The 57,671-nt window shown below is 66.4% G+C and carries 43 protein-coding genes and 2 rRNA genes (2 of these 45 only partly in view); 12 read left to right on the top strand and 33 right to left on the bottom strand.

What is annotated here, in order from left to right:
* The 3 genes from ACN9M6_RS12615 to folK all read right to left on the bottom strand — a co-directional run.
* On the bottom strand, positions 1-1,471 hold the 5' portion of the coding sequence (locus ACN9M6_RS12615; RefSeq protein ID WP_419163252.1) for a class I adenylate-forming enzyme family protein. It extends 116 nt beyond the left edge of the window; the window shows 1,471 of its 1,587 coding nt (coding positions 1-1,471); the start codon lies at positions 1,469-1,471; its stop codon lies off the left edge, out of view.
* Between the two features lie 115 nt (positions 1,472-1,586).
* Positions 1,587-2,741 (bottom strand): 3-dehydroquinate synthase, encoded by a 1,155-nt coding sequence (gene aroB, locus ACN9M6_RS12610; protein WP_419163251.1) that lies wholly within the window; start codon positions 2,739-2,741, stop codon positions 1,587-1,589.
* Positions 2,722-3,339, bottom strand: a complete 618-nt coding sequence (gene folK / locus ACN9M6_RS12605; protein ID WP_419163250.1) for a 2-amino-4-hydroxy-6-hydroxymethyldihydropteridine diphosphokinase — start codon at positions 3,337-3,339, stop codon at positions 2,722-2,724. The genes aroB and folK overlap by 20 nt, the downstream gene beginning before the upstream one ends.
* On the opposite strand from folK, the gene ACN9M6_RS12600 reads away from it, so the two are divergent.
* Positions 3,332-4,468 carry a carboxypeptidase regulatory-like domain-containing protein gene (locus ACN9M6_RS12600; protein WP_419163249.1) on the top strand — a complete coding sequence of 379 codons (1,137 nt, stop codon included), beginning with the start codon at positions 3,332-3,334 and terminating at the stop codon, positions 4,466-4,468. The two genes, folK and ACN9M6_RS12600, sit on opposite strands and share 8 nt — an antisense overlap.
* 9 nt (positions 4,469-4,477) lie before the next feature.
* Here the strand turns inward: ACN9M6_RS12600 and ACN9M6_RS12595 are convergent, their stop codons facing one another.
* The 8 genes from ACN9M6_RS12595 to tyrS form a co-directional block, all read right to left on the bottom strand.
* The gene (locus ACN9M6_RS12595) at positions 4,478-4,681 is read right to left on the bottom strand and encodes a hypothetical protein (RefSeq protein WP_419163248.1); all 204 of its coding nucleotides are present in this window, start codon (positions 4,679-4,681) and stop codon (positions 4,478-4,480) included.
* A 199-nt stretch (positions 4,682-4,880) separates the two neighbouring features.
* A complete protein-coding gene (locus ACN9M6_RS12590; protein ID WP_419163247.1) occupies positions 4,881-6,614 on the bottom strand; it encodes a hypothetical protein in 1,734 nt (577 codons plus the stop codon).
* 100 nt (positions 6,615-6,714) lie between these two features.
* Positions 6,715-10,098: a SusC/RagA family TonB-linked outer membrane protein gene (locus tag ACN9M6_RS12585; protein ID WP_419163246.1), complete on the bottom strand. Its 3,384-nt coding sequence runs from the start codon at positions 10,096-10,098 to the stop codon at positions 6,715-6,717.
* A gap of 168 nt (positions 10,099-10,266) precedes the next feature.
* The gene (locus ACN9M6_RS12580) at positions 10,267-11,994 is read right to left on the bottom strand and encodes a hypothetical protein (RefSeq protein ID WP_419163245.1); all 1,728 of its coding nucleotides are present in this window, start codon (positions 11,992-11,994) and stop codon (positions 10,267-10,269) included.
* 101 nt (positions 11,995-12,095) lie between these two features.
* Entirely contained in the window at positions 12,096-15,464 is a 3,369-nt protein-coding gene (locus ACN9M6_RS12575; protein ID WP_419163244.1) for a SusC/RagA family TonB-linked outer membrane protein, read from the bottom strand.
* A gap of 280 nt (positions 15,465-15,744) precedes the next feature.
* A complete protein-coding gene (locus tag ACN9M6_RS12570; RefSeq protein WP_419163243.1) occupies positions 15,745-17,472 on the bottom strand; it encodes a hypothetical protein in 1,728 nt (575 codons plus the stop codon).
* 105 nt (positions 17,473-17,577) lie between these two features.
* Entirely contained in the window at positions 17,578-20,901 is a 3,324-nt protein-coding gene (locus tag ACN9M6_RS12565) for a SusC/RagA family TonB-linked outer membrane protein (protein WP_419163242.1), read from the bottom strand.
* A 446-nt stretch (positions 20,902-21,347) separates the two neighbouring features.
* On the bottom strand, positions 21,348-22,559 hold the full coding sequence (gene tyrS / locus ACN9M6_RS12560) for a tyrosine--tRNA ligase (RefSeq protein WP_419163241.1): 1,212 nt from the start codon (positions 22,557-22,559) through the stop codon (positions 21,348-21,350).
* A gap of 116 nt (positions 22,560-22,675) precedes the next feature.
* Here tyrS and ACN9M6_RS12555 point away from each other — a divergent pair, with 116 nt between their 5' ends.
* Positions 22,676-24,892 (top strand): penicillin-binding protein 1A, encoded by a 2,217-nt coding sequence (locus tag ACN9M6_RS12555; RefSeq protein ID WP_419163240.1) that lies wholly within the window; start codon positions 22,676-22,678, stop codon positions 24,890-24,892.
* A gap of 36 nt (positions 24,893-24,928) precedes the next feature.
* Here the strand turns inward: ACN9M6_RS12555 and ACN9M6_RS12550 are convergent, their stop codons facing one another.
* Positions 24,929-26,230: a thymidine phosphorylase gene (locus ACN9M6_RS12550; protein ID WP_419163239.1), complete on the bottom strand. Its 1,302-nt coding sequence runs from the start codon at positions 26,228-26,230 to the stop codon at positions 24,929-24,931.
* A gap of 73 nt (positions 26,231-26,303) precedes the next feature.
* Here ACN9M6_RS12550 and ACN9M6_RS12545 point away from each other — a divergent pair, with 73 nt between their 5' ends.
* Genes ACN9M6_RS12545 through thiE form a run of 4 tightly spaced genes read left to right on the top strand, consistent with a single transcriptional unit; the run spans position 26,304 to position 28,994 of the window.
* The gene (locus ACN9M6_RS12545; protein WP_419163238.1) at positions 26,304-26,852 is read left to right on the top strand and encodes a V4R domain-containing protein; all 549 of its coding nucleotides are present in this window, start codon (positions 26,304-26,306) and stop codon (positions 26,850-26,852) included.
* A gap of 20 nt (positions 26,853-26,872) precedes the next feature.
* On the top strand, positions 26,873-27,319 hold the full coding sequence (gene ruvX / locus ACN9M6_RS12540) for a Holliday junction resolvase RuvX (RefSeq protein WP_419163237.1): 447 nt from the start codon (positions 26,873-26,875) through the stop codon (positions 27,317-27,319).
* Positions 27,316-28,353, top strand: coding sequence for an endolytic transglycosylase MltG (mltG, locus tag ACN9M6_RS12535; protein ID WP_419163236.1), 1,038 nt, complete (start codon positions 27,316-27,318; stop codon positions 28,351-28,353). Before ruvX ends, mltG begins: the two co-directional genes overlap by 4 nt.
* Positions 28,354-28,394: 41 nt before the next feature.
* Positions 28,395-28,994: a thiamine phosphate synthase gene (gene thiE, locus ACN9M6_RS12530; RefSeq protein ID WP_419163235.1), complete on the top strand. Its 600-nt coding sequence runs from the start codon at positions 28,395-28,397 to the stop codon at positions 28,992-28,994.
* 76 nt (positions 28,995-29,070) lie between these two features.
* Here the strand turns inward: thiE and rrf are convergent.
* The 12 genes from rrf to ACN9M6_RS12470 all read right to left on the bottom strand — a co-directional run bounded on the left by rrf (position 29,071) and on the right by ACN9M6_RS12470 (position 40,053).
* Positions 29,071-29,187: ribosomal RNA gene (gene rrf, locus ACN9M6_RS12525) — 5S ribosomal RNA — on the bottom strand.
* A gap of 76 nt (positions 29,188-29,263) precedes the next feature.
* A 23S ribosomal RNA gene (locus ACN9M6_RS12520) occupies positions 29,264-32,287 on the bottom strand.
* Between the two features lie 177 nt (positions 32,288-32,464).
* Positions 32,465-32,800 carry a F0F1 ATP synthase subunit epsilon gene (locus tag ACN9M6_RS12515; protein ID WP_419163234.1) on the bottom strand — a complete coding sequence of 112 codons (336 nt, stop codon included), beginning with the start codon at positions 32,798-32,800 and terminating at the stop codon, positions 32,465-32,467.
* A gap of 52 nt (positions 32,801-32,852) precedes the next feature.
* A complete protein-coding gene (atpD, locus tag ACN9M6_RS12510; protein WP_419163233.1) occupies positions 32,853-34,289 on the bottom strand; it encodes a F0F1 ATP synthase subunit beta in 1,437 nt (478 codons plus the stop codon).
* Between the two features lie 59 nt (positions 34,290-34,348).
* On the bottom strand, positions 34,349-35,215 hold the full coding sequence (gene atpG / locus ACN9M6_RS12505; RefSeq protein ID WP_419163232.1) for an ATP synthase F1 subunit gamma: 867 nt from the start codon (positions 35,213-35,215) through the stop codon (positions 34,349-34,351).
* Positions 35,216-35,243: 28 nt separating this feature from the next.
* Positions 35,244-36,881 (bottom strand): F0F1 ATP synthase subunit alpha, encoded by a 1,638-nt coding sequence (atpA, locus tag ACN9M6_RS12500; RefSeq protein WP_419163231.1) that lies wholly within the window; start codon positions 36,879-36,881, stop codon positions 35,244-35,246.
* A gap of 16 nt (positions 36,882-36,897) precedes the next feature.
* A complete protein-coding gene (atpH, locus tag ACN9M6_RS12495) occupies positions 36,898-37,431 on the bottom strand; it encodes an ATP synthase F1 subunit delta (RefSeq protein WP_419163230.1) in 534 nt (177 codons plus the stop codon).
* 16 nt (positions 37,432-37,447) lie between these two features.
* Entirely contained in the window at positions 37,448-37,999 is a 552-nt protein-coding gene (atpF, locus tag ACN9M6_RS12490; protein ID WP_419163229.1) for a F0F1 ATP synthase subunit B, read from the bottom strand.
* Positions 37,999-38,262 (bottom strand): F0F1 ATP synthase subunit C, encoded by a 264-nt coding sequence (locus ACN9M6_RS12485; RefSeq protein ID WP_419163228.1) that lies wholly within the window; start codon positions 38,260-38,262, stop codon positions 37,999-38,001. The genes atpF and ACN9M6_RS12485 overlap by 1 nt, the downstream gene beginning before the upstream one ends.
* Positions 38,263-38,360: 98 nt before the next feature.
* A complete protein-coding gene (gene atpB, locus ACN9M6_RS12480) occupies positions 38,361-39,329 on the bottom strand; it encodes a F0F1 ATP synthase subunit A (protein ID WP_419163227.1) in 969 nt (322 codons plus the stop codon).
* Positions 39,330-39,334: 5 nt separating this feature from the next.
* On the bottom strand, positions 39,335-39,754 hold the full coding sequence (locus ACN9M6_RS12475) for a hypothetical protein (protein WP_419163226.1): 420 nt from the start codon (positions 39,752-39,754) through the stop codon (positions 39,335-39,337).
* Positions 39,751-40,053 (bottom strand): AtpZ/AtpI family protein, encoded by a 303-nt coding sequence (locus ACN9M6_RS12470; RefSeq protein WP_419163225.1) that lies wholly within the window; start codon positions 40,051-40,053, stop codon positions 39,751-39,753. Before ACN9M6_RS12470 ends, ACN9M6_RS12475 begins: the two co-directional genes overlap by 4 nt.
* A 227-nt stretch (positions 40,054-40,280) precedes the next feature.
* Between ACN9M6_RS12470 and ACN9M6_RS12465 the strand changes: the two genes are divergently transcribed.
* Both ACN9M6_RS12465 and ACN9M6_RS12460 read left to right on the top strand, forming a co-directional pair.
* Positions 40,281-41,291 (top strand): AAA family ATPase, encoded by a 1,011-nt coding sequence (locus ACN9M6_RS12465; protein WP_419163224.1) that lies wholly within the window; start codon positions 40,281-40,283, stop codon positions 41,289-41,291.
* Between the two features lie 53 nt (positions 41,292-41,344).
* On the top strand, positions 41,345-42,568 hold the full coding sequence (locus tag ACN9M6_RS12460; protein WP_419163223.1) for a hemolysin family protein: 1,224 nt from the start codon (positions 41,345-41,347) through the stop codon (positions 42,566-42,568).
* Here the strand turns inward: ACN9M6_RS12460 and ACN9M6_RS12455 are convergent.
* Positions 42,565-43,338 (bottom strand): prepilin peptidase, encoded by a 774-nt coding sequence (locus tag ACN9M6_RS12455; RefSeq protein ID WP_419163222.1) that lies wholly within the window; start codon positions 43,336-43,338, stop codon positions 42,565-42,567. The two genes, ACN9M6_RS12460 and ACN9M6_RS12455, sit on opposite strands and share 4 nt — an antisense overlap.
* Entirely contained in the window at positions 43,331-44,101 is a 771-nt protein-coding gene (locus tag ACN9M6_RS12450) for a TrmH family RNA methyltransferase (protein WP_419163221.1), read from the bottom strand. The genes ACN9M6_RS12455 and ACN9M6_RS12450 overlap by 8 nt, the downstream gene beginning before the upstream one ends.
* A gap of 61 nt (positions 44,102-44,162) precedes the next feature.
* On the opposite strand from ACN9M6_RS12450, the gene thiD reads away from it, so the two are divergent.
* Positions 44,163-44,990 carry a bifunctional hydroxymethylpyrimidine kinase/phosphomethylpyrimidine kinase gene (gene thiD / locus ACN9M6_RS12445; RefSeq protein WP_419163220.1) on the top strand — a complete coding sequence of 276 codons (828 nt, stop codon included), beginning with the start codon at positions 44,163-44,165 and terminating at the stop codon, positions 44,988-44,990.
* Between the two features lie 27 nt (positions 44,991-45,017).
* Here thiD and ACN9M6_RS12440 read toward each other — a convergent pair whose 3' ends face one another.
* On the bottom strand, positions 45,018-47,423 hold the full coding sequence (locus tag ACN9M6_RS12440; protein WP_419163219.1) for an aldehyde dehydrogenase family protein: 2,406 nt from the start codon (positions 47,421-47,423) through the stop codon (positions 45,018-45,020).
* Positions 47,424-47,430: 7 nt separating this feature from the next.
* Positions 47,431-48,477: a deoxyribose-phosphate aldolase gene (deoC, locus tag ACN9M6_RS12435; RefSeq protein ID WP_419163218.1), complete on the bottom strand. Its 1,047-nt coding sequence runs from the start codon at positions 48,475-48,477 to the stop codon at positions 47,431-47,433.
* A 173-nt stretch (positions 48,478-48,650) separates the two neighbouring features.
* On the opposite strand from deoC, the gene ACN9M6_RS12430 reads away from it, so the two are divergent.
* From ACN9M6_RS12430 to katG, 3 genes are all read left to right on the top strand, one after another.
* Entirely contained in the window at positions 48,651-48,851 is a 201-nt protein-coding gene (locus ACN9M6_RS12430) for a type II toxin-antitoxin system RelE/ParE family toxin (RefSeq protein ID WP_419163217.1), read from the top strand.
* Positions 48,852-48,867: 16 nt separating this feature from the next.
* Positions 48,868-49,164: a HigA family addiction module antitoxin gene (locus ACN9M6_RS12425; RefSeq protein WP_419163216.1), complete on the top strand. Its 297-nt coding sequence runs from the start codon at positions 48,868-48,870 to the stop codon at positions 49,162-49,164.
* Positions 49,165-49,329: 165 nt separating this feature from the next.
* Positions 49,330-51,456 (top strand): catalase/peroxidase HPI, encoded by a 2,127-nt coding sequence (gene katG / locus ACN9M6_RS12420; protein WP_419163215.1) that lies wholly within the window; start codon positions 49,330-49,332, stop codon positions 51,454-51,456.
* 27 nt (positions 51,457-51,483) lie between these two features.
* Here katG and ACN9M6_RS12415 read toward each other — a convergent pair whose 3' ends face one another.
* The 5 genes from ACN9M6_RS12415 to ACN9M6_RS12395 all read right to left on the bottom strand — a co-directional run.
* Positions 51,484-52,650, bottom strand: a complete 1,167-nt coding sequence (locus ACN9M6_RS12415; protein ID WP_419163214.1) for a hypothetical protein — start codon at positions 52,648-52,650, stop codon at positions 51,484-51,486.
* Between the two features lie 220 nt (positions 52,651-52,870).
* Positions 52,871-54,055 (bottom strand): hypothetical protein, encoded by a 1,185-nt coding sequence (locus ACN9M6_RS12410; protein ID WP_419163213.1) that lies wholly within the window; start codon positions 54,053-54,055, stop codon positions 52,871-52,873.
* 15 nt (positions 54,056-54,070) lie between these two features.
* On the bottom strand, positions 54,071-55,204 hold the full coding sequence (locus ACN9M6_RS12405; protein ID WP_419163212.1) for a hypothetical protein: 1,134 nt from the start codon (positions 55,202-55,204) through the stop codon (positions 54,071-54,073).
* A gap of 248 nt (positions 55,205-55,452) precedes the next feature.
* Positions 55,453-56,298, bottom strand: coding sequence for a purine-nucleoside phosphorylase (locus ACN9M6_RS12400; protein WP_419163211.1), 846 nt, complete (start codon positions 56,296-56,298; stop codon positions 55,453-55,455).
* Positions 56,295-57,671, bottom strand: partial view of a NupC/NupG family nucleoside CNT transporter gene (locus ACN9M6_RS12395; RefSeq protein WP_419163210.1) — the 3' portion only. It continues 75 nt past the right edge of the window; the window shows 1,377 of its 1,452 coding nt (coding positions 76-1,452); the start codon falls outside the window, past its right edge — the gene reads right to left on this strand; the stop codon is at positions 56,295-56,297. Before ACN9M6_RS12395 ends, ACN9M6_RS12400 begins: the two co-directional genes overlap by 4 nt.

Here is a 57,671-nt window from a genome sequence, read left to right as displayed (position 1 = left end):
TATCCGGCACTCGGTAGTCGGCCAGAGACTCCTGGCAAAAATCGCGGATCTCATCGCCCGTGATCAAAGCCCCTTCGGCCGTGATCACGCATGCGCAAATGAGCTCACCCAGCACGTCGTTGGGGATCCCGAGAACCACCGCTTCTTCCACCGCCGGGTGGGACCGGAGCTGCGCCTCGATCTCGGCAGGGTGAACGTTGTACCCCCCGCGGATGATCACGTCGCTCAAACGGCCGACGATATGCAGGTAACCCTCGGGGTCGACCATCGCAAGGTCGCCCGTCTTCAGGAACCCGTCTTCCGTCATGGTCTTGCGCGTCTGTCCCGGCTGACGAAAATAGCCGCGCATCACGTTGTAGCCCCGTACGGCGAGTTCCCCCACGGACTCGTCGGGCAGTTCGGCGCCGGTCTCTTCGAGGACCTTGATCTCGACTCCATCCAGCGGGCGACCGACCGTGTGGGCGCGCTTGGACTCGGGGTCGCCGGCGGTCGTGATCGAGACGGTGGGGGAGGTTTCGGTCAGGCCGTAGGCGATCTCGAGGTCCGGGATCAGACGCCGGCGCACTTCCCTTGCCAACGCTTCGCCGACGGGGGCTCCGGCGATGACCCCGGTTCGGAGCGAGCCCGGAAGCGGCGCCCCGCGCGCAAGTTCCCGGAGCAACATCACGAACATCGTCGGGACGCCGTGAACCACCGTGGCCTCGTGTGCAGCTGTGAGTACGAGTGCCTCTTTCGCGTCGAACGCCTCCTGCAGAAGCAGCGAACCTCCGGTGCCCAGCGTCGTCAGCGCAGCGGTCATTCCGAAGATGTGCGCCAGAGGTACACTGCACAGGGTTCGGTCGTTCCGGCCCAGCGCCATTCTTCGCGCGGTCGCGAGCGCCGTCCGCACGAGGTTGTCGTGCGTTAGCATCACACCCTTCGGGGCCCCTGTGGTGCCGGGTGTGTACAGAATCGCGCAGGGATCCCGCAGCGGATCCACCTCCGCGGGCGGGGCCTCCCGTCCCCGACCGGCTGCGATCAGATCTTCGAACTGGAAGATCCGGTCGTCGTACCAGAGATCCTCTTCCCCGACCGTCACCACGTACTGAAGGTCCGGCAATTCGACCAGGAGACTCTCGAAACGCTGGAGGTAGTCGGTTCCGTTCCATTCCTCGGCGGTGATCGTGACCTCGGCCTCTGAGTTCCGCAGCATGAAGCGTAACTCGCGCGCCGAATAGTTGGGGCTGAGCGGCACGAGGACGGCTCCGGTCTCGGCGACCGCGAGCGTGGAGACCACGAACTCGGGCCAGTTCGGAAGCACGACCGCGACTCGATCCCCGGGTTCGACACCGAGACTGTGAAGCCCGACCGCAAGCGCCCGAGCCTGCGAAGCGACGCGGGAATAGCTCCACGACTCCCCGCCCGCCAGAATGCACGGGGCGTGCGGGTTCGCGTCGACGTGTTCGGCGAACAGGCCGGCGACGCTCAGCATCGGGGTCTCGGGATGTTCGGCTGCGGTCACTTCTTGCCGGTTCGGTGAAATGCTGCCCTGGGGCCGGTGGTGTCCTGCCGGCGGTTCACGGCCAACGCGTCGTCCTGGCGCCCTGTCACGGACGGCCGTGGCCGGGACAATCTCCACCTTCCGAGGCTGGCCGTAAAGCCGTCGCAAGCGGGCCGGCGAGATCTTCCTGTTCCAGAGCGAAACTGTGGCGTCCGTCCGGATCGGTCGCGACCTCGCCCACACGAGCCAGAAACACACACCGGACCCGGGCCTTGCGCACTTTCTTGTCCTTGGACATCGCGTCCCGGATTTCCGTTGGTCCGCGCTCGGTCTCCCAGTCTCCGTCGAGCCCGCACGCCTCCAGGAGCGTCGCAATCTGCCCGGAGGTTCCCCCGTCCGTGATCCCGAGGGATTCGCCGAGGCGCGCCTCCACGCGCATGCCCGCGGCAACGGCCTCGCCGTGAAGGAGCTTGTAGCCTTCGAGAGCCTCCAGCGCGTGGCCCACGGTGTGCCCGAAGTTCAGGATCTCGCGCACGCCGCGCTCCAGGGGGTCGTCCCCGACGACCGTGGCCTTGTGCCGGACTACCCGGGCGATGAGTTCGGCGGAGGCTTCGGGTTCGCCGTCTACCAGTGCCGAAGCTCGCCCCGCGATCCAGCGCCAGAGCCCGGCGTCGAGGATGGCCGCCGTCTTCACGGCCTCGGCCAGCCCCGCACAACGCTGATGACGCGGGAGCGTCTCGAGCACGGCGGGATCGACCAGCACGGCCGAGGGGTGGTGGAAGGCGCCGACCAGATTCTTGCCCGCTTCGGTGTCGACACCGGTCTTTCCGCCCACGGAACTGTCGAGCATGGCCAGCAGCGTGGTGGGAATCTGAACGACGGGGATGCCGCGCATGTAGGTCGCCGCGACAAACCCCGCAAGATCGCCCGTCACGCCGCCACCGAGTGCCACCACAGCCGAGTCCCGCCCGAACCCCGCCCGGAGCATGCGGTCGCTGAGCGACGACCACTGCTCCCGGCTCTTGTTCCACTCGCCCGCCGGGAACGGGATGAGGGCGGCGTCGAGGCCGGCGTCCTTCAAGGATGACATGACGCCAGGGCCGTAGAGTCGGGCCACCTGAGAATCGGCGATCACCGCGTACCGGTGCGCGGGTGACTGACTCCTGCAGACCGAAGCCACGTCGGTGAGCAGGCCCGGCTCGATATGGATCGGATAGCTCCCGCCTGCGGCGATCCGGACTTCAAGAGTCTTGCGGCTCATGGGCCTCCGTCAGACGCAGATTCGTGACCTTCACGCCCGTGGTATCGACGGCGGCGGCCAGGTCGGCGATCGAGCGGCAGAGTGCGGGATGCGGCCAGCCGCCGGCAATCTCCGCCAGCGGCACGAGGACGAAGGCTCGCTCAGACATTGCGGCGTGCGGAATCGTGAGCAGCGGAGTCGCTACAACTTCGTTCGCATACAGCAGGATGTCGAGATCGAGCGGCCGGGAGGAGAATCTCGGCGCGAGCGGATCCCTCCCGGCCCTGGACTCCAGATCCTTGAGCGCGACAAGCAGATCCCGCGGATCGCACCGCGTCCAGCCCACGCAGCATGCGTTCAAGTAGGCGGGCTGATCGAGGCCGTAGGCGGGAACGGTCTCGTAGACTCCGGAGAACCGGGCCTCGACCAGTACCTCCTCGCGCAGGCTGCGGGCTGCATCTCGCAGGTGTTCAATCCGGGCCCCCAGATTCGATCCGAGGCCGAGGGCCACCGGGCGAAGGGCGGGGTCGGGCGGATGGGCAAGCGTATCCACACTCAGGCGGAAACCGTATGATGGGTGGTCGAATCCCGGCAGCCCGGGGCAAGTCGCCTTGAACACATCACCCGTTCCCGATCGCCGCACAACCGAGACCACGGTCCGGCAAGCCGGCGTCTCGTTCACCGCGCTGTGCATCTTCGCTTACTGTGCCTCGCCCCTCGCCGGCCAGCTGGACTCTACGCGGATCCGCAACCAGTGCCGCAGCGTCCACCCGATCGAGAATCAGTCGATCCTCTACGGGACCATCACTGACGGCCGGAGCGGCCTGCCGCTTCCGGGGGGCCGCGTCCACCTCACATGGGCTACCCGCACTACGGAAACCGGAAGGGAGATCCCGAGCCACTTCGCCGCCGACTCCGAGGACGGCGCCTACGTCGTTTGCGATGTACCGCAGGAGACCCGCATGACGGTCTGGGCCGACGCGCTCAGCATGACGAGTTGGCGCGTCGCTCTGATCCTCGAAGAGGGCGAGATGCACCGTGAGGACCTCGACGTGCTCCATGAGGGGCCGATGGGCGCTGTTTCCGGGATCCTGCTCGACGACTCGACGGCCCAGCCGATCAGCGGCGCGACGGTCCGGATCCCGGGCGCTCGAGGGTCGGTCGTCACGGAGTCCAACGGCAGGTTCCGCATTGCGGAAGTACCCGCGGGATTGCAGGAACTCGTCATCCGCCATGTCGCGTACGGAGAGCCGACGGCGGCTCTGAGTGTCGCACCGGGCGTGAGCACGAATGCCCGGATCCGGCTCGCTCCCCGGCCGATCGCCGTCGCACCCATCGCGGTCGAGGTTACCGCGAGATCTCGCTGGCTCGAGGAAACCGAGTTCTACGATCGGCTCGAGCGAGGCCTCGGCGCGTTCGTTACGCCCGAGGAAATCGACCGCCAGCGCTATCGCAGTCTGGCCGACGTTCTGCGAACGATCCCGGCCGTCAACCTCCGGGAGACCTGTGCTCCGCATTGCGAGGTGTACATCCGAATGGCGGGCCAAACGATGACGGGGTGCCTCCCGACGTTCTACGTCGATGGGCGCCAGCTTCACGGGCTCCCCTATCCGATCGACCTCGACATGATCGCGGTGGCGGGCGACCTCGCCGCAGTCGAAGTGTATCGCGGGATTTCGGAGACGCCCCCCCAATTCTACGGGCGGTGCGGATCGATCGTCATCTGGACGCGGCGGGGCGCGGGCTGACCGTGGTCGCTAGCGCCCCTGCGGGTTGACCGGGACGATGTTGTTCCCCGGGTTGGTAGAACCCGGCTCGTCCAGCCCTGGGTCCTGCTTCAGCGAGTCACCCACGGGAATCGACATCCCGACATCGAGGTTCTGACACCCGGTAACGGAAGCGCCCGCCAAACTGATCGCGATGGTCGCGGCAGCCAGCAAGCTCATTGCCTTTTGTTTCATCTATAACCTCTCACCAGGACCCTCGTCGGAAGGTCGACAGACTAGTGCGGCTGACCGTCGCCGCACAACAAGAGGAACGTCCCGGGTCCGCGGTTTCTGACAGAATTGCTCCGGAATGCGACGAGGCCACCGAGGGAACCCGGTGGCCTCGTCGTCGGCCCGAAGCCGGCTTCAGACCGTTGAGCTACGTTCCGCGAGACTAGCGGACGACGAGATCCGCGTTTGCCTCACCCCGCGCGGCTGCCAGACTCCGCTGGAGACGCTCCAGAGAGAACGCCGCCCGCTCCAGAGCGGAGTCGAGGCTGCCCGGAACCACCGACGGCGGAATGGGGTTGCCGGCCGAACTCGCCTCCCCACCACCGAACGTGTAGATGTCCCGCTGCAGGACCTCGAGGTCGGCGGCCGGCATAGGCAGCTGCAGCGCCGTCCCCGCCGGCAGGAGGTTGTTACGGCGCCCGTGCCAGTGCTCGAGTCCGCCGAACACATTGAACACGTTCTCGAAGTGCTCCCACCACATCGCGTCCCGCAGGTTGCCGCAGCGGCCCTGCACGTCGTACCGCTTCCGCGGCGTGCACTCGCCCGCCGCGTTCGACGGCACCGCATCCGTGGGGTTGGACGGCGCCGGAGGCAGTCCGGCTTCCATGCGGGTCTTGTTCACGACCTCCGCGGCACCCGCGAAGTTGCCCATCCGGTAGTGCCCTTCGGCGACGTAGGCATCCATCTCCTGCGACGTCATGGACTCCATGGTACCGAACTCACACCGGCTGCAACTCAGCGTGTAGTGTTCGAACCGAGCGTCGCCGTAGTGCGACTGGCGGTACGTGCCGCGCTCCGGCCGGAAGATGATCGTCGCGTTGTACCGCGAGCGCGGGCCGGTGGAGGCGACCGTCGGGCTCACGATTTCCGACAGCAGACCGTTTTCGTTCGCGGCCGGGAACCGCTTGTCGTCACCGAACGTCAGCCGGCGAGCCGTACGCTGTTCCGTCGGTGTCGAAAGCCAATCCTGATACTCGCCGCTCTGATCCGCCATGCCGACCCAGTCCATGTGCATCCGGTGCCAGGTATTGTTCTCCTGCATGAAGATCTTGATGCCGCTCCACCACGGGGTGCCGGAAGATCGGTCCTCGCCAATGACGACGAGGTCACGCATCCCGTTCTGGGCATTGGCCATGATCTGGCTCCAGTTCGCGCCGGCAGCATCGGCGTCCGTGCGCGGCATGTTCGCCGCGCAGCGGGCCTTCCAGCTCACCAGATAGTCGGCCAGCTGGTTGTTGTCCCACGCGTTCCCGTTGATCCACGTATCCGGAAGCGTGAACGAGGCCGCACGAACCGCAGACTCCGCCTCGTCCAGCTTGTTCATTGCGTACGCAAAAACGGCGTTGTAGTCGGCCGTCTCCAGCTCCCCGCTCAGGTCCGTCGTCTCGTCGACGATGAAAGCCTGGTCGTACCACAACGCGAGCAGACAGGACAGCATCCCCTGACTTGCCACCGCGAACGCGCGCGCGCGCGCGTTGCGCTCACCGCCGTCGCCGATCTCCAAACCCTCGTCGATAGCCCGGATCCCGTCCGAAGCCCCCGAAATGCCGCCGTAGGCGTCACCCCAGTTCCCCTCGAATATGTACGAACTGCCGTACGAGGGGGAGTTCGGCAGCGGTTCACGGGGCTCACGACCGAGGTCGTTCATCCCCATGTTGCCCCACGTCGCCGTGTGGCGGCTCGACATGTGGTTGAAGGCGAAGTTCGCGTTGGTCCAGTAATGCCCGATTTCCCAGACCTTGATGTAGGAGCTCGCGATGAGCGTCTCCACATCGTCCGGGCCCGCCAGGGCGCGCACTCGATCCGGCTCGTTCGGGTTGTCGACCTGCAGGTCGCAGCCCGAAAAGCCGACCACAAGCGCCAGCGCGAAAGCAGGCAGTGTCAGCTTCCTTTTCATGATCCCTCCATTAGTTCGATCACGTGCTCCCGATCCGTTCGTCCGGCTCATGGGTTGCCCGCCCCTCGAAAGGGCGGGCAACCCACGGCCGCAGGACGGGTCAGAAAACCAATTCCGCCGAGAAGGTGAACGTCCGGAAGTTGGGATAACCGAAGCTGTCCACCCGGTTTATCGCCTGATTCTGGAGCGATCCCCGGCTGCGACCGACCTCGGGGTCGTACCCGCGGTAGTCGGTGATCGTGATCAGATTGCGGCCGATCACGTTAAAGGTGATCCGGTCGAACACCTGTCCGAACAGAGCTTCCATGGCCCCCTGGGGCAGCGTGTAGCCGAGCGACAGCTCACGGAGCTTGATCCAGTCGCCGTCCTCGCGGAACCATGAGTCGTCGGAGCCGACATTGTAGATCACCGAGGCGTATGCCGTCGGCTTGTTCAACTCCAGCGGCTTGCCGGTCTGGTCCACATCCTCGCCGCGCAACTCGCGAAGCGCCCACTGAGCCGTGTTGTTGTAGATCGAATGGCCGATCGAAGATTCGAGCAGCCCGTTCAGGCTCAGGCCCTTGTACCGGAAGTTCGTCGCGAACGACAGGTTGAAGTCGGGCGTCGTGTTCCCGAACGGCAGGAACTCCTGCAGCCGGCACTTGTCCATGTAGTTCGATGGGTTCTTGGCCACACACGCCGGCGAGTAGTCCTTCACATAGGTCGGGAGACCCCACTTGTAATCCTCTGCACCGTCGGCCGTGTTTACCGAAACCGTCGTGCCCCAGAGCCCCTGGCTGAAGCCGTCGGTGAACGCGGCGCCACCCGTCGGAACGAGCAGACCGTCGTCGTTCACCTGGAAGTTCGAGGAGCACTCGGAGGCCGATATGCCGATCGGCGCGAGTTGCGCGCAACTCGTCGCGAGCACTTCACCCCACATCTCGCCCAGCGGACGACCCTCGGAGACGAAGAAGGTCCCGGCCTGGGTGAAGTCGGGAACGTCCAGACGCGTGATCTCCTGCCGCGTTCGGTCCCAGTTCACGCGGAACTGCAGGCCCATGTCCTGCGTGTCGATCGCCGCATAGCGGAGCGACACCTCGTACGTCTCCGCGGCGATCGCACCAGCGTTCTGCCACTGGTTCGAGAAACCCACGAACGCCGGCTGCGGAACCTGCAGCAGCTGGTCGTCCGTCGTCTGCCACGCGTACGTCAGGTCGAGGCCGATGTTCTCGAAGAACACGAAGTTCATCCCCGCCTCGCGCTCGGTCGTGAACTCCGGCTTCAGGGCCCGGTTGCCGAGGTTGATCGGGAAGATCGCGCCCGCCGAGACGCCGAACGTCTCGTACTGGGCGTAGAAGTTGGGCCGGCCGCCCGCCGTGCCCAGCGAGAAGCGCAGCTTGAACTCGTCGATCCCGTCGATGTTCCAGAAGTCTTCCTGAGACACGCGCCAGGCGGCCGAGCCGCGGTAGTACGTCTGCCACCGCTCGTCCGGCCCGAACAGCGACGAACCGTCGCGACGAACCAGGCCGTCGAGGATGTAGCGGCCCTTGTAGTCGACGCTCGCGATCCCGAACAGCCCCTCCGCCTTGATCGAGCGGACCTGGTTGCTTCCAGTCGTCTCGCCGATGATCGCGCCGAAGTTCGGCACGTCCTGCACCGAGAACCGGCTGCCGAACACGCCGTTCTGCTCGAACTGCTGGTCCTCGATCAGGTAGCGGACCTTACCGCGAACCGTCAGGTCGCCGTCCATGAACGCCTGGCTCGCGCCCAGCGTCACCGACGCGTTGATCGCCTCGTCCGTGAAGTTGCCCTCACGCAGGCGCCCGCCGGTGAACTCACCGGTGCCGCTGGCGCTGGATGTCCGCTCGTTCTTGGGGCGGATTTCGTAGTCACGGAAGTCCGTCCGGTCGAACGACGCGTTGGCCTCCAGTGACAGCCACTCGAACCCCGATGGCGTAAAGTTCAGGTCCACCGAGCCCATCGTCCGCGTTCGATGGTCCCGGCTGTTGTTGGTGGCCAGCAGGTAGAGCGGGTTCGCCTCGATCGACTGCGGGTCCGCGTCGATGTCGGGATACCCGTCGAGGGGGGAAACTCCCGATATGTCGATCGCCGGCGACACGAAGGTCAACCGCGCGAATGCAGAGTTCGTGACCGCCTTGTCATCCTGTGTCGCACGCGAGTAGAACCCGCTCGCGGCAATGTCCAGGTCGCCGAACCGCGTGTCGACGTTCAGTCGCACGTTCTGACGCTCGTAGCCCTCGTCGTCCGGAACGCCGACGTTGAAAGCCGAGAGGCCCTGCGCAACCCGGTCGGCGTTGAGCGTGGCGAGGTTGTCGATGCACGCGGAGCAACTGACCACTCCGCCCTCGCGGAACTGGTCGACGCTGACCCGGAAGCTCGACTCGCCGAACCGGCCCGTGACCGCGCCGTACACGTCCAGCGTCTCGCCCGGGTCGAAGAACGTGTCCATGTGATCGAACAACTCGTTCGGGAACGCCTGGTTCGCGAACGCCGTCTCCACCGTCCCGGTTTCGCCCACCTGGATCTGGTTGTAGAGCTGCGCGGAACCGAAGCCCTTGCGGTTCAGGTCGCGAAAATCGACTTCGTCCCCATTGCTGTCGATGAACTTCGTCCCTGCCGCGTTCATCGTGTAGGGGTGCGAGCGCACCAGACCGATGTCGCCGACCAGCTGGCCGAAGCCGTACTCGCCACGACCGAGGATGTTCAGCGAGTTCGTCTGCAGGCCCGTGCCGCGCTTCGTCGTGATCTGGATCACGCCGTTCTGCGCACGCGAGCCGTACAGCGACGCCGCCGCCGCACCCTTCACGATCTCCACGTGGTCGATGTCCAGCGCACCCACGTCGGAGAGCGTGGCGGCCTCGGACTGGATCACGCCGTCGATCACGATCAGCGGCGACATGGTCCGCCCGGACGTGTTGATCGACGTCGGGCCGCGCAGTGTGATCGACGCCGCCTCGCCGGGCTGTCCGGAACCGGAAATCACCGACACGCCCGCCGCCTTGCCCGCCAGCAGCGACGAGACATCTGCGGCCGGGACCGGGAGGTCCTGAGCCGAAAGCCGCTCCACCGTGAACGGGAGCTTCACCTGCGGCGTCTCGCCGACCACCCCCGTCACTACGATGTCCTGAATCCGGAGCGCCGTCTGCGACATGGCGAAGTCCGCGGTGGCCACCTGGCCCGACGACACGGACACCGTCTGCGACATCTCACGGTAGCCGATCAGCCGTACCGTCACGGTCTGTTCGCCCGCCGGTACCCCTTCCAGCCGGTACGTGCCCTCCGCACCCGACAGCGTACCGACTACCGTACCCGCAACGAACACCTGCGCCCCGGCCACCGGGGCCAGCGTCTCCGAGTCGGTGATCGTCCCCGAAACCGCGCCCTGCGCGATCAGCGGAGCCGCGCCGATAAAGAGCCAGGCGCTCACGGCCGTGGCGGCCAGCGCGCTCGCGCGCTTCCACCTTCCTGACAAGTGAAACAACATGGATCACCCTCCTGTTGCTGGGATCCTCTACGACCCGCGATTCTCCGAGGGTCATATCTCGCCCCGACACGGCCGGGTCAGCACACCGCGTCGAGACCAAACCCTCTACTCTATAGTGTAAACGAAGCGGGGGAGGTCGTCAGCCTCCCCCGATCGTGGATGCTTGTCTCAGCGGACGACGAGATCCTCCCTCGAACGTGACATCTTCTGGTGCGCCCGGAGACGCTCCAGCGAATAGGTAGCTCGCTGCAGCGCGGAATCGAAGCTCCCCGGGACGACCGACGGAGGTGTCGGATCCCCGGCCGCGCCGCCAGCGCTACCGCCGAAGGTGTAGATGTCCCGCTGCAACACCTCGAGGTCGCCGGCCGGCATCGGCAGCTGCAGTGCCGTTCCCGCGGGCAGAATGTCGTTGCGGCGGCCGTGGAAGAACTCCAGCCCGCCGTACACGTTGAACACGTTCTCGAAGTGCTCGAACCACATCGCGTCCCGCAGGTTGCCGCAGCGCCCCTGCACGTCGTAACGCTTCCGCGGCGTGCACTCGCCCGCCCCGTTCGACGGAACCGCATCCGTCGGGTTCGACGGAGCCGGGGGCAGCCCGGCCTGCATGCGCGTGACATTGATGATGTCCGCCGCGCCCGCGAAGTCGCCCATCCGGTAGCGGGCCTCGGCGACGTAGTGATCCATCTCCTGGCTGGTCATCTCCTCCATGTCGCCGGACTCGCAGAAGTTGCAGCTCAGGGTGTAGTGATCGTACCGTGCGTCGCCGTAGTGCGACTGCCGGTAGGTCCCGCGCGAAGCAATGAAGATGATGTTGGCGTTATAGCGGTGGCGCGGGCCGGTGGACGCGGCCGTGGGACTCACGCTCTCCCCGAGCACGCCGTCCTCGTTGACCGCCGGAAACCGCTTGTCGTCCCCGAACGCCATCTTGCGCGCCGTCCGCTTGGACGTCTGGAACGTGAGCCAGTCCTGGTATTCCCCGCTCTGGTCCGCCATGCCGACCCAGTCCATGTGCATCCGGTGCCAGGTGCCGTTCTGCTGCGCCTTGGCCTTGAGGTCGTCGAACCAGGCCGTATCCGAGGAACGGTCCTCGCCGACCACCACGACATCGCGAATGCCGTTCTGCGCGTCCGCGATGATCTGGCTCCAGTTCGCCCCCGCCGCCTCGGCGTCCGTCCGCGGCATGTTCGCCGCGCAGCGCGCCTTCCAGCTCACGAGGTAATCGGCCCACTGGTTGTTGTCCCAGGCATTCCCGTTGATCCACGTCGGCTCGAGCGAGAACGAAGCCGCCCGCGCGGCAGACTCCGCCTCGTTCAGAACGCCCATCGCATGGGCGAACACCGCGTTGTAGTCGACCGTCTCGAGCTCGCCGGTGAGATCCGTCGTCTCGTCGACGATGAAGGCCTGATCGTACCACAGCGCGAGCAGGCAGCTCAGGAGCGCCTGATTGGCGACGGCAAACGCGCGGGCGCGTGCGTTGCGCTCACCGCCATCACCGATTTCCAGGCCTTCGTCGATGGCCCGGATCCCGTCCGACGCCGCCGAGATGCCGCCGTAGGCGTCGCTCCAGTGTTCCGAGAACACGTACGACCAGCGATAGGAGGTCGAGTTCGGCATCGGCTCGCGGGGCTCGCGACCAAGGTCGTTCTGTCCGTTGTTGCCCCACGTCGCCGTGTGACGGCTCGACATATGGTTGAAGGCGAAGTTCGCATTATCCCAGTAGTGCCCCATCGCCCAGACCTGCTGATAGGAACTCGCGATGAGCGATTCCACGTCGTCCGGGCTCGCCAGGGCGCGCGCCCGGTCCGGCTCGTTCGGATTGTTGACCTGCAGGTCGCAGCCCGAAAAGCCGACCACAAGCGCCAGCGCGAAGGCAGGCAGTGTCAGCTTCTTCTTCATGGTCCCTCCATTTTTCGATCACGTTCTCCCGATCCCGTTCGTCCGGCTCGCGCGTCGGCCGCCCTCGCGAAAGGGCGGCCGACCCACGGCCGCAAGACGGGTCAGAAGACCAGTTCCGCCGAGAAAGTGAACGAGCGGAAGTTCGGATACCCGAAGCTGTCGTATCGCTGCAGAGTCGAACTCGCGAGTTCTCCGCCGGTTCGGCCGACTTCCGGATCGTATCCGCGGTAGTCGGTGATCGTCAGCAGGTTGCGGCCGATCACGTTCAGGGTGATCCGGTCGAACATCTGGCCGAACAGGCTTTCCACGGCCGCCTGCGGCAGCGTGTAGCCGACCGACAGCTCGCGGATCTTGATCCAGTCGCCGTCCTCACGGAACCACGCGTTGTCGTTGTTGGACGTGTAGAGCCCCGCGACGTAACCGATGGACTTGTTGAACTCGAGCGGCTTGCCCGTCTGGTCCACGTCCTCGCCGCGGTCATCGCGAAGCGCCCACTGCGCGGTGTTGTTGTAGATCGAATGGCCCATCGACGACTCGACCAGCGCGTTCAGGCTCAGGCTCTTGTACCGGAAGTTCGATCCGAACGACAGGTTGAAGTCCGGCGTCGTGTTCCCGAACGGCAGAACGTCCGTCAACTGGCACTTGTCCATGAAGTTGGACGGGTTCTTCGACACGCAGGCCGGCGAGTAGTCGAGAACCTTGATCGGGACACCCCAGTTGTAGGCCTGCTCGCCGCCGTCCTCCGTGGGCACGGTGCCGTCCGTGCCCCACAGCCTCTGGCTGAACCCCGCGGTGGGCTCGGCGCCACCCGTCCATACGAGCAGCCCGTCGTCGTTGACCCGGAAGTTCGAGGCGCAGTCGGAGGCCGAAACGCCGATCGGCGCGAGTTCCGAGCACGTCGTCGCGAGCACATGGCCCCACATCTCACCCAGTGGACGGCCCTCGGAGACAAAGAATGTCCCCTGCCGATAGGCCGGCACGTCCAGACGCGTGATCTCCTGCCGCGTCCGGTCCCAGTTCACCCGGAACTGCAGGCCCATGTCCTCCGTGTCGATCGGCGCGTAGCGGAGGGATACCTCGTATGACCGCGCCGAGATCTCACCGGCATTCTGCCACTGGCTCGAGAAGCCCACGAACGCCGGCTGCGGAACGCGGAGCAACTGGTCATCCGTCGTCTGCCACGCGTACGTCAGGTCGAGACCGATGTTCTCGAAGAACACGAAGTTCATCCCCGCCTCGCGCTCGGTCGTGAACTCCGGCTTCAGCGCCGTGTTGCCGAGGTTGACCGGGAAGATCGCGCCCCCCGAAATACCGAACGTCTCGTACTGCGCCTGGAAGTTCGGCCGACCGCCCGCCGTGCCCAGCGAGAAGCGCAGCTTGAACTCGTCGATCGCGTCGATGTTCCAGAAATCTTCCTGCGACAGGCGCCACGCGAACGAGCCGCGATAGTACGTCTGCCACCGCTCGTCCGGCCCGAACAGCGACGAACCGTCGCGACGAACCAGGCCGTCGAGGATGTAGCGGCCCTTGTAGTCGACGCTCGCGATCCCGAACAGCCCCTCCGCCTTGATCGAGCGGACAAGATTTCTCCCGGTGGTCGAGCCGATGATCGCGCCGAAGTTCGGCACGTCCTGCACCGAGAACTGGCTGCCGAACACGCCGTTCGACTCGTACTGCTGGTCCTCGATCAGGTAGCGGGCCTTACCGCGCACCGTAAGATCGCCGTCCATGAACGTCTGGCTCGCGCCCAGCGTCACCGACGCGTTGATCGCCTCATCCGTGAAGTTGCCCTCTCGCAGACTGCCGCCGGTCGGGCCTTCCCTCGTCTTCTCGTTCTTCGGGTACAGCTCGTAGTCGTAGAAGTCCGTGCGGTCGAACGACGCGTTCGCTTCGAGCGACAGCCAGTCGACCCCCGAGGGCGAGTAGTTGAGATCCACCGAACCCATGGTCCGCGTCCGACGGTCGCGGCTGTCTACGATCGCCAGCAGGTAGAGAGGGTTGGACGAGATCGACTGCGTGTCCGCGTCGATCAGGGGATACCCGTCCGTCGGATCGATCTGTGTGAGGTCGACCGCCGGCGAGGCGAAGGTCAGCTGGCTGAAGGCACCGTTCTCGAGAGCCTTGTCGTCCTGGGTGGCGCGCGAGTAGAAGCCGCTCGCCGCGATGTCCAGGTCGCCGAACCGCGTGTCCACGTTCAACCGCACGTTCTGCCGCTCGTAACCGTCGTCGTCCGGAAGCCCGACGTCGAAAGCCGTCAGGCCCTGAGCGGCCCGATCCGCGTTCAGCGTGGAGAGGTTGTCGATACACGGTGTGCACCGAACGACGCCACCCTCGATGAACTGATCCATGCTCACCCGGAAGCTCGACTCGCCGAAGCGGCCCGTGACCGCGCCGTATGCGTCGATCGTCTCGCCCGGATCGAAGAACGTGTTCATGTGGTCGAACAGCTCATGGGGGAACGCCTGGTTCGCGAACGCCGTATAGGAATCTCCGGGCTCTTCCGGGTTGATCTGGTTCGCGAGCACGGGGGCGCCGAAACCGGGCCGGCTCAGGTCGGTGAAGGCGACCTCGTTGCCGTCGGAGTCGATGAACTTCGTCCCGGCCGCGTTCATCTTGTAGGGGTGGGAACGCGTCAAACCCACGTCGCCGACAAGCTGGCTCATGCCATATTCGCCGCGGGCGAGGATGTTCAGCGAGTTCGTCTGCAGGCCCGTGCCGCGCTTCGTCGTGATCTCGATCACGCCGTTCTGCGCACGCGAGCCGTACAGCGACGCCGCCGCCGCGCCCTTCACGATCTCTATGTGATCGATGTCCAGCGATCCGATGTCCGAAAGCGAGGCCTGGTCGGACTGGATGACGCCGTCGATCACGATCAGCGGCGACAGTGACCGGCCGGACGTGTTGATCGATGTCGGGCCGCGCAGCATGATCGACGCCTCGGCGCCGGGCTGGCCCGAACCCGAAACCACGGATACGCCGGCCGCCTTCGCCGTCAGCAGCGACGAGACATCGGCGGCCGGAACCGGGAAGTCCTGTGATGACAGCCGCTCCACCGTGAACGGGAGCTTCACCTGCGGCGTCTCGCCGACCACCCCCGTCACCACGATGTCCTGAATCCGGAGCGCCGTCTGCACGACGGCAAAGTCCGCCGCGGCCACCTGGCCCGACGACACGGACACCGTCTGCGACATCTCACGGTAGCCGATCAGGCGCACCGTCACGGTCTGTTCGCCCGCCGGTACGCCTTCCAGCCGGTACGTGCCCTCCGCACCCGACAGCGTACCGACTACCGTACCCGCAACGAACACCTGCGCCCCGGCCACCGGGGCCAGCGTCTCCGAGTCGGTGATCGTCCCCGAAACCGCGCCCTGCGCGATCAGCGGAGCCGCGCCGATAAAGAGCCAGGCGCTCACGGCCGTGGCGGCAAGCACGCTCGCGCGCTTCCACCTTCCTGACGAGTCAAACAGCATGGATCACCCTCCTGTTGCAGTGGGATCCCAATGGCCCGGACACCGCCGGGGGAGCCCCATCTCTGTCGACGCAACCGGGCCGGTCCACCGCGTCGAGACCAAACTCCCTGGATGTAGAACGATCGGGAGCGCGAAATTGCGCCACCCGATCGTTTGGTTGCTAAACGGAGACCTCCCGGCACCGCCACCTGACGGCACCGGAAGATCCCCATGCTCCTTCAAGACATCTTCTACTCAATAAGACCGCCTTGTTGGCTCGAAACCCAGTGCGGTCGGGTACCTAGCGCACGACGAGATCCCGCATCCCCTTCTCAAGCTTCTGGTTCGCCCGGAGGCGCTCCAGTGCGTACGCGACCCGCTCCAAAGCGGAGTCGAGGCTACCCGGAACCACGGACGGCGGAATTGGGTTGCCGGCCGAACTCGCACCGCCACCACCGAACGTGTAGATGTCACGCTGCAACACCTCGAGGTCGGCGGCCGGGATCGGAACCTGCAGCGCAGTGCCCGCCGGCAGGAGGTCGTTACGACGCCCGTGCCAGAATTCGAGCCCGCCGAACACGTTGAACACAGTCTCGAAGTGCTCGAACCACATCGCATCCCGCAGGTTGCCGCAGCGGCCCTGGGTGTCGTACCGCTTCCGCGGCGTGCACTCGCCCGCCCCGTTCGACGGAACCACATCCGTGGGGTTGGACGGCGCCGCAGGCAGTCCGGCCTCCATGCGCGTCCTGTTCACGATCTCCGCAGCACCCGCGAAGTTGCCCATCCGGTAGTGCCCTTCGGCAACGTAGGCATCCATCTCCTGCGACGTCATGTGTTCCATGGCGCCGAAGAAGCAGAAGCTGCAGCTCAGCGTGTAGGCGTCGTACCGCATATCACCGTAGTGAGACTGGCGATACGTACCACGCTCCGGCCGGAAGATGATCGTCGAGTTGTATCGCGATCGCGGGCCGAAGGATGCGGCCGAGGGACTCACGATGTCCGATGTCGCCCCGTTATCGTTCGTCGGCGGGAACCGCTTGTCGTCGCCGAACGTCATCTGACGGGCCGTTCGCTGCTCCGTCGGGGTCGAGACCCAGTCCTGGTACTCGCCGCTCTGGTCGGCCATGCCGACCCAGTCCATATGCATGCGGTGCCAGGTGTCGTTCTCCTGCATAAGGGTCTTGAGGCCGTCGAACCAGGGCGAATCCGACGACGAGTCCTCACCCGTCACCACCACATCGCCAATCCCGTTCTGGGCGTTGGCCATGATCTGGCTCCAGTTGGCACCCGCCGCGTCAGCGTCCGTGCGCGGCATGTTCGCCGCACAGCGAGCTTTCCAGCCGACGAGATAGTCGGCCCACTGGTTGTTGTCCCACGCATTGCCGTTGATCCACGTCTCTTCGAGCGTGAACGAGGCAGCGCGGGACTGCGATTCCGCCGCGTCCAGCTTGCCCATCGCGTAGCTGGCCAAGGCAGTGTAGTCGACCGTGTCCAGTTCGCCGCCCAGGTCGGTCGTCTCGTCAACGATGAACGCCTGGTCGTACCACAGCCCCAGGAGGCACGAGAGAATCGCCTGGTTCCCCGCCGCGAAGGCCAGAGCTCTGGCGTTACGTTCACCGCCATCGCCGATCTCGAGCCCCCCCTCGATGGCACGGATCCCGTCCGAAGCCCCCGAAATGCCGCCGTAGGCGTCGCCCCAGTTCCCCTCGAAGACATACGCCCAGCGGTACGACGGGGTATTCGGCAGCGTTTCGCGGGGCTCACGACCGAGGTCGTTCATCGCCATGTTGCCCCACGTCGCCGTGTGGCGGTTCGCCATGTGGCCGAACGCGAAGTTCGAGTTGTTCCAGTAATGCCCGATCTCCCAGACCTTCAGGAAGGAGCTCGCGATGAGCGTCTCCACATCATCCGGGCCGGCCAGGGCACGCGCGCGGTCCGGCTGGTTCGGGTTCTGGACCTGTAGGTCGCAGCCCGAAAAGCCGACCGACAGCGCCAGCGCAAAAGCCGGTAGTGTCAGCTTCCTATTCATGATCTCTCCGTTGTTCAGTCGGTATCTGCTGATCCCCTTGGCGTGAGCGAGGAGCGGCCCGCCCTCCGGAGAGGGCGGGGCTCGCCACTGCCACAGGCGGGGAAATCAAAATACCAGTTCCGCCGAGAAGGTGAAGGTCCGGAAGTTCGGATAACCGAAGCTGTCCACCCGGTTCAACGCGGCGCTGCCAAGCTGGCCGCCACTCGAGCCGACCTCGGGGTCGTATCCACGGTAGTCGGTGATCGTGAACAGGTTGCGGCCGATCACGTTGAACGTAACCCGGTCGAAGACTCCGCTGAACAGACTTGCGACCATGTCCTGAGGCAGCGTGTACCCCAGGGACAGCTCGCGGAGCTTGATCCAGCTGCCGTCCTCGCGGAACCACGAGTTGTCGGCGTTGACCGAGTAAATGGCCGAGGCGTAGCCGACGGGCTTGTTGTGCTCAAGCGACTTGCCCGTCTGATCCGTGTCCTCGCCACGCAACTCGCGAAGCGACCACTGGGCCGTCCCGTTGTACATCGACTGGCCCTGGGATGTCTCCAACAGGCTGTTCAGGCTGAGTCCCTTGTACCGGAAGTTGGTCGCAAACGACAGGTTGAAGTCCGGTGTGGTGTTCCCGAACGGCAGGAACTCGGACAGCGTGCACTTCTCCATGTAGTCGGAGGGGTTCTTGGTCACACACGCCGGCGAGTAGTCCTGGACCTTGATCGGGAGGCCCCAGTGGTACGTGTTGCTGCCATCCGCCGTGGCGACTTCGACCTGGCTGCCCCAGAGCCCCTGGCTGAAGCCGTCGGTAAACGCGGCGCCACCCGTCGGAACGAGCAGGCCGTCGTCGTTCACCTGGAAGTTCGAGGCGCAGTCGGAGGCCGAAACGCCGATCGGCGCGAGTTGCGCGCAGTCGCTGGCCCACACTTCGCCCCACATCTCGCCCAGCGGACGACCCTCGGAGACGAAGAAGTTGCCGAACGTGTAGTCGGGAACGTCCAGACGCGTGATCTCCTGCTTCGTCTTGTCCCAGTTCACGCGGAACTGAAGGCCCATGTCCTGCGTGTCGATCGCCGCGTAGCGGAGCGACACCTCGTACGTCTCCGCCGCGATCGCACCGGCATTCTGCCACTGGCTCGAGAAGCCCACGAACGCCGGCTGCGGAACCTGCAGCAGCTGGTCGTCCGTCGTCTGCCACGCGTACGTCAGGTCAAGACCGATGTTCTCGAAGAACACGAAGTTCATCCCCGCCTCGCGCTCGGTCGTGAACTCCGGCTTCAGAGCCCGGTTGCCGAGGTTGATCGGGAAGATCGCGCCCGCCGAAACGCCGAACGTCTCGTACTGGGCGAAGAAGTTCGGCCGGCCACCCGCCGTACCCAGCGAGAAGCGCAGCTTGAACTCGTCGATCGCGTCGATGTTCCAGAAGTCTTCCTGGGTGATGCGCCAGGCGACCGAGCCGCGGTAGTACGTCTGCCACCGCTCGTCCGGCCCGAACAGCGAAGATCCGTCGCGACGAACCAGACCGTCGAGGATGTAGCGACCGAGGTAGTCGACGCTCGCGATCCCGAACAGCCCCTCCGCCTTAATCTTCGTGGTCTGGTTGTTTCCGCTGGTCTCGCCGATGATCGCGCCGAAGTTCGGCACGTCCTGCACCGAGAACCGGCTGCCGAACACGCCGTTCGACTCGTACTGCTGGTCCTCGATCAGGTAGCGGGCCTTGGCGCGAACGGTGAGGTCGCCGTCCATGAACGTCTGGCTCCCGCCCAGCGTCACGGAAGCATTCACGGCTTCGTTGGTGGAGTTGAACTCCCGCAGGCTGCCTCCGGTGAAGTTACCGGTGCCGCCGCCACCCTCCGTGCGCTCGTTCTTGGGCCGGATGGCATAGTCGCTGAAGTCCGTCCGGTCGAACGAGGCGTTGGCTTCGAGCGTCAACCAGTCGAGGGCCGACGGGGAGAAGTTGAGGTCCACCGAGCCCATCGTGCGCGTCCGTTCATCCCGGCTGTCGTTGACCGCCAGGAGGTAGAGCGGGTTCGGCTCGATCGACTGAGGATCCGCGTTGATGTCGGGGTATCCATCAGTCGGGTCGATCCCCGTGATGTCGATCGCGGGAGACATGAAGGTGAGCCGCGAGAAAGCGCCGGTGGAGACCGCCCGGTCATCCTGGTCGGAGCGCGAGTAGAAGCCGCTCGCCGCGATGTCGAGATCGCCGAACCGCGTGTCGACGTTCAGGCGCACGTTCTGCCGCTGGTACCCTTCGTCGTGCGGAACGCCAATGTCGAAGGCCGACAGGCCCTGCGCGACACGATCCGCGTTCAGCGTGGCGAGGTTGTCGATGCACACGGAGCAACTGACGACGCCGCCCTCGCGGAACTGGTTCACGCTCACCCGGAAGCTCGACTCACCGAACCGGCCCGTCACGGCACCGTACACGTCCATCGTCTCACCCGGATCGAAGAACGTGTCCATGTGGTCGAACAACTCGGTCGGGAACGCCTGGTTCGCGAACGCCGTCTGCGGCGTGGCCGCTTCGCCCGGCATGATCTGGTTGTAGAGGCGTGCAGAGCCGAAGCCCGGACGGTTCAGGTCGCGAAAATCGACCTCGTTGCCTTCCGAGTCGATGAACTTCGTAGCCGCCGCGTTCATCTCGTACGGGTGCGAGCGCACGAGGCCCACGTCACCGACCAGCTGGCCGAAGCCGTACTCGCCACGACCGAGGATGTTCAGCGAGTTCGTCTGCAGGCCCGTGCCGCGCTTCGTCGTGATCTGGATCACGCCGTTCTGCGCACGCGAGCCGTACAGTGACGCCGCCGCCGCACCCTTCACGATCTCCACGTGGTCGATGTCCAGCGCACCCACGTCGGAGAGCGTGGCGCCGTTGGCCTGGATCACGCCGTCGATCACGATCAGCGGCGACTGGCTCCGCCCGGACGCGTTGATCGACGTCGGGCCGCGCAGGGTGATCGACGAAGCCTGGCCAGGCTGTCCGGAAGCGGAGATCACCGAAACGCCCGCCGCCTTGCCCGCCAGCAGCGAAGATGCGTCGGCCGCCGGGACCGGGAGGTCCTGAGCCGACAGCCGCTCCACCGTGAACGGGAGCTTCACCTGCGGCGTCTCGCCGACTACGCCCGTCACGACGAGGTCCTGAAGTCGCAGCGCCGTCTGCGACATGGCGAAGTCCGCCGTGGCCACCTGGCCCGACGACACCGACACCGTCTGCGACATCTCACGGTAGCCGATCAGCCGTACCGTCACGGTCTGCTCGCCCGCCGGTACCCCTTCCATCCGGTACGTGCCCTCCGCACCCGACAGCGTACCGATTACCGTACCCGCAACGAACACCTGCGCCCCGGCCACCGAGGCCAGCGTCTCCGAGTCGGTGATCGTCCCCGAAACCGCGCCCTGCGCGATCAGCGGAGCCGCGCCGATAAAGAGCCAGGCGCTCACGGATGTGGCGGTTAGCGCGCTCGCGCGCTTCCACCGTCCTGACAAGTGAAGCAACATGGATCACCCTCCTGTGGCAGTGGGATCCTCTACGACCCGCATTCTTCGAGAGCCAAGCCCTCGCCCGACGCGGCCGGGTCAGTACACCACGTCGAGAACCAAAGCGTCAGAGCCTTCAAGTTTCGTGCAATTCCAAACCTTGCTATGCCGTCCCTTTGTACAACGATTGGCCGTACCGTTTCGCGACACCCAACCGTCTCAACGAGATGGGGAGCCCCGTCGCGACCATGAGCCGCGCGCCGCGCCGCGCCGACGCAACACCGCTATCTCCCCGACGAGCGGGACCGAGCAACATGAAACGACGATCCGGGCCATGCAAGACCGCAGGCCGACACACCGTGTCCCGGTAGGTACCCGACCGGTCGCAGGCCCCGCCGCGCCACGGGCTGCTAGGGTCTAATCGAGATCCGCGCGAACTTTCGCTTGCCCCGCTGCACGACGTATTGACCCGCGCCCAGATGAAGGCGGCCGTCTTGGATCACACCCCCATCCACGCGCACGGCGCCCTGCTGAATCAGCCGACCAGCCTCGGATGAAGAAGCGGCCAGCCCGGCATCGCGGAGCATGTGTGCGATCCATATCGCCTCGCGGGCACCCAGAGAGAGGGCGACGGACGGAATCTCCTCGGGCACTTCACCGCGCCGGTGAACCCGATCGAAGGCCTCCCGCGCGCTTCCTGCGGCGGCGGCCCCGTGGTACCGCTCGACGATGTCCCCGGCGAGCCAGCGCTTCACGGCAAGCGGGTCGGTCTCGACCTGGCCTTGCCGTTGGGCCAGATCATCGCCGCTCGCGCTCGACACGAGCACGAGCCATTCGTCGAGCAGGGTATCCGGAATCGACATCACGCGTCCGAACGCCTCGTCCGCCTCCATCGAGATGCCGACATAGTTGTCGTAGCTCTTGGACATCTTGCGGCTTCCGTCGGTGCCCCTCAGCAGCGGCATGACGAGGCAGACCTGGGGTTCCTGCCCGGCGCGTTCCTGAAGCGTCCTGCCCAGCAGCAGATTGAACAACTGGTCGGTGCCGCCCAGTTCGACATCGGCACAGAGGGCGACGGAGTCGTACCCCTGCATCATGGGATAGAGAAACTCCACGAGGCTGATCGGGCGTCTCTCGCGGTGGCGCTCGGCGAAATCGTCGCGCTCGAGCATGCGAGCCACGGTGTACTGCGAGGTGAGCCGGAGGATGTCCTCGAGCTTCAGCTTCGCGAGCCATTCGCTGTTCCGTCGGATCTCGGTCGTTGCCGGGTCGAGAATACGGAACAACTGCTCCTCGTACGTGGCGAGGTTCGACTCGATTTCTTCTTCCGACAACATCGGTCGCGTCTCATCGCGGCCGCTCGGGTCTCCGACCCGGGCCGTGAAGTCTCCCATCACGAAGACCACACGGTGACCGAGTTCCTGGAACGTGCGCAGCTTGTGGATCGACACGCCGTGACCGATGTGAAGATCGGGCCGAGTCGGGTCGAACCCCTGCTTGATGACGAGGGGACGGTCCTCCCTCACGGAACGCTCGAGCTTGGCGATGAGTTCGGTTTCGGGGACGATGTTCTCGGCCCCCTGCCGGATTCGGCGGATCTGTTGGTCTACGGAAGGAAACATCCGCGCACGAGGTTGGTATATTCGCTATCATCGTGGCTCCCGTCGGGAGCGGCGTGAGGGTAGAATCGGCCCCTCGGCGGTTTGACGCGAGGGGGGGCGGAGGTCCGGAGGAGATATTGAGGGGCAGCGGCAAGCGCAGGGTGGGCGGCGGGGTGAGGCGGCGGCGGGGCGGCCGGAAGGCACGGCGCAAGACCGCTGGCCGGGGCAAGACGGGTCGCCGTGTGTGGGCCCGCGGGTCGCTGCGTACCGCGGCGGCGCTTTTCCTGCTCGCTCTCGCGGGTCTCATGGGCGGCGCGGCCTGGCGCGGCTGGACGCACCTCTGCGACGCATGTCCGTCCATCGCGCAGATCTATGCCTTCGAGCCCAAGGAAGCGACCAAGCTCTATGCCGCGGACGGCTCGCTCCTCGCCGAACTCGCCATCGAGCGGCGCACGCCGATCCGGATGGAAGATCTGCCGCGGCACGTGTACAACGCGTTCATCGCGGTCGAAGACAAACGGTTCTGGGGACACGTCGGGGTCGACCTTTGGAGGACGACCAAGGCGTTCGGGGACTTCGTGCTGCAGGGCTACGGGGCGGCCGGCGGCAGCTCCATCACGCAGCAGCTTGCCGGCAACATGTTCCAGGGGTCGGTGGACCGTCGGGACATCACGGTCCGCCGGAAGCTCCGGGAGATGCGCGTCGCGATCGATCTGGAACGCGCGTACACAAAGCGGGAGATCCTCGAAGCGTATCTCAACCAGATCAATTTCGATGGTGTATTCGGCGTGCAGGCGGCGGCTGAGCGCTATTTCGGGAAGACCGCCTCGCAGCTGAACCTGCCCGAGGCGGCGCTTCTCGCCGCGATCCCCCGAAATCCAGCCGGGTACAACCCGATCCGCCGTCCGGAACGCGCCATCGGCCGTCGCAATCTGGTCCTCGAATTGATGGCGGCGCAGGGACTCGTGAGTCGCGAGGACGCCGAAGCGGCGAAGGCGTATCCGCTGGAACTGGCTCGGGGCGCGCGCATCGAGCGGGAGGCGCCCTACTTCGTCGAGTGGGTGAGGCAGCGTCTCTACGACCGGTACGGGACGGACATCTATGAGAAGGGGCTCCGGGTCTACACGACGCTGGATCCGGATCTACAGGCCGTCGCGGATTCGGCGCTGCTCGCACAGCTGGAATGGGTGGACCGTCACCCGGCATTCACGGAGGTCACCTTCGAGGAGGTACGCGCCTGGTCCCCGGACAGTCTCTATCAGGTGAGCCGTGGCGGCGCGGAGATGCCGTACGTGCAGGGGATGTTCATCGCCCTCGACGCGGCGACGGGAGATGTGCGCGCGATGGTGGGCGGACGCGACTTCGGCGACTCGGAGTTCAACCGCGCCACCCAGGCCATCCGGCAACCGGGGTCGGTGTTCAAGCCGTTCGTCTACACGACAGCGATTGCGTCCGGCATTCCGGCTTCCGAGATCATCTACGATCAGCCGTATTACCTCGAGAACGTGGGCGGCGACCCCTACGCTCCCAGCAACTTCGAGAACGACTTCAAGGGTCCGCTGACGCTGCGCCGGGCGCTCGCCCGATCCATCAACGTCGTCGCCGTCAAGCTCGGGCAGCGTGTGGGCGAGGAGTCGTTCGCGCAGATGGCGGAGCGCATGGGGGTCTCCTCGCGGGTGCCACGCGTCCCTTCGGCCGCCATCGGGTCCACGGACCTGCGCCCCATTGAAATCGCCACCGCGTACACCACGTTCGCGAACGTCGGCGTCCGGGTGTCCCCACGATCGATCCTTCGCGTCGAGAGCAAGGACGGCCGCGTCCTGTGGGAGAGCCGGGTGCAGCGGGAGCGCGTGCTCGATCCGGACATCGCCTGGATCGCCCAGTCGATGCTGCGTGACGCGGTGGATCGGGGGACGGGTAGGCTGGCGGTCAGGTCCCGCTATGCGATCCCCTTCACCGTGCCGGTGGCGGGCAAGACGGGCACGACCAACGATGCCACGAACACCTGGTTCGTCGGGTTCACGCCGGATCTCGTGACGACGACCTGGATCGGGTTCGACCGGCCGCGGCGCATCTATCGCGGCGCAACGGGCGGCGGCACCGCAGCACCCGTGGGAGCGGCGGTGCTGGCGCACTACTACGAGACCCATCCGCATCCCGAGGCCTGGGAGCGACCGGAGGGCCTCATCGAACGGACGGTCGACGAGACGACGGGCCTGTTGGCGACGCGGTGGTGTCCCATCGAACTCAGCTATGTCGAGATCTACCTGGAGGGGACGGAGCCGACCGAGACGTGCGACGCCCACGGTCCATGGAGTGTACGGTCCGGCCGACCGGGAGCCGCCCGCCGCTGAACGGTCGGCGGCCGGCGTGGGGCCGCGGCCGCTCGGTCAGGCCACCCGCTCCAGAATCAACCCGCACCTGGCCGGTGGCTCCTCGGAGATCTCGACCGCCGAGTCGAGCCGCTCCGCGGCCGTCGCGGCGCCCGATGCATCAGCCGCGTGAATCGTGACCAGAGTCTCTCCCTCGGAAACCCGATCGCCGGCCACGCGGTGGAACTCGAATCCGACTGTCGGATCCACGGCATCCTCGATCCGCTGCCGACCCGCTCCGAGTTCGACCGACGCGAGCCCCACGCGGCCGGCGTGGATATCGAGCCAGCCGGACCCGGGAGCCCCGAACGGCGCCCGCACCGGCGCGGACGGGAGACGATCCGGGTCATCGGCCACGCGGGGGTCGCCGCCCTGTGCTTCGATCAGCCGAGCGAACCTCCCGAGCGCGGCCCCGCTCTCGAGCATCGCTGCGAGTCTGGTCCGCGCATCCTGCACATCAGTCGCCCGGTCGACGGAGACGAGCAGTTCGGCACCCAGCGCCAAGGTGACTTCGCGGAGGTCGGTGGGGCCTCCGCCCCTCAGCGTCTCGATCGCCTCGCGCACCTCGAGCGCGTTCCCGACCATGCACCCCAGAGGCGCGTCCATCGCGGTCAGGAGGGCGGTGGCCCGCACCCCTTCCGCGGCGGCAAGGTCGACCATCGTCCGGGCCAGACCCCGCGCCCGGGTCTCATCGGTCATGAAAGCTCCCCGTCCACACTTCACATCGAGCACAAGTGCTCCGATGCCCTCCGCTACCTTCTTGGACACGATGGACGCCGCGATGAGCGGGGGAGAGGGAACGGTCCCGGTCACATCCCGCAGGGCATACAGCCGACCGTCGAGCGGCGCGATCTCCTTCGTCTGCCCGATCATCGCGCAGCCGACGCGGTCGAGGATCTCCCGGAACCGGTCCAGGTCGACGGAAACCTCGAATCCCGGGATGGCTTCGAGCTTGTCCAGCGTCCCTCCGGTGTGACCGAGGCCGCGGCCGGACATCATCGGGACGCGGAGTCCGGCCTCGGCGAGGAGCGGCGCGAGGACGAGCGACACCTTGTCCCCGACCCCGCCCGTGGAGTGCTTGTCGACCACGGGGCCGCCGACTTCATCGAATTGAAGCCGTGTCCCCGAGTCGATGATTGCTCTGGTCAGCGTCGCGAGCTCATCGGGATCCAGTCCGCGAATGAACGCTGCCATGAGGAAAGCCGACATCTGATAGTCCGCGAGGCCTCCCTCCATGTACGCGTGCAGGAGGGCCTCCAGTTCGTCGGGCGCGAGGTGACCGCCGTCCCGTTTTTTTTCGATGATTCCGGTCAAAAGCATGGGCTGTCCCCGGTCGTTGATTCGCCGGGCGCCAACCTTGTCCCGCCCCGACCCCTTGTCTAGCTTTTCGGCGATGAGTGCCTCCACACGGCTTCCCTCCGTACGTCTCCCGAGGTCCGCGCTGTCGATCCTTTCCCGCCGCTGCACGAGTCTGGGAGCCTCGGGCATCGACGCGTTGTACGAGGCCGGCCATCGAGCCGGGGCTGACGTGCTCGAGACCCTGGGGCCCTCGCCAGCAGCCCTGCCGTCACCAGAGTTCTGGTCCCGGCTCGATGCGGAAATCCGACAGGCGGGGCTCGGTTCGCTGTCGTACCGGCCGGTCTGCCGGCGCTCGGGGGCCGTGGCGTGGCGCGGTTCGGCGGAGGCAGTCGAGCCGCCGACGACCGGGCGGGGCTGCCATTTCGCAGCCGGCCTGCTGCGGGGCGTACTGAGCCATGCGGCGGGTCGTCCGGTGGACGTGACGGAAGTCCGGTGCGGCAGCGATGATCAGCCCTGCTGGTTCCTGTTCGGCTCCGCCGAGACGGTCCGTGAAGTCCGGGCGGACATCGGCGCGTTGGTAGACGAGGGTGTTGCCGGAATCGGTGCTGCCGGCCCGCCTTCGACCGAGAGCCTCGAACGCTGAGGACGTACGGACGCCGCCTGATGGCGCTGGACTACGGGCGGCGCCGAATCGGGGTCGCGGTCACGGATCCGACCCGGACGATCGCGACGCCTCGCGGTGTCATCGAACGACCGAAGCGAGGCGCTCCGGCTTCCGCGCTTCCGCGGACGCTGACCGCGCTCGTGGCGGAAATCGGCCCGGCGGCGATCCTTATCGGTATCCCGTTCGCGATGGATGGGACTGCGGGCACCATGGCAGAGGAGGTACGGGCCTTCGCGCGGGCGCTGGAAGAAGCCACCGGGGTACGTACGATCGAGTGGGACGAGCGCCTATCCACCGCACGAGCGGAACGAGAGATACTGGCCATGGATCTGCCGCAAGCGAAGCGACGCCAGAAGGGACGGACGGACGAGATGGCGGCCGCACTCATGCTGTCGGCGTACCTGCGGGGTGTCGCGGCCGGGGACGCCGTTGGTGAGAGGCCATGAACCGCCAGCGACCGAAGGTACGTGCCGGCCGTCTGGTCGCCGCCGTTCTCGCCGCCGCGGCGCCCGTGGCCTACGGCTTCTTCTCCACCGAGCTCCGGGGCCGAAGCACGCCGGATGGATCGGTCGTCGAGATTCGCGTTCCGGAAGGGACCAGCTCCGGTGGCGTCGCCCGAGTGCTGGAGGAGGCCGGACTGATCTCCCACCCCGGGGTCTTCGATGCCTACGTCCGCGTTCGAGGGGATTCGCGCACCCTGAAGGCCGGGCGGTACGAGATTCCGCGCGGCGCGTCGTACGGATATCTGCTCGAAACGCTTCGAAGTGGTGCCGTGGCGACCACGCCGCTCACGATTCCGGAGGGTCTCGGAGTCGCCGAAATCGCGGAACGGCTCGCCGCCTACACCGGCGATTCGGTGGCGGCGGTTCGGGCGTTTCTGGCTGATCCCGCACGTGTCTCCGAGCTGGACGTGCCGGGCCCCACGCTGGAGGGCTACCTGTTCCCCGAGACGTACCGCTTCGCCGACGGTGTCGGCTTTCCGGTGATCGTTACCGCGCTGGTTGGGCGCTATCACGCATTCTGGGGAGATGAGGAGCGGGCCGAGGCCGCCGCACTCGGTCTCGACGAGCGAGAGGTCGTCACGCTGGCCAGCATCGTCGAGAAAGAAGTCCGGCGGGGCGCCGAGCGTCCCGTGGTCGCCGGTGTGTACTGGAATCGACTTCAGCTGGGGATGTTGCTCCAGGCCGATCCCACCGTGCACTACGCGCTGGGCGAGCCGCGGTCTCGCCTGCTCTACCGGGACATCGATGCCGTCGCGGAGCACCCGTACAACACCTATACACAGCCCGGGCTGCCGCCCGGTCCCATAGCCTCACCGGGCGCCGCATCGCTCCGCGCCGCCCTGAACCCGGCGGACCACGACTACATCTTCTTCGTGGCGCGGGCCGATGGCTCCCACGAGTTCACGCGTACGCTGCGGGAACACAACGCCGCCATAAGCCGCATACGCCTCGCCCGCGACGCGGCGGCGGACCGCTGAGCCGTTCCCCGGAACTACGGCGGACCGTTGCGTGGCGTCTGATGGTGCTCACGCAGCCCCGGCCCGGCTGCGGCCGAGCGCTCGAACCGGTCGTCGCCGAGTGTGTCGCGGCCGGTGCCGACGCGATTCAGCTCCGTGACAAGACGGCGGACAGCCGAGCGCTCGTCGCCACCGTCGCCCGCCTCCGCGCGATCACCGAACCGGCGGGGGCGGTGCTGATCGTGAATGATCGCCTCGACGTCGCCCTCGCGGCCGGCGCAGACGGCGTCCATCTGGGTCCGGACGATCTGCCCCTGGCGGCAGCGCGCGACATCGCTCCCCCACCTTTCCTCATCGGGTATTCCGCGGATGACCCCGACGACGCTCGCCGCGCCGCCGCGGACGGCGCCGATTATCTCGGTGTGGGGGCTGTGTTCGGGACTCGATCCAAGCCGGGCCTCGCCGACGAAGCGATCGGACCCGGCCAGGTGCGAGCCGTGCGCGAAGCCAGCCGCCTCCCCTGCCTCGGAATCGGCGGCATCACGCCCGGAAACGCCGCGAGCGTCTTCGCGACCGGCGCCGGCGTCGCCGTCCTCTCCGCCGTCATGGCCGCCCCCGACCCCTCCACTGTCGTGCAGCAACTCCTCCGCTCCGCCCGATAGCCAGCGCCCCCCCGCAGCCCGGCCATGATGCAAGAAACGCCTCGCATCCGTACGGACACGAGGCGTTCTCATAAGGCGCCGGCAGCGACCTACTCTCCCAGGGCGTCTCCACCCAAGTACCATCGGCGCTGAGGGGCTTAACTGCTGGGTTCGGGATGGGACCAGGTGTTTCCCCCTCGCTAAAGCCGCCGGCAATTCCTGAAACAAAGCAGCGAGTGAGTGCCAAACTGTCGAGTGCGCTGAAGCGCTTATCGACCAATGGTAAAGATAGGATCAAGCCTCACGGACGATTAGTACGGCTCGGCTGAGGCGCTCACACGCCTTACACCTGCCGCCTATCTACGCAGTCGTCTCCTGCGGTCCTTTAGGCACCTTGTGGTGCGGGAGATCTCATCTTGAAGTGGGCTTCCCACTTAGATGCTTTCAGCGGTTATCCCTTCGCGACGTAGCTACCCTGCGATGCCCCTGGCGGGACAACAGGTACACCAGCGGTCACTCCACTCCGGTCCTCTCGTACTAGGAGCGGCTCTCCTCAAATCTCCAACGCCCACGGCGGATACAGACCGAACTGTCTCACGACGTTCTAAACCCAGCTCGCGTACCGCTTTAACGGGCGAACAGCCCGACCCTTGGGACCTTCTTCGGCCCCAGGATGCGATGAGCCGACATCGAGGTGCCAAACCGCCCCGTCTATGTGAACTATCGGGGGCGATAAGCCTGTTATCCCCGGCGTACCTTTTATCCGTTGAGCGACGGCCTTTCCACACAGAACCGCCGGATCACTAAGGCCTGCTTTCGCATCTGCTCGACCTGTCGGTCTCGCAGTTAAGCTCCCTTATGCCTTTGCACTCTTCGCGCGATTGCCGACCGCGCTGAGGGAACCTTTGCGCGCCTCCGTTACCTTTTGGGAGGCGACCGCCCCAGTCAAACTACCCGCCTGACACTGTTCCCGAACCGGCTAACGGTCCCAGGTTAGAATCCAGACATCGCAAGGGTGGTATTTCACTAATGGCTCCACAGAACCTGGCGGCCCTGCTTCAATGCCTCCCACCTATCCTACACAGACGGTGCCCGAACCCAATATCAGGTTGTAGTAAAGGTGCACGGGGTCTTTTTGTCCTGCCGCGGGTACTCGGTATCCTCACCGAGACTCCAATTTCGCCGAGCTCTTGGTTGAGACAGTGCCCAAGTCGTTACGCCATTCGTGCAGGTCGGAACTTACCCGACAAGGAATTTCGCTACCTTAGGACCGTTATAGTTACGGCCGCCGTTTACCGGGGCTTCATTTCAGAGCTTCGCCGAAGCTAACCCTTCCATTTAACCTTCCGGCACCGGGCAGGCGTCAGTGCCTATACGTCGTCTTGACGACTTTGCAGACACCTATGTTTTTACTAAACAGTCGCTTGGGCCGATTCTCTGCGGCCGGTTTCGGCTCCCCTGCGCAAGGCAGGATCACCTACCGCCGGCTCCCCTTCTCCCGAAGTTACGGGGACATTTTGCCGAGTTCCTTAACCAAGACTCACTCGAGCGCCTGAGGCTACTCGCCTCGCCCACCTGTGTCGGTTTACGGTACGGTCACACGTACTACTCGTTCACGAAGCTTTTCTTGGCAGTCCGATTACGGTCCCTTAGCGAAGTCCGAAGACTTCTTCGGCGTCGGATCTCGGCTTCACCAGGCGGATTTGCCTACCCGGAAACGCCTACCTCCTTGCATCGTTCATGTCCATAGAAACGACGGACCTGTCACCTCTGCGTCCCTCCGCGAACTCAAGCGCAGTACCGTGTGGTACGGGAATGTTGACCCGTTTTCCATCGGCTACGCCTTTCGACCTCACCTTAGGGGCCGACTAACCCTGAGCTGATCGACATGGCTCAGGAAACCTTGGGCTTACGGCGACAAGGGTTCTCACCTTGTTTCTCGCTACTCATTCCGGCATTCTCACTTGTCTGCGCTCCACGGGTAGCCTTCCGGCCCCGCTTCACAGCTCAGACAACGCTCCCCTACCCCGCGCGCACTAGGCGCGCAGCCTTAGCTTCGGTGGCTAACTTGAGTCCCGACCATTATCGGCGCAGACCCGCTTGACTGGTGAGCTATTACGCATTCTTTCAAGGATGGCTGCTTCTAAGCCAACCTCCCAGTTGTCTCCGCAAATCCACCGCCTTTGTCACTTAGCTAGCACTTGGGGACCTTAGCTGAAGGTCTGGGTTCTTTCCCTCTCGCGCACGAACATTATCGCCCGTGCACTGCCTCCCTGAGACCAACTGACGGGCATTCGGAGTTTAGTAGGGGTTGGTACCCGGTTTAGGGCCCTAGCCCTTCCAGTGCTCTACCTCCCGCAGTCTACACTCAGAGGCGATACCTAAATATCTTTCGGGGAGAACCAGCTATCTCCAGGTTTGATTGGCCTTTCACCCCTATCCACAGCTCATCCGAGCAGTTTTCAACCCACAACGGTTCGGTCCTCCACGAAGCATTACCCTCGCTTCAACCTGGCCATGGATAGATCACTCTGGTTTCGGGTCTATCCCCAGCAACTTTACGCCCAGTTAAGACTCGCTTTCGCTTCGGCTCCGCCGCTGAACGGCTTAACCTCGCTACTGAGGAATAACTCGCCGGATCATAATGCAAAAGGCACGCGGTCACCCGACATCTCTCACGAAGAGAGGGTCGAGCTCCCACCGCTTGTAGGCACACGGTTTCAGGATCTGTTTCACCCGCCTCCCGGCGTACTTTTCATCTTTCCCTCACGGTACTAGTTCACTATCGGTCACGGACGTGTATTTAGCCTTGGCAGGTGGTCCTGCCGGTTTCAATCGGGATTTCACGTGTCCCGACCTACTCAGGAATGGTTCAGAGATCGCAACGTCGGCTTCGCCTACGGGGCTGTCACCCTCTATGGCTTGGCTTTCCAGACGGATTCGACTCACCGTCGTACGACACTCCGAGAGTCGGCAGACTCTCACGAACCACCCTGCAACCCCACGGAAGCAACGGCTGCCGCCTTGGCACCTCCATGGTTTGGGCTCTTCCCCGTTCGCTCGCCGCTACTGAGGGAATCACGGTTGTTTTCTCTTCCTCGAGGTACTTAGATGTTTCAGTTCCCTCGGTTCGCTTCCCATCGCCTATGTATTCAGCGAAGGGATGACCGGGCATCACCCCGGCCGGGTTTCCCCATTCGGAAATCCAGGGATCAACGCTTGCGTGCAGCTACCCCTGGCTTATCGCAGCTTGCCACGTCCTTCATCGCCAGTCCGTGCCTAGACATCCACCCTGTGCCCTTACTCGCTTGATCCATCTTCATCGACGGCATCAAGCACCTCAGACGCACTCGGCGCCCAGCACTCACTCGCTACCAGATTGTCAAAAAGCAAGACCCGCGAACACAAACGAAGGGAATCGCGGGCAAGACGGGTAAAATAGGGTTTGGTTGGTGGGGCGTCAAGCTTTGCGGCACCACCCGGTAAGGGGGCTACGCTTCGCCCAGGGGCTCCAGGTGTTCGGCCAGAACGGCGACCGTGTTGTCCAGCACCTGCATGAACCCGCGCGCCACCTGGAAGCGGCGCGGCCCCTCGTCCGTCCGGACCCGGAGGACGCCCTCCCCCAACAGGACGACCATGGGGGCGTGCCCGTACAGGATCCCGACCTCGCCGTCGTGAGCCGGCGCGATCAGGGACGTGGCCGTCCCCGAAAAAGCGGCCGCGGACGGCGAGATGACGGTCACGTTCAGCCGTCGCTCGCTCGACAGGTTTGCCGCGGACGGGATGTCGTCCCAGGGCCCATCGTGGTCGCCGATACCGGCCGGCATCACATGCCTCCCGCGGACCCGGGCGCGCCCCGGGCATCAAGCTTGCTGGACCTCATGCCGCTTCGGCCTCCAGCTTCCGGGCCTGCTCGATGGCTTCCTCGATACCTCCGACCATGTAGAAGGCCTGCTCGGGAAGGTGGTCGAACTCGCCCTCCACCATGCGTTCGAACGACTCGATCGTGGCCTCGAGCGGCACGTAGCGGCCCGGGATTCCCGTGAACTGCTCGGCCACGTGGAACGGCTGCGAGAGGAACTTCTGGATTCGACGGGCCCGGCTCACGATCACCTTGTCCTCCTCGGAGAGTTCGTCCATGCCGAGGATGGCGATGATGTCCTGCAGGTCCTTGTAGCGCTGCAGCGTGCGCTGGACGGCCGTCGCGACGCGGTAGTGGCGCTCGCCCAGGTACTGTTCGCTGAGGATCCGGCTGCTCGAGTCGAGCGGGTCGACGGCGGGGTAGATGCCGAGCTCGGCGATCTGGCGCGACAGCACCGTCTGGGAGTCGAGGTGCGTGAAGGCGGCCGCGGGCGCCGGGTCCGTCAGATCGTCGGCCGGCACGTAGATCGCCTGCACCGACGTGATCGATCCCCGTGTCGTCGACGTGATGCGCTCCTGGAGGTTGCCCATCTCGGTCGCGAGCGTCGGCTGGTAGCCGACCGCACTCGGCATGCGGCCCAGCAGCGCGGACACCTCGGAGCCGGCCTGGCTGAAGCGGAAGATGTTGTCGATGAACAGGAGAACGTCGAGGCCCTCCACCTCCCGGAAGTACTCGGCCACCGTAAGGCCGGTCAGGCCCACGCGCAGTCGCGCGCCAGGAGGTTCGTTCATCTGCCCGTAGATGAGCGCCGTCGAATCGATGACGCCCGACTCCTTCATCTCCAGCCAGAGGTCGTTCCCTTCGCGCGTCCGCTCGCCCACCCCGCAGAAGACGGACCGGCCGCCGTGCTCCTGCGCGATGTTGTTGATGAGTTCCATGATGATGACGGTCTTGCCGACGCCGGCCCCGCCGAACAAGCCAGTCTTCCCGCCCTTCACATACGGGGCGATGAGGTCGACCACCTTGATCCCGGTGACGAAGATCTCGGTCTTCGGCTCGAGGTGTCGGAGGCTCGGAGCCTTGCGGTGGATGGGCCAGCGCTCGGTCGCCTCGACCGGTCCCATCTCGTCCACGGGCTCACCGAGTACGTTGAGGATACGGCCCAGCACGGCCTCTCCGACGGGCGTCGAGATCGGGTGGCCCGTATCCGCGACTTCCATGCCGCGCGTCACACCATCCGTCGCGTCCATGGCGACCGCGCGTACCTGGTTGCGGCCGATGTGCTGCGCGACCTCGCACACGAGATCGTGCGTGGTCCCGTCGTCGTCCTCCCAGGAGAGCGCGAGTGCGTTATAGATCTCCGGCAAGTGCTCGGGCTGGAACACGGCGTCGATCGTGGGTCCGATGACCTGCACGACCCTTCCGACGCCCCGCCCGGTCGATCCTTCAGACATATGTCGGCCTCATGGCTATCAGTTCGTGTGGGGCGACTCGGCCCCTGCGCGATTCGCTGCTATCCGTCCAGTGCGTCCGCGCCGCCGATGATCTCGGCGATCTGGTTCGTAATCTCGGCCTGGCGGGCGCGGTTGTACGTCCGTCGCAGGTTGTCGAGAAACTCGTTGGCGTTGTCGGTCGCCGACTTCATGGCGGTGCGGCGGGCGGCCTGCTCGGCCGCCGCCGTCTCGAGCAATGCGCTGTACGTGGAATTCGTGACGTAGAGCGGCAGAAGGTGGTCCAGAATCCCCTGTTCCGACGGATCCAGGATGTAGTAGGGCTGCGGGCCGCTGCGGCCCTCGCCGACACCGACCGGCAGGATCTGCCGGACGGAGGGCGGCGTGCTGACCATGTTGCGAAACTCGGCGAAGACGAGCCGTACGGCGTCGAGTTCGCCCGCCACGAAACGGCTGGCCAGGTCTTCGATCACACTCCGGGCGTCGTCGGTGCCGGGCGGGTCCCCCAGGTCGTTGCGTGTTCGCGTCATCTCCACACCGCGGAACCGGAAGTAGGAGATGCCCTTGTTGCCGAACACGTGGAACTCGACCTCGGCTCCGGCCTCCTTCAGTTCGCGGAGTTGCGCCTGCGCGGTACGGATGAGGTTGACGTTGAAGGCGCCGCACAGCCCCCGGTTGCTCGTCACGAGCACGACCGCGGCACGCGCGATGCGGGCGGGCTGCCGCAGGAGTGGCTGGGACTCGGCCAGATCCGGGGTGGCGAGCCGACCGATCATGTCCATCAGCTGGGCCGAGTAGGGACGCGCCCTGAGCACGCGCCCCTGCGCCTGCGCGAGCTTCGCAGTCGCGACCATCTCCATGGTCCGCGTGATTTTCTTCGTACTGTCGACGGATTTCATCCGCCGATAGATGTCCCTCGACTTGCTCATACTCTCGGTCCCGGCGCCGCCATGCCGATTATGCCGTTACGGCCGCGGCCGGATTCGCCCCGGCGCCCACGGCGTCCGAACGCACTCCCCCGTCGTGCGCGAACGCGTCCGAATAGAACTCGATCGCCTTGCGGAGCGCGGCTTCGGTCTCGCCCGACATCTGCTTTTCCCCCAGGATCGCCTCGCCCACGCCGGACTCCTGTGCCCGCATGTACTCGAGGAATCCCACCTCCCAGGCTCGGATCCGGGAGACGTCGAGGCCGTCGAGGAAGCCCTGCGTGGCCGCGAAGATCACCATCACCTGCTCCTCGACCGGCATCGGCTCGTACTGCCCCTGCTTGAGGACCTCGACCGTGCGCTCACCGCGGTCGAGCTGCCGCTGTGTGGCGGCATCGAGTTCGGTGCCGAACTGCGCGAAGGCCTCGATCTCGCGGAACTGCGCCAGGTCCAGCCGGAGCCGACCGGCGACCTTTTTCATCGCCTTGATCTGCGCGTTTCCGCCGACGCGCGAGACCGAGATCCCCACGTTCACGGCGGGGCGAACCCCGGAGTAGAAGAGGTCGGTCTCGAGGAAGATCTGGCCATCGGTGATCGAGATGACGTTGGTCGGGATGTAGGCCGAAACGTCGCCTGCCGCCGTCTGAATGATCGGGAGCGCGGTCAGCGAGCCGCCGGGCTTCCTGATGTCCGGGTGGCCGGCGATGGCGGCGGGGTCGTTACTGATCTTCGCCGCCCTCTCGAGCAACCGGCTGTGGAGATAGAAGACGTCACCCGGATAGGCCTCGCGGCCCGGCGGGCGACGGAGAATGAGCGAAGCCTCGCGGTACGCGTCGGCCTGCTTCGTGAGGTCGTCGTACACGACGAGCACGGCTCGACCTTCCTCGTACATGAAGTACTCGCCGATCGCGCACGCCGCGTAGGGGGCCATGAACTGCATCGGCGCGGGATCCGAGGCGTTCGCGGCCACCACCACCGTGTAGTCGAGCGTACCCTCTTCGCGGAAGCGCTCGACGATGCCGGCCACCGTCGACCCCTTCTGGCCGATGGCGCAGTAGACGCAGATGACGTCCTGCCCCTTCTGGTTGATGATCGCGTCGATTGCAACGGCCGTCTTGCCCGTGCCGCGATCGCCGATGATCAGCTCCCGCTGGCCGCGGCCAATGGGGATCATGGAGTCGATCGCCTTGAGGCCGGTCTGGAGCGGCTCGTTCACCGGCTGGCGGTAGACGATGCCGGGCGCCTTCCGGTCGACCATCATGTGGCTGACGGTCTCGATCGGGCCGCGGCCGTCCAGCGGCTGGCCCAGCGTGTCCACGACGCGGCCCAGGATCTCCGGGCCGACGGGCACGGACAGCACCCGGCCGGTCCGTCGCACGGGGTCGCCTTCCTTGAGGACGAGATAGTCGCCGAGGATCACGGTGCCGATGTTGTCTTCCTCGAGGTTGGAGGCGAGACCGATCACGGTGATTCCGGAGTCGCGGGACGTGATTTCGAGCATCTCGTTGGCGACGCACGACGAGAGACCCCAGATACGGGCCACGCCGTCCTTCACCTCGAGAACCTCGCCCACCTCCTCGACACGGAGTTCCTCCTCGTAGCGGTCGATCTGCTCGAGGAGGGCCTTCTTGATCTCGCTCGCTCGAAGGGAGCTTTCGGTACCTGTCATCTTCTTCTCTTCTCTATCAGTGCAGTTCGCGCCGCATCCGTTCGAGTTGCCGCCGCAGTGAGGCATCCAGCAGCTCGTCGCCCACCCGAATGATTACGCCGCCCAGAATGTTCGGATCCGCCCGGAACTCCGCATCGATCTCGCGGTCGAAGCGCCGTTCGAGCGCCGAGACGACCTCGGCCTGTACGCCGGCATCCGCCTCGAACGGCAGCGTCACCGCGGCCCGGACTCGTCCCGCCCTCTCATCGAGGAGATCGCGGTAGGCGCGGGCAATTCCCGGCAGGACCCGCTGCCGGCGGCGGTCCAGCACGACCAGCAGAAAGCGGACGAACGGCGCGGGCGCCCTTCCGGAAAGCGCATCCCGAATCGCCTCCTTCTTCTCCGACGGCGCCACCGCGGGCACCTCCAGGAAACGGCGAAATGCCGGCGCGTTCGCGTACAGGCCCCCGATCTCCTCGATCAGCGTCCCGTACTCCGCTTCGCTCCCGTCGCGTCGCGCGAGCTCGAAGAGGGTCGCCGCGTAGTTGCGGGCCACCGCCGAAGCGCTCACAGATCGGCCACGGCTGCTAGACGCCCGACACGAATTCGCGGACCAGCCGCCGGTTCTCATCCGAGTCCAGCCGGGCCCGGATGAGCCGTTCGGACGCCGCCAGCGCCAGGTCCACCGCGTCGCGCCGAATCTCCTCGCGCAGGCGGTCCCGCTCGAGACCGATCTCACGGCGGGCGTCGTCGAGCATCTGCGCCTGCTGCGCCCGCGCATCCTCGAGCATTTGCTTCCCGAGACCATCGGCGGCGCTTCGGGCCTGATCCAGCATTTCCCGCGCTTCACGACGCGCCGCATCCAGCGCGGCTTCCTGCTGCGCCAGCACGGCCTGCGCCTCGTCGCGCGCAGCGAGCGCATCGTCGATGGCGCCCTGGATCTTCTCGTGCCTCCGCTCGAGCCCGCCGGAGATGGCCGGAAAGACCCAGCGTGCCAGGACCACGAGCGTGAGCACGAACAGGATCCACGTCCACACCACGAGCCCCACATTGAGCGAGAAAATCCCCGTCTCCGACTGGGCGGCCAGCTTCAGAGGCGAAACGAGCCCCCAGATCGCTCCGAGACCGGCCAGGCGCATCAGAGGCCGCCGCGGATGAAGCCGGCGATCACGAGGCCGAACAGCGCCACGCCTTCGATGAACACGGCGAGCACGATCGCGGCCGTCTGGATGGTCTGCGCCTCCTCCGGCTGGCGGGCCATCGCTTCGGTCATTCGACCGCCGATGAGACCGATTCCGACGCCGGCCCCGAGCACCGAGAGCCCACCGCCGACGATCGCCAGGCCGATCGCGAGACCGTCACCGGTCGACATGCCCTGCAGCAACATCAACATGTTCAGCATCTTTTGTTCCGGTTTCCTTTCCCTGTCGGGGTCCGTACGACTCCCCCCGTTCGGTCCGCGCAGCTCCGGCGCGGAAGTTTCGCGAGTCCCCTCGCGGGTTAGTGTGCGTGCCGGATCAACCCGATGAACACCGATACCAGCATCGCGAAGATGTACGCCTGCAGTAACGAGATGAAGATCTCCAGCATCATCACGAACAGCGCGAGACCCATCGCTCCCAGGATCGTGCCGGAGCCGATCAACACGCCGCCGAAGCCCGAGCCGCCAACGACCATCGACCCGTACGTGAGGATGAGTCCCATGAAGGCGAGGATGACGAAGTGGCCCGCCGTCATGTTCGCGAACAACCGGATCGCGAGGGCCATGATCTTCGAGAACTTCGCGATCAGTTCGACCGGGGCCATGATCAGCAGCGTGATGGGCTTCAGCGGCCCCGGCAGCCCGGGCGGAAGGAAGAACACCGTCTTCGCATAGCCCAGCGGCCCGAGGGCGACGAAACCGGCCGTCTCGATGACGACGAGCGCGATGATGGCCAGCGCCGCCGTGACCATGATGTTTCCCGTCGCCGTGGCGCCGAAGGGGATGAGGCCCAGCAGGTTCGAATAGAGGATGAAGAAGAAGAGAGTGATGACGAGCGGGACGAACTTCTCCCCTCCGCGGCCGATGTTGGCCATCACCACATCGTCCCTGAGGTACATATAGAAGGCTTCGATGCCGTTGAGGAGGCCTCCGGGCGCTTTCTCGCCCTCCCCGAGCTTCCGGGAGGAGCGGGCGGCGAGGAACATCGTGACGATGGTCAGGATGGTCGCGAACATGAGGAACAGCACGTGCTTCGTGATCGACAGATCGATCTCGAGACCGCCGACATGGAACGCCGGGAACTCGGGGAGATGGAAGGTATGGAAGGGCCCCAGTTCCCATTCGTTCGAGTCCACGACGTGATGCATCATCGCCTCGGCGCCCCACTCCGTGGCGGCATGCTCCTGCACCGCCTCCGCCGCGGCCGGGGCATGCTCCTGCATCCGGCTCGCCAGATTCCGGAAGGGGGACATCGATCTATTGAACACCGGGTTCATCCGGCCTTGCGTTCCGTGTCTGGTTCGTCCGTCGGGCCGGCCGGTTCACCGGACTGCCCGAGCCCGCGCGCGAGCCACAGCCATATGGCCTCGACCCACAACAGCACCAACATCGCGATTCCGTAGGCGATGGGCAGGTCCGGAGTCGCCGATCCCGTCCACGTCAGCCCGCCCGTCACGACCAGCCCTCCGGCGCGGAGAGCGATCCCGGCCAACCAGGGCTTCGTCGCTCGTCGTCCCGCAAACAGCGCCCGGTCGAGGGGCCAGATCGCGGCGACCTGGATCAGCCAGGCCGTGGCGATTCCCCACGCGCGTTCGCCTCCTCCGGACACGACCGCCGCAGCAACCGCCAGTCCCAGTGTGGAGAGCGCATACATCGGCGCGCGCCGCACCCATCCGCCGCGAATTCCCGTCACGCCTCGCGGTCCGTCTCTTCGGCCGCGGACGTCCGGCGGTCCGCAGCCAGCCGGCCATACAGACTGTAGCAGCCTCCGGCGAACCCCGCGAACACACCGAAGAGCACAAAGAGGGGCGCCGTCCCCAGTCGGCCATCCAGCCAGTTTCCGCCAACCGCGAGCAGCGCGATCGTCAGGCCCATCGCGATGCCGAGACTCGCGAGCTCGGTACCCGCCGCCTTCGCGTACAGGCGGGTGTTACGCCTCTCGGGCTGTTCCGATTCCGGCCGGTTCTTCGAACCGTGAGACGGCTGCCGCATGGGTTGACACCTCCATCGCCGGTGCCCCGGGCGGCCCGCTTGTGAAAAATTTCCCAAGCCCAATCTGATCGCTTGTGAAAAATTTCGCAATCCCGGTTTCGCTTGACGCTGGGCGCAGAAGACCTAGGTTGCTGCGACCATATTGAGGGGTCCTCGCCAACTCCGAAATGGCCTTGCGAGGCTGCCCGCAGTCCCGCTCCCCCACCCACGCCTGGAGCCGAGTGAGTTTGGAAGCCGGTCGAAGGGTCGAGACAGATGACGTTCGGCTTCTCGCGGAGTTGGGCCACGCGCGTGTTCAGATCGAGGAGGAGATCGGGAAGCGGATCATCGGCCAGCACGAGGTCGTTGAAAAGCTCCTGATCACGCTGCTGGCTGATGGGCATGCCCTTATCGTCGGCGTCCCGGGTCTGGCCAAGACACTCCTCGTGTCCACTCTCGCCGAAGCCCTCCACCTTGAGTTCAGCCGGATTCAGTTCACGCCGGACCTGATGCCGTCCGATATCACCGGGACGGAAGTGCTCCAGGACGACCAGCTCACCGGCCAGCGTCGGTTCGCCTTCGTTCGGGGCCCGATCTTCGCCGACGTGATCCTCGCGGACGAGATCAACCGGACCCCCCCGAAAACGCAGGCCGCGCTGTTGCAGGCGATGCAGGAGGGCGAGGTCACGGTGGGGAGCGAGACGTTCCCCCTCGGCCGTCCATTCTTCGTTCTGGCGACGCAGAACCCGATCGAGCAGGAGGGGACCTACCCGCTGCCGGAAGCTCAGCTCGACCGCTTCATGTTCGAACTACGGATCGGCTACCCGACGGCGGAGGAGGAGTCGATCATCGCGGACATGGGCGCGAGCGGACCGCCGGCGACGGTGAACCCGGTCGTGACCGCGGGGCAGCTCCTGGACTACCAGGCGCTGGTGCAGCGGGTGCCCGCGTCGAAGTCGGTGGTCGACTATGCGGTCCGACTGGCGCGAGCCACCCGTCCTCGGGAGGAGTCGTCGCCCGGCTTCGTGCGGAGAATGGTGAGTTGGGGTGCCGGGCCTCGCGCTTCCCAGCACACGGTGCTCGCCGCCAAGGCGAGGGCCGCCCTCGATGGCCGGCCTGTACCCAATCTCGATGATGTGCGGGCCGTGGCGCCTGCCGTGCTCAGACACAGGGTCGTCCCCGGCTTCGAGGCGGAAGCCGAGGGGAGGACCGCGGACGACATCGTCACGGAGCTGATCGAGCACAGCCGCAGCTGGTAGACCTTGGACGAAACCGACAGTACCCACAGTACCCACAGTGAGGACCGGGGCCGGTGATCGGCACTCTCGCGCTCCTCGCATTCCTGCTCGTGTTGTCGGGGTTCTTCTCCGGGGCCGAGATCGCGCTCTTCTCGCTCGGCGAGCCCAGGGTCCGGGCGCTTGCCCGCGAGAAGCGTCCCGGCGCGCGCGCGCTCGAGAAACTCAAACAGAACCCCGAGCGGCTGCTCATCACCATCCTGATCGGCAACAACGTCGCCAACATCGGAGCCGCCGCCGTCGCGACGTACACCGCAACCGAGCTGTTCGGCTCCGCCGGGGTGGGACTCGCGACGGGGGTCATGACGCTCCTTGTCCTCGTGTTCGGGGAGGTCACGCCCAAGAGCTTCGCAGCGCGCAATGCGGAGCGTCTGTCGCTGCTCTCCGCCCCGTTCATCACAGGCCTGGGGCGGGTGCTCCTTCCGGTGGCCCTCCCCTTCGAGTGGCTCGTCCGCCGTGTGCTGCCGGACGACGAGAGCGCGACCCACGTAAGCGAATGGGAGATCCGTGCCATGGCGCGCCTCGGTCACCAAGCGGGGGACATCGAGGCGCACGAGCGGCAGTTCATCGATCGGGTATTCACCCTCGACCGGCTGCGGGCCCGGGAGATCATGACGCCGCGGGTCGACATCCTCGCCTGGGAAGATTCACGCAGCCTGGGGGACATCGCGGAAGGGCTGACGGATCTCCGTTTCAGCCGGATCCCCATCTACGGCGAATCGCTCGATGACGTCACGGGGGTGCTGTACCGCACCGAAGCGTACCGGGCGCTGCTCGCCGGCGAGCATGACATCCCGCTCGCCAGACTCGCGCGCGAACCGTATTTCGTGCCGGAATCCGTCACGCTCATCGAGTTGCTCGAACAGTTCAGGGCCCGACGCGTCCACATGGGGCTCGTGGTCGACGAGCACGGCGGGCTCGACGGGCTCGTCACGCTCGAGGACATCCTGGAGGAACTGGTCGGCGACATCGTCGACGAGACCGATGAGCCGGAGGAACCCATCGTCCAGCTCGGCCGAAACGAGATCGTGGCGGACGGCGGGGCGGAACTGCGCGAGATCAATCATTTCTTCGGCACGGCGTTCCCGGTGCTCGACTACCGCTCGCTCAACGGCTTCCTGCTGGGCGAACTGGGCCGGGTGCCGGAAGTGGGGGAGTACCTGGACCACGGAGATGTCCGGATCCATGTGCTGGCGGCCACCGACACGCAGGTGACGCGCGCCCGCATTCGACGTCGCTAGCCGCGTCCGGGGTCGGCCAGGCCGAGATACCAGTCGATCATGGTGTCGCCGAACAGGAACGTGACGGCGGCCCCCAGCGCGAGGAAGGTCCCGAACGGGACCGGCTTCCCCGTGCGGAGGGACGTGGGCCCGAAGATGATCGACCCCGCCAGCGCCCCCAGGAAGATCGTGAGGAGGGCGCCCGCCGGACCCAGGAACGCTCCGACCATCGCCATCATCTTCATGTCGCCTCCGCCGAGCGCAGGCTTCCTGAATACTCTTTCGCCCAATCGCCCCGCGACGGACAGGATACCATAGCCGAGGGCCGCGCCCGCGAGGGCGTTGAGCGGTCCGGCGGAGCCGGGGAACAGCGACGCGGCGAGCCCCGCGGCGAGCCCGCCGAGGGAGAACGGATCCGGGATGACGTAGTGGCGTGCGTCGGTGACGGCGATGCCCAGGAGCAGAGTGAACAGGATCGCGCCGGCGAGGGCGCCCGGGGTCGTCCCGTACACCCAGACCATGCCGGCCCAGATCGCGACCGTCGCGAGTTCGACCGCCGGGTAGCGCCAGGAGATGGGTTCGCCGCAGTCGCGGCACCTCGCTCGCAGGAGCGTCCACGAGACGATGGGGATGTTGTCGAACCAGCGGATTCCTGCGCCGCAGGCCGGACAGCGGCTGCGCGGCAGCACGACACTGTCGCCGGCGGGCATGCGCGTGATGCAGACGTTCAGGAAGGAGCCGGCGGCAGCTCCGAGCAGTGCGGCGCAGACGATGGCGCCCGGGTCAGCCACCCCGGTTTCCGGACCGCAGACGATCCAGGAGGATTGCTCCCGCCGCGGCCACATTGAGCGACTCGACTCCCGGGGCCAGTGGTACGGCGACGCGGCGCCTGGCCGCGGCGAGGAGGGTGCCGGAGAGGCCGTGTGCCTCGCTTCCGAGGGCGAGGGCGACCGGCTCGTGCGGCGCACGGTCCATGGGCGGCCCGTCGGCGGCCGCGGCCCAGATCGAGACGCCTCGTTCTGCCAGCCGGGCCACCGCGTCCGGGGCGTCCGTCCTGAACACGGGGCCCCGGAGGACCGCCCCGGCGGACGCCCGCAGCGCTTTCGGCCCCCACGGATCGGCGGTGTCTCCGACGCCGACCACGCCGGCGACCCCAAGCGCCACGGCGGTGCGTACCAGAGTGCCGACGTTCCCCGGATCCTGCACGCCGTCCAGAAGCACGATCGTCCCGGGGCCCACGTCGTCCCAGCCGGACACGGGGACCTCGCCGATCGCGATCACCGGTTGCGGTGTGGTCGCGTCCGCGAGGGCCGAGATGAGCGCTTCGGGGACCGCCTCCGTGCGCACACCCCGCCCCGCCGCGCGGCCGAGCAGATCCCGCAGGCCCGGCGCGGCCGGCGCGGCGTCGGCGTACAGCACCGCGACCGTGCGCCCCGGCCAGTCGAGCAACTCGCCGACGAGGCGGGGCCCCTCCGCCAGGAAACACCCGGTGTCCCGGCGCCCCTTGCCGCGGTGCAGTGACCGCCAGGCCTTCACCTCTGCGCGAGTCGGCATGCCGTATAGTTTACGCCGCGGCGAAACCGATTGTCATCGTGATCCTGCAAAGTGGAGCGCAATGCCGAACACGAAGGGGACGACGACACGCCGCACGATGGCCCTCACCATCGCGGGCAGCGACTCGGGGGGCGGGGCCGGCATCCAGGCCGACCTCAAGACCTTCCACTCGTTCGGCGTGTTCGGGTTGAGCGCGGTAACCGCCGTGACCGCGCAGAATACCGTGGGAGTTCAGGCGGTCCAGGCGCTCGATCCGCCCATCGTCCGGCGGCAGATCGATTCGGTGCGTTCGGACCTTCCGCCCTCGGCCGCGAAGACCGGGATGCTGGCCAATGCCGGGATCGTACGGGCCGTCGTCGGAGGGCTGCGCGGCTTCACCCAGCCGCTCGTCGTCGACCCGGTCATGGTGGCCACGAGCGGGGACCGCCTGCTGGATCCGGCGGCGGTCGACGCGATCCTGAACGAACTCCTGCCGCTTGCCACGCTTGTCACACCGAACCTCCCCGAGGCGGCGATCCTCGCGGGACGGTCCGTCGGGAATCCCGGGGAAATGTCGGAGGCCGCTCGTGCGATCGTCGCGCGCGGGGCCGGCGCGGCGCTCGTCAAGGGAGGGCATCTGGGTGGCGACGAAGTGGTCGACCTGCTCTGGGACGGCGAGCGCGAGCGGGTGTGGCGGAGCCCCCGGATCCGGACCTCGGAGACGCACGGGACAGGGTGCACGCTATCGGCGGCGATTACGGCGGGTCTGGCCTCCGGGCTCGCGCTGGAGCCGGCCATCGAAAAAGGCCTCGCGTTCACCCACGCGGCCATCGCCTCCGCTCCGGGTCTCGGGTCCGGCCGCGGCCCGGTCGATCACTGGGCGGCTCCGGAGAGCGCCGACGGATCGTAGGGATCGCGGGGACGCCGCGTCGCCCCGCTACTCGCCGTAGGGGACCCAGATGTTCTTCACCTGGGAGGCGTGGCGGAGGAACTCGCGCCCCTCGGCCCCCTGATCGAACCAGTCACGTCCCGGCCCCCCGCTCACCCAGGTGCGCTTGAGGTTGGAAGCGGAGCGCCGTTCCACGTCGGCCGCGCCTTCGTCCGTCCCGAAGTACCACATCCCGTCCACCGCATCGTGGCTGGCCAGGGTCGGCCTCATCTCCTCTTCAAGACCTGTGAGGATGTTGATGACGCCAGCGGGGACATCCGAGGTCTCGAGCACCTGATAGAAGTCCGTGGCGAGCAGCGGCCAACGGTCCGAAGCCACCGCGACGACGGAGTTTCCGAGGGCGACGGGCGGGATCACGGTGGAGAGGAAGCCCAGGAGAGCAGGTTCCGGGGGACACACGACCGCCATCACACCGAGAGGTTCCGGCATGGCGAGGGTGACGTTGCGGAAGGGGGTTCGGTGGACGGCGCCGTCCCACTTGTCCGCCCAGGCCGCGTAGGTGAACAGGCGTCGCACGGACGCCTCGACCTCACGTCGTGCCGCCTCGGGTCCACAGCCCGTGAGCCTGGACAGCCGCTCTTCGAACGCGGCCTGCCGGGTCGCCAGATTCTCGCCCACGTAATAGAGGATCTGCGCCCTCAGGTGCGCTGTCGTACGCGCCCACTTCGTGGCAAGCGCCGCCTCCACGGCGTTGCGTGCGTCTTTTCGGTTTCCCCGGGCCACCTCTCCCGCCGGGCGACCCAGGTGGTCGTGGACCTGCAGGCTGTATCCACCATCGGGACGGGCCTGCCGTCCTCCGATGTAGAGCTTGGGTGTGCGGTCGATTGAGGGCGGCCCGCCACTCCTGGCGCTACTTCCGGCGGTGTCGTCCTGCGCCTCCGTCGCCGCCTCGGCACGCCCACCCTGCACCGTATCGTCCGGATCGTCCGGGCGCTGACGGACGTACTCCCACAGCCCCTCGCGACCGCCCTCGCGCCCGAACCCGCTCTCGCGGTAGCCGCCGAACCCCGACGCGGCGTCGAACACGTTGGTGCAGTTGATCCACACCGTCCCGGCCTTGATCTGCGAGGCGATGTCCAGGGCAAGGTTGACGTTCTCGGTCCACACGCTGGCCGCGAGGCCGTACCGGGTGTTGTTTGCGAGCGCGACCGCCTCCTCGGGAGTACGGAAGGTCATCTGGACGACGACCGGGCCGAAGATCTCGACCTGCGCGATCCGCGCGGCCGGGGACACGTTGGTGCAAAGCGTGGGCGGATAGAACCAGCCGGTCCTGGGGGCGCTCCACGATGGCTGCCAGATCGTGGCGCCCTCCTCCCGCCCCTCATCGACCAGCGCTTCTATCTTCCGGAGCTGAACAGGTGCGATGATCGCCCCGATGTCGACGCCCTTGTCGAGCGGAGAACCCATGCGGAGCGTCTCCATGCGGGCGCGCAGACGGTCGGCGAGCGCGTCGGCGATCCCCTCGTGCACGAGGATCCGGGAGCCTGCGCAGCAGACCTGCCCCTGATTGAACCAGATCGCGTCGACGACGCCCTCGACGACGCTGTCGAGATCTGCGTCGTCGAACACGACGAACGGCGATTTTCCGCCCAGTTCAAGCGAGATCTTCTTCCCCGTCCCCGCCGTCACCTCGCGGATGATCCTTCCGACCTCCGTCGAGCCGGTGAACGCGATCTTGTCGACGCCGGGGTGCTCGACGATCGCCGCCCCCGTCCGGCCGTCTCCGGTCACGATGTTCACGACGCCGGGAGGCAGGTCGATCTCGTGGCAGAGCTCGGCGAAGCGCAGGGCGGTCAACGAGGTGAACTCGGCCGGCTTGAGGACCACCGTGTTCCCGGTGGCGAGGGCGGGCGCGATCTTCCAGGCCAGCATGAGCAGCGGGAAGTTCCAGGGGATGATCTGGCCCGCGACGCCGAGCGGCTCGAGGTCCGCCAGCTCCGAGTCCATGAGCTGGGCCCAGCCCGCGTGATGGTAGAAGTGGCGCGCGACGAGCGGGATGTCGATGTCGCGCGACTCCCGGATCGGCTTCCCGTTGTCCAGCGTCTCCAGCGTCGCGAGGAGTCGGGCGTGCTTGTGGACGTGACGAGCGATCGCGTACAGGTAGCGGGCTCGCCCGTGCGCCCCGAGTTCCCACCAGGCCGGGTGCGCCGCGCGGGCCGCCGTCACCGCGCGGTCCACGTCGGCGGCGCTGCCCTGGGCGATTTCCGCCAGTGGCTCTTCGTTGCTCGGGTCGAGGGTCGGGAAGAACTCCCCGCCGACGGGCCGGGACCAGCCGCCGTCGATGTAATGCCCGAGACTCGGGCCGCGCGCGGCGATCCAGGCCCGGGCTTCGTCCGCCGATTCGGGGGCGGGACCGTACTCCATCGTCTCGAACAACTCCGCGATCTTCGGCATCGTCGTCTCAGCCCAGAGGGTGCCGGTGATACGCCGAATACCGGCCCGTCGCCCAGTGCTCAAGCTGTCGTTCGATGTCCGCGAGCAGAGAACTCGCTCCAATGCGGAACAGCGATTGATCGAGCCACGGGCCACCCAGTTCTTCCTTCATCAGGGTCAACCACTCGAGCGCCTGTTTCGCCTTCCCCACGCCGCCCGCCGGCTTCAGGCCGACGTGGAAACCCGAGAGCTGCCGGTAGGCCCGGATCGCGCGCGCCATGACGAGTCCGACGGGGAGCGTGGCGTTGACCTTCTCCTTGCCGGTGGAGGTCTTGATGAAGTCCGCCCCGGCCATCATGCAGGTCCAGCTCGCCCGGGCCACATTGCGCAGGCTTCCCAGTTCACCCGTGGCCAGGATCGTCTTGAGGTGCGCCTCGCCGCACGCCTCGCGAAAGACCCGGACCTCGTCGTACAGCGACCCCCAGTCCCCGGTGAGTGCGTGGCGGCGCGTGATGACGATGTCGATCTCCCGGGCACCGGCCTCGACCGCCGCGTGAATTTCGTCGACGCGCTCCGCGAAGGGTGTGAGGCCGGCGGGGAAACCGGCGGCGACCGCACACACAGGGATACCGGCGTCCCCGAGCGCCTCGACGGCGGCGGGCACCATCGTCGGATAGACGCAGAGCGATGCCACGCGCAGCCCGAGATCTTCCGCTCCCAGCGCATCGAGCACGTCGGGACGGACCGGGCGGCGGGCCTTGGCGGCGAGGCGGGCCACGCGTCCCGGCGTGTCGTCACCCGACAGCGTAGTGAGGTCGATCATGGTGACGGCACGCAGCAGCCAGGCGGCCTGCCACTCCCTCTTGATGCTGCGGCGCGTGCCCAGAGTGGCGGCGCGGCGTTCGATCGCGCTGCGGTTCGCGGACTGCTCCCGGATCAGGTCGAGGTCGAGCGGCGTCCCCGCGTTGCGCGCCCGCAGGGGGACGACATCGGCGCCACCCGAACCCGCGCCGGGGAGTTCTGCGGCCGTCGCGACATCTTCGGGCGCGATGCTGCGTTCCGTCGCTTTGGGCATCAATCCGCTGCGGGCTCGGGCAATGGTTGCAATGATACGGTCGGTAGGAATATCGCATGTTCGCCGAAAGCCGGCGAATCGGCCACCTCACCACGGAGAGTGCGGTGCGGGACGAATTGCCAAGTGTCGCTAGACACTTTACACTACGTGGATGATACGGAGCTTCCGGCATCGTGGGCAGGGTGGAGGTGATGCTCGCCCAACTCGATGTCGCCGACTCCCCGGAAGCCATGCGCCTTCCCGGGTATCGGCTGCATGCCCTCAAGGGGAGGTTGCGGGGCTATTGGTCGGTGACCGTAACGGCCAACTGGCGTCTCATCTTCCGCTTTGAGGACGGCGATGTCCATGACGTGGAACTGATCGATTACCATTGATGAACGGAGGACCGCGATGCCGATGAAGAACCCGCCTCACCCTGGCAAGGTGGTTCGCGTATCCTGCCTCGAGCCCCTCGGCCTCAGCGTGACGGAAGGCGCGCGAGTCCTCGGCGTGAGCCGCCAGGCCCTCTCCAACCTCGTGAACGGTCACGCGCGCATCTCGACCGACATGGCGGTGCGGCTTGCGAAAGCCTTCGGCTCCACGACCGGGACCTGGATCCGATTGCAGGCTGCCTTCGACGTGGCGCGGGCGCGGGCTCGCGAGGACCAGATCAAGGTCGAGCGCTACGAGGCGCCGACGGCTTCCTGACGGCCGGCCGCGCGCGGGCCGAGGCTATCGCGGCCGCACCTGAGGGTGTTCCGGGGTAGTCTTGAGCAGATGCCCTTGCACGCAGCCGAGCGCTGCCTTATTCCGCAGCCTGCGACCCGCTACCGTGATGATTGCTATCCGGCGCTGACCATTTGGAGAGATCCCATGACGACGAACCAGACTTGGTGGCCGAACCAGCTGAACCTGAAGGCCCTCCGCCAGAACTCCCCCGCCTCGAACCCCATGGGCGGGGGCTTCAACTACGCGGAGGCGTTCAAGAACGTCAACGTCGAGGAACTGAAGAAGGACATCGAGGAGGTGATGACGACCTCGCAGGACTGGTGGCCGGCGGACTACGGCCACTACGGGCCGCTCTTCATCCGCATGACGTGGCACGCCGCGGGCACCTACCGCATCACCGACGGCCGCGGGGGCGGCGGCTCGGGCCACCAGCGCTTCGCGCCCCTGAACAGCTGGCCGGATAACGGAAACCTGGACAAGGCGCGTCGCCTGCTGTGGCCGGTCAAGCAGAAGTACGGCCGCAGCCTCTCGTGGGCCGACCTCATCATCTTCGCCGGCAACTGCGCCCTGGAGTCGATGGGGTTCAGGACGTTCGGGTTCGGCTTCGGCCGCCCCGACGTGTGGGAGGCCGACGAGACGGACTGGGGTTCCGAGACCGAGTGGCTCGGGGACGAGCGCCACGACGAGGAGGGGGAACTCGAGGAAGGGCTGGGCGCCGACCACATGGGCCTGATCTACGTGAACCCGGAGGGGCCGGGCGGCAACCCGGACCCCGCGGCGGCCGCGAAGTTCATCCGCACGACTTTCGCCCGCATGGCGATGAACGACGAGGAGACGGTCGCGCTCATCGCCGGCGGCCACACCTTCGGCAAGGCGCATGGCGCTGCCCCCGAGTCCCACGTCGGTCCCGAACCGGAGGATGCCGGCGTGGAGGCACAGGGCTTCGGCTGGCGAAACCGTTACGGCAGCGGCAAGGCCGGCGACACGATCACCAGCGGCCTGGAAGGCGCCTGGACCACCCACCCCACGCGGTGGGACAACAACTTCATGGAGAACCTGCACGATCACGAGTGGGAGCTGACGAAGAGTCCGGCCGGCAAGTCGCAGTACACGCCGGTCAACGCATCCCGGGTGGCCGCCGTACCGGATGCTCACGATCCGTCGAGGAAGCACGCCCCCATGATGCTCACGACGGACATCTCGCTGCGAATGGACCCCGCCTACGCACCGATTGCGAAGCGCTTCCTCGAGAATCCGGCAGACCTCGAATACGCCTTCGCCAGGGCGTGGTTCAAACTGCTCCATCGCGACATGGGGCCGCGCGACAGGTATCTCGGACCGCTGGTCCCCGCAGAGCCGCAGTTGTGGCAGGACCCTGTGCCCGACGTCGACCATGAGTTGATCGACGAGCAGGACATCACGGACCTCAAGGCCAGGGTCCTCGCCTCGGGCTTGTCCGTCTCCCGGCTGGTTTCGACCGCGTGGGCATCGGCGTCGTCGTTCCGCGGCACCGACAAGCGCGGTGGTGCGAACGGAGCACGCGTCCGCCTCGCGCCGCAGAAGGACTGGGAGGTGAACGACCCCGCCGAGCTGGCGAACGTGCTGCACACGCTGGAAGGGATACAGGAGGCGTTCAACGACGCGCAGACCGGCGGCAAGCGAGTCTCGCTCGCCGACCTGATCGTCCTCGCCGGGTGCGCGGGCGTCGAGCAGGCCGCGCGCGACGCCGGGCACGACGTGCGGGTGCCGTTCGCGCCGGGGCGCACGGACGCGTCGCGGGAGTGGACGGACTCGGAGTCGTTCGCCGTGCTCGAGCCCGCCGCCGACGGATTCCGCAACTACGTCAGGGACGGAAACGAAGCGTCGGCGGCCGAGCAGCTCGTGGAGCGGGCCTGCCTGCTCACGCTGACCGCGTCCGAGATGACGGCGCTGGTCGGCGGCATGCGCGTCCTGAACGCGAACACGGGACAGTCCGCGCACGGCGTGTTCACGGACCGGCCGGGAGCGTTGACGAACGACTTCTTCGTGAACCTGCTCGACATGAGCACGGAGTGGCGGGCGTCTTCCGATGGCGCCTTCGAGGGCCGCGACGCGGCCTCGGGCGACGTCAGGTGGACCGCGACCGAGGTGGACTTGGTGTTCGGTTCGAACTCCGAGCTGCGAGCCGTCGCGGAGGTCTACGGGTGCGACGATGGGAAGGAGGCGTTCGTACGCGACTTCGTCGCCGCTTGGAACAAGGTGATGAATCTGGACCGCTACGATCTGACCTGATCCGGGGAACCGCAGCGGTTTCCGACCTCAGAGTCCTTCGATTTCGAGGGCCACGATGGAGGATTCGTCCAAGCTACCGATGTGGAGGGTCCACACCCTGCGCCCTCTCGCCTCCAGTAGTCGGTGATCCTCCGGAAGACGGATCGAGCCGAGGAATCGCCCGGAGGGGAGGAATACGTCATGCATGGCTCCCGATACCCCGTGGCGGTTGCCTGCGCCGGGCGCCGGGCGGTCTCGCTGAACCCAGATGCGTCCGTCCGCACCGACGACGATGCGGGAGATGACGGGCGGTAGCCGGGGCTCGCCGGCTTCGGCGAAGGCTGCGCCGAGGGTGCTCCGCCACGCGTCGGGCAGCTCTTCGTCCAGCTCGTCCCCGCGCTCGGCAGGCGAGAGCGGAAGGGGTTCCCCCGGATGGCAGAACCGAACGAGACTCGTGCCGTCCCGGTCGAACACCTCCAGCTCGTAGCGCCCGTCCGGGTCGGAGACGACCCAGGTCTCCGCACCGACACCGAGCAGCGATCGCGGCCAGGCGGCGAGTGCCACACCCGAGGGCACGCTCACGCGGGATCGTGCCACGGTGTCGTGCGCGGCCGCGTCGGGAGACCAGCGGACGAAGGACCGCTCCTCCCAGCCGCCCTCCACAAGACCGGGGGATTCGACCCACACGGTGTAGTCGGGTTGGAGGGAGAGGTACCCGACCTCACCGGACATGACCACCGGCATGAGCAACGCCGGATCGACGGCCGTCACGCTGCTCGAACGCGACACCAGGTCGAGTAAAGTCAGCCGATTCGTGCCGAGGTCCAGGACGAGGAGAGTGTTGGCATCCACCCAGGTCACCGCGGCCGGCGCCCGAACCTCGCCCGGGCCTTCGCCGCGAGTCATGGCGGCCCCCCGCCATTCTCCAGCGGGATCGACCACGACCACTTCGGCCAGCCCCCAGTCCGCGATGGCCACCGACCCGTCGGGACCCACGGCGACGTCAGCCGGAACGGCCAACGCTTCGCCTTCACCGGCCCCTCCGACACGCCAGACTTCACGCCACGAAAGCTCCGCGAGCCAAATCGCGGCACTCGTGTTCGTCGCCACCGGACCGCCAAGGTCCGTGATTTCACAGGCGGAGGATCCAAGCGAGTCGCAACCGGCGATCACGACGGCAAGGAGTAACGTCAGTGTCCAAGATTTGAGAGTCATGTACTGACGCCTACCGGCCGCCGGGCTCACCGTCAACTGGAATTCGCATGCGCGCGTTCGAGAGGAAGAGAACCGGGATCTCCAGCACCGCTGCGACTCGCACGTTGAAGTCGACGCGGGCCGGCCCTGTAGCGGCGGACCGTTCGCTCAACCCCAGGACGGGCAGACCGACGAGGGCATGTACGTCTTGACCTGATCGCGGAGCGGACGGCGCGGTGCGCTACGGCACGATGTCGTAGCGCACCACGTACGGGATGTCGAGCGCATCCTTCTCCACGACCCAAGCTTCGATCCGGTTGGCTGCGGACACTCGCGACGTCGTGGGGAGCCGAAACCGGCCGATACTCGCTCCCGACGCATCCAGGACGAGCCACTCGCGCACGCCATCTTCATCCAGACCGGCCAACCACGTCGTACCGTCGCTCCCCACGCGAACGGTCGTAACCGGCGGGAAATATCTGCGTTGCTCGTAGAACTCGCGGAGAGCGCTTGCATGAGCTCCGCGATCCACAACCCTTGGCCCATCCAGGCTCCGACTGATCTCATCAGTGTAGAACCCCTCTGGAACTCGACGAGGCTCATAGCCAATGCGACGCCGAAACAGCGTGTCGCCCAGAACGCCGATTCTCACCACCTCGAACTCCGCGGACCCTGAACCCTCCGAGCTCTTGCGCTTGACCTGGACCGCACCCGATCCGTCGGGCGTGAAGGTTATCAGGTCGTCGTCCGACAGCGGATGCGCCGCATACCGTCTCACGCCCGGCGCGAGTCCAGCCCTCAGCTCAACGGGTCCGCCTCCGAGAGAGAGGATGGCCAAGGTGTCGCGCAGGGTGCCTGTGGTGTCGGAAACGAGCTGCGGCAGGTGCGAAATCCCCCCCCGCGCGACGACCCTGGGCCCCGAGTAGGTCGGGGATCCGACCAGCCCGCCGTTGGCAAGGATGGCTCTGGGCACCATGCTCAAGAAGTGGTAAGCCAGCGGGGCGTCCACGTCATACGGGATTGTTTCGGCCTCGCCGGTCGCGACATCGAACAGCGTGAAGCGCCTCAAAGTGGGATCAGCAACCCATAGCCTTGACCGATGCCAGCCCATAGATGACGGAGTCATCAACTCTCCCGGGCCCTCACCTCGACCGCCGAGATCACGAACGAACTCCCCGGCTCGCGTGAAGACCCGGACTCTCCCCTCCTGACCGAGCAGAACGTACACGTAGTCGGCGTCCGTCAGCACGTCCCGCACCGCTGACAAGCCATAGACCCGGTCGTCCACACTCCCAATCGCGACAACCCGCCGAAGGGACCATTCCGGCGTCTGGCCCAGAACCGGGCCGGACGACAGCTGGATGCCGCACGCGAGCACCAACGCAGGTACCACACGACCGATAACCCGTCTGTGCGTCTCAAGCATGTCGCCGCCCCCTACCTACAGCCGGAGTTGGGCTGTCTCTTTTTGTATCGCATCTACTTCGGCCACTGTATACGATTTGGATATGATTCCTCCATCGCATGATCGCTTAATCTCGCCTGCCCGTCGGCGGGGCGCGATAGGATCGGTCGATCCGTACGCGGCGTTGAGCGCTTGTAGCTCGATCGGGGCCGTGTAAACTGGCGATTCGAACTGTTCGATGGGTGCCGCGCGGCCGTCGAGCATCGAGAAAACGTGGCAGTCCTCCCCTGACAGGTCGCAGAGATTACAGAAGGGAGTTGGGTGCGCCAGGGTTTGGACATAGCCGGGCCCGATTGCTACAACCGAGGTGGAACTCCAGATGCCCGGATCCAGCCGCAATGATTGGGCTACATCATTGGCGAACCAGTCGGGAGTGACTCGTTCAAGCTCCACAGGTATCCAGTCCGTACCGCTCCCGATGCCGCTCCCGATGCGCCAGACACGGAAGGGACTGAAACTCTGCCATACGAGTGCTTCGTGCCCGGAGGCCGCCAGCGAGAGGACTCTCGTGTAGGTCGAGTCGGGTATCCAGGCCCCATGGCTGTCCGGCATCCGGACGCGGGGTGGTACGGAGTCGGGGAACACGAGAAACCACCCGGACGCGGTTCGGGCGGCCGCATCTGATTCCCTTGCGGTCGGCAAACTGCGCCGGGAGATGACGTTTCCCGCAGTGTCGGCGAGCACCACGTCACCGCTTGCGGCATCAACGATTTCCATCCTGCCTTCGTCGAGAAACCCAACGCCGACTGGGTAGTCCACATCATGCACAAGGATGTCCGTCGCGACGGCGCCGTGGTACACGCGAACGCCCGGGACCCTATCGAACCAGGCGACGATCAGTTCACCCGAGGGTGACAACACGGCGCCCCGCAGCAGTCTCCGTTCAGGTACGGGAACGCGAACTTGCTCGGTCAACTCGATCACGGCCGCAGCATTCGATTCCTTGGTAACCATTGCCTGGCTGGACAGGGCGGCCAGCGGCAGAAGTCGGTTCGGGCTCAGCTCGCCAAAGGCAGCGTCCGGATAACCGAGCAATAGCACGGGAACGACAACGCTGACGCAGACCGTGCGGGAGAGGCTCACGCGCTGGAGTATTGAGCGGACGATCATCGACCGCGTGCGCTCGCCTGTGCCGGCGGCGGGGGGAACCGCCTCGGTCTTCCGTCTTTCCCGATCGATTCGCCGCATACGAAGCGTCTGTCCCAGGTGTTAAGAAGACTGGCGCAACATCACGATTGCCGACGCGGCGACCGTACCCCCCCCTAACCGCTTGTCAACCCTGCCGATGGCGGGGCCGGTGTTCGGGCGAGGCGCTCCGCGGCCCTGGCGCCAACAGCCTTCGGGCAGCCGGCGGCAGTTTACGGGAACCGGCAGACCGACAGGGCGACGAGCCGCTGAAAATCGGCCTGCGCCAGCTTCGTCGTCTCCAGCACTTCCTCGTGATTCAGCGGTTCGTCGAGGACTCCCGCCGCGTAGTTCGTGAGGCAGGAGACCGCGATGCAACGGATGCCGAGCGCCCGCGCAGTGATGACCTCCGGGACCGTCGACATGCCCACGGCGTCGGCGCCCAGCGCCCGCAGCATGCGGATTTCTGCCGGCGTCTCGAAGGCGGGCCCGTGCATCGCCGCGTACACGCCCTCGTGCAGCGTCTGGCCGAGTTCGGACGCGGACCCGCGCACGATCGCCCGCAACTCCCGGTCATGGGCGAAGGTCAGGTCGGGGAAGCGGCTCTCCGTCCCGACCACGGACCCGATGAGGGGGCTCGTGCCGGTCAGGTTCAGGTGGTCGGAGATCAGCATCAGTTCGCCGGGGTGCCAGCCCGCCCGGATGGCCCCGGCCGCGTTGGAGAGGAAGAGCGCCGGGATGCCGAGCGCCGCCGCGACCCGCACGTAGAAGGCGACCCGGGCCGGCGGCCCGCCCTCGTAGAGGTGCACCCGCCCGCTCAGGCCGAGCACGGGCCGTCCGCCGAGCGTCCCAATGAGCGCATGGCCGGCGTGACCGATCACTGTAGGACGGGGCCAGCCCGGCAACTCCTCGTACGGCACCCGCACGGGATCCTCGATCTCCGCGCCGAGACCGCCGAGCCCCGAACCCATCGTGATCGCGACCCCTGGCGTCGTCCCGCCGAGCCGGGCCTCGATCCGCGTCCGGAGCGCGGTTGCCGCCGACTCGACCTGCGCCTGGATCTCGTCGGGTCCGGTCACGCGAGGACTCCGGCCAGGGTCGCGGTCATCCATGTGGCGGCGGTGCCGCCGAGCATCGCCCGCAGTCCGAGCTTCGAGAGGTCCTTCCGGCGGTGGGGCGCGATGCCGCCGATGCCGCCGATCTGGATCGCGATTGAACTGAAGTTCGCGAAGCCGGTCAGGGCGTAGGTGCACATGATGAGCGACTTGTTGGAGAGCTGCAGGTCGCCCCCGAGACCGGCCCCGAGGTTGGTGAACGCGACGAACTCGTTCGCGACCATCTTCACGCCGAACAGCGTCCCGACCTCGACCGCGTCGACCCAAGGTACGCCGATGAGCCACGCCACCGGGGCAAAAACCCAACCAAAGATCCGTTCGAGCGTGATCCCTTCCACGCCGACGAGGCCCGTCACCCAGCCGATGAAGCCGTTGGCGAGCGCGATGAGCGCAAGGAAGGCGAGGAGCATCGCGCCCACGTTCAGCGCGAGCTTCAGGCCGTCGCCCGCCCCTCCGGCCGCCGCGTCGATTACGTTCGCGTGCGTCCGCGGCAGGTCGACCTCCAGCGTGCCGCGGGTCACGGGTTCGCCGGTCTCGGGCATGAGTATCTTGCTGACCACGATCCCGGCCGGCGCGGCCATGATGCTCGCCGCGAGCAGGTGGCCCGCGATGTCCGGGAACACGCCCACGAGCATCGCCACGTACGCGGCCAGCGCCCCGCCCGCCACGGTCGCGAAGCCCCCCGTCATCACCGTGTTGAGCTCCGACAGCGTCATCCGGTCGACGAACGGGCGGATGAGCAGCGGTGCCTCCGTCTGGCCGACGAAGATGTTGCCCGCGGCCGACGTCGTCTCGGCGCCGCTCGTGCCGAGGGTACGCTGCATCGCCCACGCGACGCGACGCACGACCCGCTGCATGACGCCCAGGTGATAGGCGAGGGCCATCAGAGACGAGAAGAAGATGATCGTGGGCAGAACACTGAACGCGAAGTTCGCGCCGATGTTCACGAGCCCGCCCGCGCCTCCCTCTACCGGGGCCGAAGCGTCCACGAGGGACCCGAAGAGGAAGCGTGAACCCGCGTTCGTGTATCCGATGAGCGCGACGAACACGTCGTTGACCGCGCTGAAGAACCCCCGCCCGAGCCCGGTCTTGAGGACGAGGAGGGCGAACACGATCTGCAGCCCGAGACCCTTCGCCACCAGCGGCCAGCGAATCGACTTCCGGTGCGCGGAACAGGCCCACACGGTGCCGAGCAGGAAGGCGACACCGAGCAGGCCACGAAGCAGACGGGAGAGGAACGGTTCGTCGATCGTGCCACCCACGCCCGCGAGTCCCTGGGCGGCCACGTGGGCGGGCTGCATAGCCAGCCACAGCCCGACGGCCGCAAGGATCGCCAG

The sequence above is a fragment of the Candidatus Palauibacter sp. genome, from assembly GCF_965197445.1.
Lineage (GTDB): Bacteria > Gemmatimonadota > Gemmatimonadetes > Palauibacterales > Palauibacteraceae > Palauibacter.
The sequence above is the reverse complement of the archived record's forward strand: the minus strand, read 5'-3'. Positions and strand labels throughout refer to the sequence as shown.

What these genes read in the sequence shown, in the direction of transcription:
- atpA (WP_419163231.1), bottom strand. Translation starts at nt 36,881, where the DNA reads ATGACAGGTACCGAAAGCTCCCTTCGAGCGAGCGAGATCAAGAAGGCC.
- tyrS (WP_419163241.1), bottom strand. Translation starts at nt 22,559, where the DNA reads ATGTTTCCTTCCGTAGACCAACAGATCCGCCGAATCCGGCAGGGGGCC.
- ACN9M6_RS12410 (WP_419163213.1), bottom strand. Translation starts at nt 54,055, where the DNA reads ATGCTTGAGACGCACAGACGGGTTATCGGTCGTGTGGTACCTGCGTTG.
- ACN9M6_RS12485 (WP_419163228.1), bottom strand. Translation starts at nt 38,262, where the DNA reads ATGCTGAACATGTTGATGTTGCTGCAGGGCATGTCGACCGGTGACGGT.
- ACN9M6_RS12580 (WP_419163245.1), bottom strand. Translation starts at nt 11,994, where the DNA reads ATGAAGAAGAAGCTGACACTGCCTGCCTTCGCGCTGGCGCTTGTGGTC.
- mltG (WP_419163236.1), top strand. Translation starts at nt 27,316, where the DNA reads ATGAACCGCCAGCGACCGAAGGTACGTGCCGGCCGTCTGGTCGCCGCC.
- ACN9M6_RS12590 (WP_419163247.1), bottom strand. Translation starts at nt 6,614, where the DNA reads ATGAAAAGGAAGCTGACACTGCCTGCTTTCGCGCTGGCGCTTGTGGTC.
- ACN9M6_RS12470 (WP_419163225.1), bottom strand. Translation starts at nt 40,053, where the DNA reads ATGCGGCAGCCGTCTCACGGTTCGAAGAACCGGCCGGAATCGGAACAG.
- ACN9M6_RS12585 (WP_419163246.1), bottom strand. Translation starts at nt 10,098, where the DNA reads ATGTTGTTTCACTTGTCAGGAAGGTGGAAGCGCGCGAGCGCGCTGGCC.
- ACN9M6_RS12425 (WP_419163216.1), top strand. Translation starts at nt 48,868, where the DNA reads ATGCCGATGAAGAACCCGCCTCACCCTGGCAAGGTGGTTCGCGTATCC.
- ACN9M6_RS12595 (WP_419163248.1), bottom strand. Translation starts at nt 4,681, where the DNA reads ATGAAACAAAAGGCAATGAGCTTGCTGGCTGCCGCGACCATCGCGATC.
- ruvX (WP_419163237.1), top strand. Translation starts at nt 26,873, where the DNA reads ATGGCGCTGGACTACGGGCGGCGCCGAATCGGGGTCGCGGTCACGGAT.
- ACN9M6_RS12545 (WP_419163238.1), top strand. Translation starts at nt 26,304, where the DNA reads ATGAGTGCCTCCACACGGCTTCCCTCCGTACGTCTCCCGAGGTCCGCG.
- atpD (WP_419163233.1), bottom strand. Translation starts at nt 34,289, where the DNA reads ATGTCTGAAGGATCGACCGGGCGGGGCGTCGGAAGGGTCGTGCAGGTC.
- ACN9M6_RS12405 (WP_419163212.1), bottom strand. Translation starts at nt 55,204, where the DNA reads ATGATCGTCCGCTCAATACTCCAGCGCGTGAGCCTCTCCCGCACGGTC.
- deoC (WP_419163218.1), bottom strand. Translation starts at nt 48,477, where the DNA reads ATGCCCAAAGCGACGGAACGCAGCATCGCGCCCGAAGATGTCGCGACG.
- ACN9M6_RS12440 (WP_419163219.1), bottom strand. Translation starts at nt 47,423, where the DNA reads ATGCCGAAGATCGCGGAGTTGTTCGAGACGATGGAGTACGGTCCCGCC.
- thiD (WP_419163220.1), top strand. Translation starts at nt 44,163, where the DNA reads ATGCCGAACACGAAGGGGACGACGACACGCCGCACGATGGCCCTCACC.
- katG (WP_419163215.1), top strand. Translation starts at nt 49,330, where the DNA reads ATGACGACGAACCAGACTTGGTGGCCGAACCAGCTGAACCTGAAGGCC.
- atpG (WP_419163232.1), bottom strand. Translation starts at nt 35,215, where the DNA reads ATGAGCAAGTCGAGGGACATCTATCGGCGGATGAAATCCGTCGACAGT.
- aroB (WP_419163251.1), bottom strand. Translation starts at nt 2,741, where the DNA reads ATGAGCCGCAAGACTCTTGAAGTCCGGATCGCCGCAGGCGGGAGCTAT.
- atpF (WP_419163229.1), bottom strand. Translation starts at nt 37,999, where the DNA reads ATGCGCCTGGCCGGTCTCGGAGCGATCTGGGGGCTCGTTTCGCCTCTG.
- ACN9M6_RS12570 (WP_419163243.1), bottom strand. Translation starts at nt 17,472, where the DNA reads ATGAATAGGAAGCTGACACTACCGGCTTTTGCGCTGGCGCTGTCGGTC.
- thiE (WP_419163235.1), top strand. Translation starts at nt 28,395, where the DNA reads ATGGTGCTCACGCAGCCCCGGCCCGGCTGCGGCCGAGCGCTCGAACCG.
- ACN9M6_RS12415 (WP_419163214.1), bottom strand. Translation starts at nt 52,650, where the DNA reads ATGACTCTCAAATCTTGGACACTGACGTTACTCCTTGCCGTCGTGATC.
- ACN9M6_RS12550 (WP_419163239.1), bottom strand. Translation starts at nt 26,230, where the DNA reads ATGCTTTTGACCGGAATCATCGAAAAAAAACGGGACGGCGGTCACCTC.
- ACN9M6_RS12575 (WP_419163244.1), bottom strand. Translation starts at nt 15,464, where the DNA reads ATGCTGTTTGACTCGTCAGGAAGGTGGAAGCGCGCGAGCGTGCTTGCC.
- ACN9M6_RS12515 (WP_419163234.1), bottom strand. Translation starts at nt 32,800, where the DNA reads ATGCCGGCCGGTATCGGCGACCACGATGGGCCCTGGGACGACATCCCG.
- ACN9M6_RS12450 (WP_419163221.1), bottom strand. Translation starts at nt 44,101, where the DNA reads ATGCCGACTCGCGCAGAGGTGAAGGCCTGGCGGTCACTGCACCGCGGC.